Origin of the sequence: Chryseobacterium tongliaonense (assembly GCF_041224435.1) — a bacterium.
GTDB lineage: Bacteria > Bacteroidota > Bacteroidia > Flavobacteriales > Weeksellaceae > Chryseobacterium > Chryseobacterium tongliaoense.
In genome coordinates this window covers 57,672-115,342 of record NZ_JBGFFD010000005.1, presented here as the reverse complement: position 1 = coordinate 115,342, position 57,671 = coordinate 57,672, and the positions used below count along the sequence as shown (strand labels likewise).

The 57,671-nt window shown below is 34.4% G+C and carries 48 protein-coding genes and 1 tRNA gene (2 of these 49 cut by a window edge); 30 read left to right on the top strand and 19 right to left on the bottom strand.

Annotation, left to right across the window (positions count from 1 at the left end; translation table 11 throughout):
- Positions 1-3,122: the 5' portion of a glycosyl hydrolase gene (locus AB8P06_RS12275; protein WP_369842136.1), read on the bottom strand. 157 nt of this gene lie to the left of the window's left edge; only the first 3,122 of its 3,279 coding nucleotides appear in the window; it begins with the start codon at positions 3,120-3,122; the stop codon falls past the left edge of the window.
- Positions 3,123-4,101: 979 nt separating this feature from the next.
- On the opposite strand from AB8P06_RS12275, the gene AB8P06_RS12270 reads away from it, so the two are divergent.
- Entirely contained in the window at positions 4,102-5,814 is a 1,713-nt protein-coding gene (locus tag AB8P06_RS12270) for an RICIN domain-containing protein (protein WP_369842135.1), read from the top strand.
- 586 nt (positions 5,815-6,400) lie between these two features.
- On the opposite strand, the gene AB8P06_RS12265 is transcribed toward AB8P06_RS12270, so the two are convergent.
- The 3 genes from AB8P06_RS12265 to AB8P06_RS12255 form a co-directional block, all read right to left on the bottom strand.
- Positions 6,401-7,228, bottom strand: a complete 828-nt coding sequence (locus tag AB8P06_RS12265) for a hypothetical protein (RefSeq protein ID WP_369842133.1) — start codon at positions 7,226-7,228, stop codon at positions 6,401-6,403.
- Between the two features lie 393 nt (positions 7,229-7,621).
- Positions 7,622-8,071 carry a transposase gene (locus tag AB8P06_RS12260; protein ID WP_369842131.1) on the bottom strand — a complete coding sequence of 150 codons (450 nt, stop codon included), beginning with the start codon at positions 8,069-8,071 and terminating at the stop codon, positions 7,622-7,624.
- Positions 8,061-8,513 (bottom strand): helix-turn-helix domain-containing protein, encoded by a 453-nt coding sequence (locus tag AB8P06_RS12255; protein ID WP_369842129.1) that lies wholly within the window; start codon positions 8,511-8,513, stop codon positions 8,061-8,063. The genes AB8P06_RS12260 and AB8P06_RS12255 overlap by 11 nt, the downstream gene beginning before the upstream one ends.
- Positions 8,514-8,837: 324 nt before the next feature.
- Between AB8P06_RS12255 and AB8P06_RS12250 the strand changes: the two genes are divergently transcribed.
- Positions 8,838-10,589 carry a tetratricopeptide repeat protein gene (locus tag AB8P06_RS12250; RefSeq protein WP_369842127.1) on the top strand — a complete coding sequence of 584 codons (1,752 nt, stop codon included), beginning with the start codon at positions 8,838-8,840 and terminating at the stop codon, positions 10,587-10,589.
- Between the two features lie 397 nt (positions 10,590-10,986).
- On the opposite strand, the gene AB8P06_RS12245 is transcribed toward AB8P06_RS12250, so the two are convergent.
- The 8 genes from AB8P06_RS12245 to AB8P06_RS12210 all read right to left on the bottom strand — a co-directional run bounded on the left by AB8P06_RS12245 (position 10,987) and on the right by AB8P06_RS12210 (position 24,375).
- A complete protein-coding gene (locus AB8P06_RS12245; RefSeq protein ID WP_369842125.1) occupies positions 10,987-12,156 on the bottom strand; it encodes a hypothetical protein in 1,170 nt (389 codons plus the stop codon).
- A 72-nt stretch (positions 12,157-12,228) separates the two neighbouring features.
- Positions 12,229-13,413, bottom strand: a complete 1,185-nt coding sequence (locus AB8P06_RS12240) for a phospholipase D family protein (protein ID WP_369842123.1) — start codon at positions 13,411-13,413, stop codon at positions 12,229-12,231.
- Between the two features lie 71 nt (positions 13,414-13,484).
- Entirely contained in the window at positions 13,485-15,131 is a 1,647-nt protein-coding gene (locus AB8P06_RS12235) for a DUF6035 family protein (RefSeq protein WP_369842121.1), read from the bottom strand.
- A 72-nt stretch (positions 15,132-15,203) separates the two neighbouring features.
- Positions 15,204-16,493 carry a hypothetical protein gene (locus tag AB8P06_RS12230; RefSeq protein ID WP_369842120.1) on the bottom strand — a complete coding sequence of 430 codons (1,290 nt, stop codon included), beginning with the start codon at positions 16,491-16,493 and terminating at the stop codon, positions 15,204-15,206.
- Between the two features lie 413 nt (positions 16,494-16,906).
- The gene (locus AB8P06_RS12225) at positions 16,907-18,712 is read right to left on the bottom strand and encodes a UvrD-helicase domain-containing protein (protein WP_369842118.1); all 1,806 of its coding nucleotides are present in this window, start codon (positions 18,710-18,712) and stop codon (positions 16,907-16,909) included.
- The gene (locus AB8P06_RS12220; protein WP_369842116.1) at positions 18,705-20,708 is read right to left on the bottom strand and encodes an ATP-dependent nuclease; all 2,004 of its coding nucleotides are present in this window, start codon (positions 20,706-20,708) and stop codon (positions 18,705-18,707) included. Before AB8P06_RS12220 ends, AB8P06_RS12225 begins: the two co-directional genes overlap by 8 nt.
- 432 nt (positions 20,709-21,140) lie before the next feature.
- Positions 21,141-23,603, bottom strand: a complete 2,463-nt coding sequence (locus AB8P06_RS12215) for a hypothetical protein (protein WP_369842115.1) — start codon at positions 23,601-23,603, stop codon at positions 21,141-21,143.
- A 25-nt stretch (positions 23,604-23,628) separates the two neighbouring features.
- Positions 23,629-24,375 (bottom strand): hypothetical protein, encoded by a 747-nt coding sequence (locus AB8P06_RS12210; RefSeq protein WP_369842113.1) that lies wholly within the window; start codon positions 24,373-24,375, stop codon positions 23,629-23,631.
- A gap of 512 nt (positions 24,376-24,887) precedes the next feature.
- Here AB8P06_RS12210 and AB8P06_RS12205 point away from each other — a divergent pair.
- Both AB8P06_RS12205 and AB8P06_RS12200 read left to right on the top strand, forming a co-directional pair.
- Complete coding sequence (locus tag AB8P06_RS12205) at positions 24,888-26,378, top strand: recombinase family protein (RefSeq protein ID WP_369842111.1); 1,491 nt, start codon at positions 24,888-24,890, stop codon at positions 26,376-26,378.
- Positions 26,365-26,529, top strand: coding sequence for a PTS sugar transporter subunit IIBC (locus tag AB8P06_RS12200; RefSeq protein WP_076350970.1), 165 nt, complete (start codon positions 26,365-26,367; stop codon positions 26,527-26,529). Before AB8P06_RS12205 ends, AB8P06_RS12200 begins: the two co-directional genes overlap by 14 nt.
- Positions 26,530-26,718: 189 nt before the next feature.
- Here the strand turns inward: AB8P06_RS12200 and AB8P06_RS12195 are convergent.
- Positions 26,719-26,792, bottom strand: a tRNA-Arg gene (locus AB8P06_RS12195).
- A 47-nt stretch (positions 26,793-26,839) separates the two neighbouring features.
- Here AB8P06_RS12195 and AB8P06_RS12190 point away from each other — a divergent pair.
- From AB8P06_RS12190 to AB8P06_RS12180, 3 genes are read left to right on the top strand one after another with little or no spacing between them, the layout of a single operon-like run.
- Entirely contained in the window at positions 26,840-27,886 is a 1,047-nt protein-coding gene (locus AB8P06_RS12190) for an ABC transporter substrate-binding protein (protein WP_369842109.1), read from the top strand.
- A gap of 43 nt (positions 27,887-27,929) precedes the next feature.
- The gene (gene mtgA, locus AB8P06_RS12185; RefSeq protein WP_369842108.1) at positions 27,930-28,574 is read left to right on the top strand and encodes a monofunctional biosynthetic peptidoglycan transglycosylase; all 645 of its coding nucleotides are present in this window, start codon (positions 27,930-27,932) and stop codon (positions 28,572-28,574) included.
- Positions 28,575-28,587: 13 nt separating this feature from the next.
- Positions 28,588-30,618, top strand: a complete 2,031-nt coding sequence (locus AB8P06_RS12180; protein WP_369842106.1) for a transporter-like protein — start codon at positions 28,588-28,590, stop codon at positions 30,616-30,618.
- Here the strand turns inward: AB8P06_RS12180 and AB8P06_RS12175 are convergent.
- The 4 genes from AB8P06_RS12175 to AB8P06_RS12160 are packed head-to-tail and all read right to left on the bottom strand — an operon-like array spanning position 30,596 to position 33,013.
- Positions 30,596-30,889, bottom strand: coding sequence for a hypothetical protein (locus tag AB8P06_RS12175; protein WP_369842104.1), 294 nt, complete (start codon positions 30,887-30,889; stop codon positions 30,596-30,598). The genes AB8P06_RS12180 and AB8P06_RS12175 overlap by 23 nt on opposite strands.
- Positions 30,890-30,944: 55 nt before the next feature.
- Positions 30,945-31,109: a hypothetical protein gene (locus tag AB8P06_RS12170; RefSeq protein WP_369842102.1), complete on the bottom strand. Its 165-nt coding sequence runs from the start codon at positions 31,107-31,109 to the stop codon at positions 30,945-30,947.
- A 41-nt stretch (positions 31,110-31,150) separates the two neighbouring features.
- A complete protein-coding gene (gene recF, locus AB8P06_RS12165; protein ID WP_369842101.1) occupies positions 31,151-32,254 on the bottom strand; it encodes a DNA replication/repair protein RecF in 1,104 nt (367 codons plus the stop codon).
- Positions 32,255-32,257: 3 nt separating this feature from the next.
- A complete protein-coding gene (locus AB8P06_RS12160; RefSeq protein WP_369842100.1) occupies positions 32,258-33,013 on the bottom strand; it encodes a UbiA prenyltransferase family protein in 756 nt (251 codons plus the stop codon).
- An 18-nt stretch (positions 33,014-33,031) separates the two neighbouring features.
- Between AB8P06_RS12160 and AB8P06_RS12155 the strand changes: the two genes are divergently transcribed.
- The 22 genes from AB8P06_RS12155 to AB8P06_RS12050 all read left to right on the top strand — a co-directional run bounded on the left by AB8P06_RS12155 (position 33,032) and on the right by AB8P06_RS12050 (position 56,137).
- A complete protein-coding gene (locus tag AB8P06_RS12155) occupies positions 33,032-38,926 on the top strand; it encodes an alpha-2-macroglobulin family protein (RefSeq protein ID WP_369842098.1) in 5,895 nt (1,964 codons plus the stop codon).
- A gap of 43 nt (positions 38,927-38,969) precedes the next feature.
- Entirely contained in the window at positions 38,970-39,458 is a 489-nt protein-coding gene (gene eco, locus AB8P06_RS12150) for a serine protease inhibitor ecotin (RefSeq protein ID WP_369842096.1), read from the top strand.
- A 368-nt stretch (positions 39,459-39,826) separates the two neighbouring features.
- Positions 39,827-41,236, top strand: coding sequence for a TolC family protein (locus AB8P06_RS12145; RefSeq protein WP_369842094.1), 1,410 nt, complete (start codon positions 39,827-39,829; stop codon positions 41,234-41,236).
- Between the two features lie 17 nt (positions 41,237-41,253).
- Positions 41,254-42,210 (top strand): HlyD family secretion protein, encoded by a 957-nt coding sequence (locus tag AB8P06_RS12140; RefSeq protein WP_369842416.1) that lies wholly within the window; start codon positions 41,254-41,256, stop codon positions 42,208-42,210.
- 2 nt (positions 42,211-42,212) lie between these two features.
- Entirely contained in the window at positions 42,213-43,421 is a 1,209-nt protein-coding gene (locus tag AB8P06_RS12135) for an ABC transporter permease (protein ID WP_369842093.1), read from the top strand.
- 165 nt (positions 43,422-43,586) lie between these two features.
- On the top strand, positions 43,587-44,042 hold the full coding sequence (locus AB8P06_RS12130) for a DUF1569 domain-containing protein (RefSeq protein WP_369842092.1): 456 nt from the start codon (positions 43,587-43,589) through the stop codon (positions 44,040-44,042).
- Between the two features lie 5 nt (positions 44,043-44,047).
- Complete coding sequence (locus AB8P06_RS12125; RefSeq protein ID WP_369842090.1) at positions 44,048-44,575, top strand: hypothetical protein; 528 nt, start codon at positions 44,048-44,050, stop codon at positions 44,573-44,575.
- A 12-nt stretch (positions 44,576-44,587) separates the two neighbouring features.
- Positions 44,588-45,058 (top strand): hypothetical protein, encoded by a 471-nt coding sequence (locus tag AB8P06_RS12120; protein WP_369842089.1) that lies wholly within the window; start codon positions 44,588-44,590, stop codon positions 45,056-45,058.
- Between the two features lie 2 nt (positions 45,059-45,060).
- On the top strand, positions 45,061-45,465 hold the full coding sequence (locus tag AB8P06_RS12115; protein ID WP_369842087.1) for a hypothetical protein: 405 nt from the start codon (positions 45,061-45,063) through the stop codon (positions 45,463-45,465).
- Positions 45,462-45,833 (top strand): VOC family protein, encoded by a 372-nt coding sequence (locus AB8P06_RS12110; RefSeq protein WP_369842085.1) that lies wholly within the window; start codon positions 45,462-45,464, stop codon positions 45,831-45,833. Before AB8P06_RS12115 ends, AB8P06_RS12110 begins: the two co-directional genes overlap by 4 nt.
- Before the next feature lie 22 nt (positions 45,834-45,855).
- Positions 45,856-46,398: an SRPBCC family protein gene (locus AB8P06_RS12105; RefSeq protein WP_369842084.1), complete on the top strand. Its 543-nt coding sequence runs from the start codon at positions 45,856-45,858 to the stop codon at positions 46,396-46,398.
- Between the two features lie 39 nt (positions 46,399-46,437).
- Entirely contained in the window at positions 46,438-46,887 is a 450-nt protein-coding gene (locus tag AB8P06_RS12100) for a VOC family protein (RefSeq protein WP_369842081.1), read from the top strand.
- A 427-nt stretch (positions 46,888-47,314) separates the two neighbouring features.
- Positions 47,315-47,989 (top strand): DUF2490 domain-containing protein, encoded by a 675-nt coding sequence (locus AB8P06_RS12095; RefSeq protein ID WP_369842079.1) that lies wholly within the window; start codon positions 47,315-47,317, stop codon positions 47,987-47,989.
- A 20-nt stretch (positions 47,990-48,009) separates the two neighbouring features.
- The gene (locus tag AB8P06_RS12090) at positions 48,010-49,014 is read left to right on the top strand and encodes a bestrophin family protein (RefSeq protein ID WP_369842077.1); all 1,005 of its coding nucleotides are present in this window, start codon (positions 48,010-48,012) and stop codon (positions 49,012-49,014) included.
- Positions 49,015-49,124: 110 nt separating this feature from the next.
- Positions 49,125-50,735, top strand: coding sequence for a Na+/H+ antiporter (locus AB8P06_RS12085; protein ID WP_369842075.1), 1,611 nt, complete (start codon positions 49,125-49,127; stop codon positions 50,733-50,735).
- A 17-nt stretch (positions 50,736-50,752) separates the two neighbouring features.
- Positions 50,753-51,178, top strand: a complete 426-nt coding sequence (locus AB8P06_RS12080; protein ID WP_369842073.1) for an SRPBCC family protein — start codon at positions 50,753-50,755, stop codon at positions 51,176-51,178.
- A 184-nt stretch (positions 51,179-51,362) separates the two neighbouring features.
- Complete coding sequence (locus AB8P06_RS12075) at positions 51,363-51,746, top strand: bleomycin resistance protein (RefSeq protein WP_369842071.1); 384 nt, start codon at positions 51,363-51,365, stop codon at positions 51,744-51,746.
- A gap of 35 nt (positions 51,747-51,781) precedes the next feature.
- Positions 51,782-52,807: a glutaminyl-peptide cyclotransferase gene (locus tag AB8P06_RS12070; protein ID WP_369842069.1), complete on the top strand. Its 1,026-nt coding sequence runs from the start codon at positions 51,782-51,784 to the stop codon at positions 52,805-52,807.
- A gap of 169 nt (positions 52,808-52,976) precedes the next feature.
- The gene (locus AB8P06_RS12065; protein WP_369842068.1) at positions 52,977-54,002 is read left to right on the top strand and encodes a glutaminyl-peptide cyclotransferase; all 1,026 of its coding nucleotides are present in this window, start codon (positions 52,977-52,979) and stop codon (positions 54,000-54,002) included.
- Between the two features lie 46 nt (positions 54,003-54,048).
- On the top strand, positions 54,049-55,041 hold the full coding sequence (locus AB8P06_RS12060; RefSeq protein WP_369842066.1) for a hypothetical protein: 993 nt from the start codon (positions 54,049-54,051) through the stop codon (positions 55,039-55,041).
- A 42-nt stretch (positions 55,042-55,083) separates the two neighbouring features.
- Complete coding sequence (locus AB8P06_RS12055) at positions 55,084-55,698, top strand: deoxynucleoside kinase (RefSeq protein WP_369842064.1); 615 nt, start codon at positions 55,084-55,086, stop codon at positions 55,696-55,698.
- An 88-nt stretch (positions 55,699-55,786) separates the two neighbouring features.
- Positions 55,787-56,137 (top strand): ArsC/Spx/MgsR family protein, encoded by a 351-nt coding sequence (locus AB8P06_RS12050; RefSeq protein WP_369842063.1) that lies wholly within the window; start codon positions 55,787-55,789, stop codon positions 56,135-56,137.
- 49 nt (positions 56,138-56,186) lie between these two features.
- On the opposite strand, the gene AB8P06_RS12045 is transcribed toward AB8P06_RS12050, so the two are convergent.
- Together AB8P06_RS12045 and AB8P06_RS12040 are read right to left on the bottom strand one after the other, a co-directional pair.
- A complete protein-coding gene (locus tag AB8P06_RS12045) occupies positions 56,187-56,492 on the bottom strand; it encodes a DUF493 family protein (RefSeq protein ID WP_007845726.1) in 306 nt (101 codons plus the stop codon).
- A gap of 41 nt (positions 56,493-56,533) precedes the next feature.
- Complete coding sequence (locus AB8P06_RS12040) at positions 56,534-57,211, bottom strand: DUF4197 family protein (RefSeq protein ID WP_369842061.1); 678 nt, start codon at positions 57,209-57,211, stop codon at positions 56,534-56,536.
- A gap of 201 nt (positions 57,212-57,412) precedes the next feature.
- Here AB8P06_RS12040 and AB8P06_RS12035 point away from each other — a divergent pair, with 201 nt between their 5' ends.
- On the top strand, positions 57,413-57,671 hold the start of the coding sequence (locus AB8P06_RS12035) for a T9SS type A sorting domain-containing protein (RefSeq protein ID WP_369842059.1). 1,328 nt of this gene lie beyond the right edge of the window; 259 of the gene's 1,587 nt are visible here — the first part of the coding sequence; the start codon lies at positions 57,413-57,415; its stop codon lies off the right edge, out of view.

The following is a 57,671-nucleotide window of genomic DNA, read 5'->3' as shown; positions in this document are numbered from 1 at the left end:
ATCTCTAATTCATTATTACCATCTTTTAGAAATGATGTAATATCAAGCTGCCATGGTGAGCACCATATTATTCCTGCATCTTTTCCATTTATAAATATGTGAGCAGCAAAATTTGGGTTTCCGATATCAAGAATAACATTTTTTCTTTTAGAATTGATTTTTATACTTTTTTTGTAAATAGCAGTTCCTGAATAGTACTTTATTTGCGGATTAGTAAACTCGGTCCAATCCTGCAGTTTATGAAAAATTGTATTCCCAACTCCTCCAGTTTTTTCATTAAAATATACTTGCCAATCTTCATTCACATTCATCTTTTGATATGAATTCCTTTCTTGTGATAAGGGTAGTTTCTCCTCGAAATCGCTAATTATTACAAAACAGGATTCATGAGCAACGAGCGATATTTTCAGAGCAGACTTTCCATCTGTACTTTTTATAAATGGTACTGAGAATCTCTCTCCGGATACAGGATTCCAAATTTGTGCAAATCTACCGCTGGCTGAGAATGAAAAAAGATTATTTTCAGAAGTGTCTTTATGGTTATCAATAAAATAAATGTCTGAATCTTTAAGTTTTCTGTGGGCAAAATATATTTTTGATTTTTTAGGGTCAGATCGGTCTATCATTATGTCAGGATTGATTTGAGCAGCCTCAAAAGCGTTTTCCAATGTTCCTCCCCAATAAACTTTTCCCCTGCCTGTTTCCTTTGTACCAATTTTAGCAGGATTTTTTCCCCATAGTCTATCCGCAATGTTTTGATATTCTTTTTCTTTTCCTATGTCTGTTGCTGATTCTGATTTAATTGGTTTTGAACCGTAAATGATAGCTCCTTTTTCTACAATTTGTTCAATTTTTCTTAATGCAATAAGTGTGATATCTCCGTTTTTCGGAAGAATCATAATTTTATACGAGATGCCATCAGGAAGAACAATTTTTCCATCTTTTCCATCCATTCTTGTGAGTAACGCATCTGTCGAAAAGGCGTCAAAATCATATCCGCCAGGAATATCAGGCAAACGATTTGTCAAAATTTTTACAGGTGCATTTTCTCCAAGATATACGGAGATGTCTGCAACAGACTTCCCCATACGCATAAGATAAGCACTTCTTGCCTGATAGTCCCAGAATGGCCGGCTATAATTCCACCAGGTATTATTTCTGTTAATTGCATACTGTCTTCCTCCTCCTGTACTTCCCGGAATTTTGTCTAGCCAAGGCTGATAAGCTGAAGCACAGATTACAAATTCATTTATTCCAAAAGCATAAGCATAATCTGCAAGTGATTTTAAATCTGATAAAGATGTCGAATATTGTGTATCTGTGAAAGCTTCGGCAGATGCAATAGACTTATTGTAAAGATGAGCAGCAGAAGAACTCTCTTTTATATCATAATTTCCGTTAGGATGAATTACCCAGAATTCACCTTGAGGTTTATCCACTTTACTTTTTGCCTGTATCGGATCTCCCACAATACATAGTGCATTACCAATTGCCTGAGCTGTAAAATCTAATCCGCGTTGTTTCGCCATCCTGTTGAATGTTCCATAATAATTATCAGAGATCATATCAGCAATATTTCTTCTGACATCAAATAAAAATCCTTCAGATTCTTTTACACCATTAACAATATATCCCATCATTGCCGGTAGGTAAGGGGTAGGATCATAACCTCTTCTAACTTTAAACTGATCTATAAATTTGTCAGTCCAGTTTTGTGATCCTGCCTCGTGGCTATCCATTGCAATTCCTTTAAGATCACCACTATTGGAAGCTTTTAAAGAATCTGCTATAACGGCCACATAATTATTCCAGTGTAGTTCTGCAGCTTCGACAGATAGTTTATCGCATTCTCGTCCGATAAGGTTTGCCCTTCCATGTTTGGTATTGGCTCCGGTTGGCTCGTATGCAAAACGCATAACTACCCAATCTCCTTTAGGTGCATTCCAATGTAAAGTACCATTAGAATCCAACTTGTCGGTAATATTGAGGATTTTTTCTGATTGAATAACTTCTTTTCCTTTAAATAATGGAGTTCTGTCTTTTTCAATATATTCTGTAAATAGTCCCGCTTTTTCTTCAAACTGATCAAGCATTGCTGATGAATTCAAAACAATAGAATTAAGCAAAAGCTCCTGATTTTTTTCTGAATTTTCCCACCAATCGTGAAAATTCAGTCTGTAATATTTTGCTTTTACAGAGGCAAATGAAACTGTTTTTTGTCTCCAGCTTTCATGGACTTTATAGATTGGTTTTAAATCGCATACTTTTTGATAATGAATGCCATCATAAGATACTTCCAATTGTCCGAAATCAGGTAAAACCCTGTATCCTGTTCCTGTAAATGTTTCAGAAGGAGGAGCGGGAACGTTGGTTGCACTTGTCGTAGATTTTCCTCGTGGCTGCATTTTGTACGTTATACTGCGTGCTTCAAAATCTTTCGAGAATTCAAGATTAATATATACTCCAGAATCATTTCGTGGAATTCTAACCGCCGTTCCTGATTGGATGTCAAAAAGTTTTTGAATCTCTGATTGTTTAAAGTTTGAAGAAATTTTTACAGATTCAGAATATGACGTTTTCCCTGCTCCCTGTTGTGCCGGAAAAGCAAGAATGGCAACATCCTTATAGTAATTGTATTTGTTTTTAGGCTCTGGTAATTTTTTACTAAAATATTTTCCACCTCTTATCAATATTTCTGTAGCAGTAAGACGTTTCATTCCTGTCTTATTGGTGATCCAGGTTCCTCCGGCAACATATCCGTTTGAAATATGAAGTTCAAATGTCAAACCTAAGCGTTTTGCTTCCGATGCTGAAAATTTTAGCATATCCCACCATTCAGTTGAAAAACCTTTTAATGCCTTCTCTGCTTTACCGTGGCTTTGATCATAATATACGACTCCACCTACACCAACTGTTTTAAAAGCTGTTAGATCAGCAGTGATTCCTTCTTTGGTTGTTTCAGTTTCACCATGAAACCACCAAACTTTTGTTCTGGCGCTGTCTTGAGGATGTAAAAATCCAAATTTAGCATCTAAAAAACCTGACTTTTGCTGACATTTTACAATGTTTAAGTTTTGCAAAATAATAAGGAAAAAGAGATATAGTTTTATTTTACGATACATTTTAAAAGATTATGAGAACGTGTTCAAATATAATCAACTGCTTGTATTTGACTATCTTGTACAATCCTGAATTACCTCTGCTATTTTTTTCGAACTATAGATATAATTTCTCACAGGAATGATAATGGATTATAATTATGTATTAGCAGAGACCGTTTTGTAACTTACCAAATATTAACAAAGTTTCTAAGAAAGGTGGTATTGGATCAATTTTGCTAACATATTAAATAAAAAGCGCCACTTGTCTTAAAGTGGCGCCATTTGGCTGTTTGTAACCTCGACGAGCGTATCTTCAACACTTTTAAAAATGATTTGGTTCGTTTGAGCCAAAATTCATTTTTTATCAGCCAATTTCGCTAAGGAAAGATTAAGAAAAAGATGGATTTTCGGAAAAAGGAAAAAAACAAAAATGACACAGATTTTAGGAGTATGAATCTGCAACATCAAGTTTTTGACATTCTGCAGATTATTTATTAGGTCAATTTCGTTTTTTGCCAGATTTTTTGAGCCAATGAGTAAGATTTTAAGCAAAAGTAAATAGTTATTTCGTCTTTTGGTAATTGGCATCTCAATAAAATTTATGATAAGACCCTTCTATTTTTCCTATTATAAATAGTGTTGTAACTATTTGTTAATTATTAGATTTATGATATGTATATTTTATGTTAATTATTAATAAAATATTGTTTTATATTTAATAATTTATATATTTTTATTTAAAATTAATAACTATTGTTACTAGTGATTAAAATTTTCATAATATCACACTTGTATGTATTTTTAAGTAGGTCTGCTCAGAGAGTGGTCTGGCAGAAAGACGTCAAATTCTCTACTCAGGATTTTCCAAACCGGATAATTACAACAATCCAATTAAGATTAAAAAATTTCACTTATCTGTCTGATACTCTTACGAAGGACAGAAAACCAAGGCATTGATGGCTAAAAAATAAGATTATTAATAACCTTTAATATTTAAATTATGAGAACAAACAAAATGTGGTTACTTCTGGTTTTTATGTTAACCATTCTTTCCAACTGCTCCCGGATGGAGGAAAAAACTTTACCAGAAGAATCTGAAAGAAACCTAAGAGCCAGTGAATCTAAATTGGCAGTGACACCGACCCTGCATGTCGGCGGCAGGTACCTCAAAGATCCCTGCGGAAATAACGTTGTCCTACATGGGGTTGCCATAACACCCAGCCCCTGGTTCAATGGCTGTCAATATGGCGCCAGTTCTGGCTACTGTACCTGGGATAATTACAATGTACAGGGAGCTCTGAACTATAACAAAGCAGTCATGGACAAGCTCAGCAGCGCTGCCGATGGCTGGTATCTCAATTACATTCGCCTTCACATTGATCCGTATTGGACCAATGACCCAGGTTCCCCTATTCCCGAAGATAATATATCGAGGTTTAATTATAACCGCTTGGTTACCTATACCAATCAAGTCATTATTCCTTTGATCGACCATGCACGAAGCCTAGGTATGTATGTGATCCTACGCCCTCCCGGTGTATGTCCACATCGTATCGCAGTCAATGATGCGTACCATAGCTATCTCAAGACCGTATGGACTTTTCTCTCGCAACATCCCGGATTGAAGAATGCCGACAATGTGATGTTCGAATTAGCTAACGAACCCGTTGAGATCCTGGGGACAAACGGTGTGTGGGGAACAACGGGGAATGAGCACTTTGAAGCACTCAAAAACTTCTTTCAGCCATTGGTCAACATCATTCGCAACAATGGGGCCAATAATGTTTGCTGGATACCAGGTACGGGTTGGCAATCGCATTATCAGGGCTATGTTAATAACCCGATCACAGGGGGTAATATTGGGTATGCTGTTCACATCTACCCAGGCTACTGGGGTGGTGTCAACAACTATCAATCCTTTCAAAATGCATGGAATACCAATGTTAAACCTATTGCAGACATTGCACCGATCGCCATTACCGAGACCGACTGGGCACCGCAGGGATATGGTACCTTCGGAACCGGCACAACCGGTACGGCAGGCGGAACCGGATTTGGTGCGAATCTAAAATATATCGCGGATCAATCCGGCAATGTAAGCTGGAACCTCCTTGCCCCGGATGATCTGCTCCACAAAGGCGACCCTAATGGAGGAACAGCCTTCAACAACGATTGGGAGGCCTGCGCTGCTCCAAGCAAACAGTGGTTTCAGCAATATGCGGCCTCCAACTATCCCGTTGCAAACTGCAGCGTAACTAGTCTGGTCAATAATGGTATTTACGAGATCGAGTTTCAGACCGATGCCAATAAAGTACTTGATCTAAAATCCGGGGAGGACGCCAATGGCGCAGTGTTAAGACCATGGACGAGAAATGGTGCTACGGCGCAGCAGTGGATAGCCATTGATGCCGGTAATGGCTACTGGCGTTTTGTGTCTAAAGCCAGCGCAACAAATCGTTGCATTGATCTAGCGAGTAACAGCAATACACTGGGAACTTCAATCCGGCTATGGCAGAACTATGGTAATGATGCTCAGGCCTGGCAGGTAGTATCTGTAGCCAATGGCTACTACAAAATTCTATCAAAGGTAGATGCCACCCGCGGCTGGGATGTGCCCAACTGTATTATGGACGGCAATTCTAACTTGCAACTTTGGGATTACTACGGGACATCCTGTCAATTGTTCAAGTTCAAATTTATAGCGATGAATTAGGCATCTTAGAAAGACGAAAATAACGTGATTTTATTTTCCAAATTCCTTACATCTTTTCGCGGTAAGGACTACTTGCCGCGAAATACTTTTTTAACAAAAAACACTAAAAATTTCACTATGCGGCAAACGCATTTTAGGATCCTGCTATTTCTCCTTGTGATTATGTAGTTTGACTGTAAATTCTAAGCAAATTGGCCAAAGTAATTGATTCTGAAAACAAAAGCGATTATTAGGGATAAAACAATATGCGCAAATTTAAGGAAATTTGCGCATATTGTTGTTTGTGAACTTAACGAGCATATCTTCAAACACTTTTATAGATGATTTGGTTCGATTGAGCCAAATTAAACAAGAATTACAAGGTTCTTTTTTTATTAAATAATCTTATAGATTAAAACTTTATGTAATTTAACTTTAATAATTAAAAGGATAAAAATTTGTCTTCAATTTTCATTATTTGGCTATAAAAGAACCTGAAGATAGAGTGAAAAAATGCGGAGCCCTTTCGGGCTTCGCATTCTGCATTCTAATACCGCATAATACAATGTTATTAATCTTAAAATAATTTTAATTATTGATCTAACAATTAATCTGTATTTTTTACATAAGACTGAATAGTGATAGAACTTCTGTTGGTGAAATTACTGGTATTGGTTGCTGTGGGAGGTTTCTTTCCTACATATAGATCCAGATTTCCTCCTAAATAATTATAACGTCTGGCTACAGCAACCCGAATGGTATGCTGGCCGGCAGATAAGTTGTTTATTGTTGTAGAAACCGTTTCTGTCTGAAAACCATCAATCACATCATATCCGAAAAATCCCAACCTTACAGCATATAGTTTATCATCTATAAAAACTCCTATGGCAAAGCTCGTATAAGAATTGGCTGCAGGTAGGTTTCCGACGAATTGAATAATAGTTTGCAATGTTATTGATACTTTGTTATCATTGGAAGCACCGGGAATTATCATATTGGTTTTTAGCCCGTCCAATGGATACCATATCTGTTTTCCTGAATTGGTGGTGTTGATATCCATTCCTTCATTGTATGGTATAGTACCGCTGTCAAATGTTCCTGATAAAGTTACTCCTTGGTTACTACCATCTCCATTTGTTCCCAAATCTGAGATTGATTCTGCATTGGCCAGATAGTAAGATCCCGGAGGAACAACCGGTATGTTTACAGTTCCCCATTTTGGTGGGGTAGTATCTCCTGTTGAAATCAAAAACTGTCCGCTTATACCTCCATTACCCATTTCTGGATTTGAAGAATCAGGAAATCTTAAAGTGTTTCTTACTAATAGATCACCATTTATATCCAGTTCCTGTTTAGGCTCTGTAGTATTGATCCCTACTTGCCCATAACTGTTTATTACGGCTGAAAATGCTAGAATAGTTAATGCTTTTTTCATTATTGATTGTTTTAAGTTTTACTGGTAAGAAAGAGAAAGGTATTTTAATCGGGTTCCTTCTCTGAACTTAACGTTGAATGTTAAAGATTAAGATGTATGTTAATTTGTGTTTTTAGAATTTTGATAATTTCTTTTCCGGAAAAAGGTGTTAATACAAATCATTTTCGTTTTTAAAGTCTCACAGTTTTTTTTTATAACCTGTGAGATTGAGCTGCAAGAGAAAAAATTATAGTATTACAGCCATTTGAATGAGGGAACTTTAGGTTATATTATTAAACGTGCTTTCACTTGCTCAGTTTGCACTATATTGAAATTGTCTTATGAACGGTCTGTGAGTACTTTTTATACTATTCTATTGATTTCTAAAAAATATCAACAGCTTAAGTCCGGTTGTTACACCTTGTGTTGTTTTAGGGATATGATATTGTTTCCATATTTTTGAGACCATTTGTACAATGTTGTTTTTGGAATTCCGTAATGTGCAATAACTTTGGCAGGAGTCATCTCTCCCTCTTCTATTTTTTGAAGGATATAGTTGATAATTTCTATTGTATAAATGTTTTTTCGAAATTTTGGCAACAATGGGTTTCTTTTTTTATAATCATGTTCTTTATTAGGAGGACAATATAAAATTAGATGCTGGGTATAAATTCTGAAGAAATCATATTTTAATAATTTACTCCATTTAAGTAATATATCAGTCGACATATTTTCCTGCTGATACATTTTTTCAATCTCAGTAACTGAAGTTCCAAAAAATTTACTAATAACTAATGGACTTATTTCGCACTCCGTACAACGTTTTTTTACAAAAGAGCCTATGTGTATATTCTTAAAATCCATTATTTAATTCTTTTGTTATTAAAAAACGTTTCTTCCAGGATGCTACAGTATTTCGGCTTAGATTAAAATGGGCTGCAAGCTGCGTATTATTTAATTTATTTTCTTTCTGAAATTCCAGCATTTTAAAAATGCTTTTTTTGTCATATGATTTACCTCTATAATTAATTGTTTTATTTTGTTTCCAAAGAATATCGTTTAATTTAATGACATCCAATGTCGACAAATGACTTTTAGATAAAATATTTCTACAAAGATCCATCTTGTCCGGAAATTGTTCCAGAATAATATCACTGTAAATTTGCCTGTAATTTGGCCCTTTCATTTTGAGAGGATAAAAATTTAATTTTGATGTGAAAGTAATCGGTACGTATTGGTAATCATCTTTCGGATAGGTTTCAATAGAAATGCAATTATTTTTCATTTTTAGTGTTTTTTTTATCATAAATTCTTTAACTTTAATAGGATACTATACAATAAATTTCAAATAGGATAGTCATTGAATTATACTATGAAATAAGACTGTATTTTGTCTTTATTAAATCTTGGGACAAAGGTCTGCAGATTATTAGAACAATCAAAGAAAGCATGGTGTACATGCAGTAGATAGCTGTTTGCAATTTGGTATACATTGTGTATACATGTTTGTGTAATGTTTTGTTTTTCAGTTGTTTGGATCGAGGTTGTGTATTGGGGCAATTTATGAGGGAGATCTATTTTGTGTATTTTTGTAATATAAAAAGAAGTCAGTATATAAAGAAAAAAAGAGATGAAAGGTCTTTATTTTATATTGTTAATGTTTATAATGGGGATTACTACCATTTGCTATGCTCAAAGCGATCAGTATCGGGACCAGCAAGAAACGTATGCGTTTTTATTTGGAAGAGATTATGAAAAAGCAAAAAATAATATTGAAAATAAATTTTTAAGTTCTACTGACCATTCTAAAAAAATTATTGGCAAAATTTATTTAGCAGATTATTATATCAAGTTAAAAAAATATAATGAAGCAAAACAGACTTTGGAGCAAGCAGCAATACTATTGTCTGAAGATAAAGAAGAAATATTATCTGCATATGTAGATTATGGATATGCTTGTTATTATGCCGGTCTAAACGATAAGTATCTGTTCAGGAAATATGTAAACAGCAGTATTAACCTTTTTAAGAAGCATGAAAATAATAATTTTATCCTTGCTATACTAGCCTATCTTAAAGTAACCTTTTATGTTCAGCATAATATTAAGAATGACGTCAAAAGATATTATTTAGAACAGAATACTTATGCCATAGGCTCAAAAAACCCAATGATCATAAGTTTATCATATATAAATCTGGGCAGTTATTATATAAAGCAGCTTATACAAACAAAAAATGAAGACTACAGAAAATTGGCAAAAAATGCATTACAAGCTTCCTTTCAATATGCAGAAAATATACAGCATGAATCTGCGCGCGAAAGATGTCTCGTAAAATACTATCTGCAGTATGGAGAGCTTTACAAAGATCAGCAGGCTGAAAGCCAGATAGCATATGCTAATGCCCTGAAAATAGCAAATAATGATCCCCGGTTATCGTATTTCGTTCCCTTGATTTACAATAATATAGGTACTTACTATCAAAATACGGGACAATATAAAATTGCAGAGAAATACCTCTTGAACGCCTATACTTTATCTCATAATAATAATGATAGCAATCCATTAAACCTTGTATTGATTAATGATAATCTTTCTAATCTCTACGAAAATATGAAAGAATATGATAAGGCTATAAAGTATGCAAAAGAAGGACGGCAAGTTGCCAATAAATATTATGAATCTCTTTTCAATAATTACAACTCTACTTATGAGGTTATTTATCAATCTGAGAAAAGTGAAAGCATACAGCTGAACCAGCTGAAAAAAAGAGGTATTGGCTTTTTTGCTGTCATAGCATTATGTCTTATGGTCGCTATTTTTTTACTTTACTATTATCGTCACAGGCTAAAGCTGAAGCTTAGTAAAATGAATATTATAAGAAGGGAGAAGGGGGAAATTGAGCAATCTTTGTTTAATGAAAAAGAGGAGAAAAATAAAGTAAAAGAAGAATTAAGACAGACAAAAACAAGAAAAGAAAAATTATACAGACAGATATTGGCGACTTCTTTACAGCTGGAGCAAAAGAATAACTTTATTAATAATTTATCAGCAAAAGTAAATAACCATGAGGACATCAATATTGAAAAAGAATTGAGGGATGATAAACTCATTACCAATGAAGTAAAGAATATTAAAATGTTGTTTGAAGAAATTCATCCTGGATTTTATAAAAAACTGATAGAAATTTCTGATAAAAAGCTTACAGACCTGGATCTGAAATATGCAGGATATATCTATCTCCATATGAATAACAGAGAGATATCGCAAATATTAAAAACGGATTCGCATACTGTAAAAACAAAGAAATACAGATTAAAACAAAGAATAGGCTTATCTAAAGATCAGGATTTAAATGTATTCTTGCAGAATCTAAATTTTTAATCAATTTTAACGTAATCAATTTATAAGGAATAAAAAAATCTGGTTAATGCTAATTGACCAGATTTTTAATTAATTGGAAAGTAAATTTTATCGGAAACTTAGATAGAATACAGTTATTTCCATAAAATCAGAAGAACCTTTTTGAGGGTATTCAAAATAAATTATATTTTTATTATAGAATCAATATGTTTTTTTGAATTAATACTTTTGTAATGAAAGCCTTAATCTGTCGAAAATTAACTGATTGATTATAAGTTGTATAGAAATAAATATGCGCAAATTGTCCTAAATTTGCGCATATTGTCGTTTGTGAACTTGACAGGACTTTATTCAAACCATTTATTGATAGATATAGATAATATTTTGAAGGTGTTAAATGATTTTTAATAGTTACAATTTAATGATATCCATCATTTTTATAACGATTATCAACCTTTTTCATTTTTGTTTTTCTGAAGGGATAGTTATCTGTTAAGGCTTTTTCTATAGCATCATCATAAACCCACTCTTCATCAACAAATTGCCAATAAAATTCAAAGTATTCCAAATCTTTTTGATCTCTTACAACGATAACTCCAATGCATTTTGTAGCCTTGGTATCATATTTATGAGCTATTGTAAAATTGTAGAGAGCAGTTTTCCAATATTGTGTGTTTTTTGAATGTAAAGGAATGAATATAAAACCACAATCTGTAGCAGGGAAATATATTCTGTAAGGCAGAATAATTTCTTCGCTTTCAGAATTTTCTATTGATAATAAAATTCTTTTTTTAAACTCAGAAAGCTCAGAACGATTTAGTTTTGCAATTTCCTGTATGATTGGATAATATTCGGTCTGATGATTAATTAATTTTATATTTTTACTAAAATTATCAATGATATATGAAACATCAAATTTTCCAATATCGGGATTGTGAGTCTGTAGGTTGCTTATATAAGAAGGTTCGAAATGGTCTGCATTTAATGTTTCCAAGAAATGTGCTAAGAAATATTGCTCAGGCAACTCGTTGCTCTTTGTTTTATCAAAGAGAAATAAATGCTCACGAAAGTTTAAGTATTCTTCAATTTCTGCAGGTGTTATAAGATACTTACAGATCCAATAATAATCTTCAGAATGGAAAAGATGTATTAATCCAATCTCAGAACTTTCGTAAAATTTTAAATGCCTCTTAGATTCGGGAAAATTGTCGGGAGGTAGATAGACAATAATCTTTTTTGGATTTATACATTCCTTTGCTTTTATAACATCCAATTTGTGACCTTTTTCATTTTCAATAAAAATTTCCGGATATGTTGAAATGTATTTAAGTGTAGATTTTATTTGTTTAACAGCTTTTTTTAATATCTTGTTCTCAAACCATTTTACATCACTATTTTTAGAATTAGGTTCTCGTTCTTTAATTTGATATATAAAAAATAGTGTGTCTAACCAGACAACATTATCAGCAAACTCCAATTTTTGATTTGTGTTAAGTTCTTTAAAGTCATTCTTACTAAAGGTGAATTCTTTAAAGAATATATTTGAATTGATTTGCGAAATAATATTCTCCGAGTTTGTAATTGCCATAAGAAACCTTAATTTTAAAATTAGAAAAAATGAAATTTATATTTTAGATATTGATGATTTTTAAATTTATCTTCATCCTTCGTAATAGATTGCATCAAGAAATGCGGCTCTTGCATTACTTATTTTCTGTTCTTGATTTGTAGAAACTGTTGGATTCAACCACCATTCAGAATCATATATTCTTTGAATGACGTGCTCCCAATATCCTTCGTAATTAATATCTGATTTTCTCACATCAAATTCATTACAAAATCTTTTTTGATTTTTTGATGTCAGGCAATAGAAAACGTCTGGTCTTTTCATTGCTAAGAGTCTTGAAGCAACTCCTATATAATTGCCTGAAAATACTTTCATAAAATACTTTACGAAATTATCATAATGACATTTTGTGATTTGTCCACTTAAAGGAATTTGGTCGAGGGCTAACGAGATATTTGTATTGTTTGCTATTATTTCGTGAACGTAATCACCACGACCAATCATACTTCCGAAATATCCCCAGTCAGCAGCATAATTTGTTCTTGCGCCAGCTATGAATTTTCTCTCATTTTCTTTAAGCCCACTAAAATGTTCATTGGAACTAAACAGCTTGCGTGAAATTTCAATTACTTTTAATCTTCGTTCAAGTCCGTGAGAATCTTCTTCATGTATTCTTGTGACAAATTCTGACCAGGTCATATTGATTACTGGGATTTCGTGAATGGCCTTACTGTTTTTTTCTTCACTACCATATAAACCCGAAAGGCTCTTTATTTTTGACCTTTGATTTTTCCAAATTGTTCTATAATGAAAAAGGTCAATTTCTGAAAATACTTTGGAAGTTTTCCAGCTTTCCTCTACAAGTTTAAAAGCTGCTTGCAGAAACTCTTCTGAATTGTTATCTAAACAAGAAACTAATGTATTTGCTTCAGTATTTCTATCAAAAGCCTCCTTTGTAAAATTTGAACTGCCAATAATTATTTCCCAATCCTTCTCAGAATTATGAAATATATACAATTTAGGGTGGAATGTTCCTTCTGGCTGATTCATAAATTGAACGTTTTTATGATCTAAGAACGCTTTAATAAAGTCAGGATGTGTTTGATAAAAATGAATTCCGATTACGATTTTTCTTATTTTGTCTTTATTTATTACTAGTTCGTCAAAATGTTTTGAATTTATACCTGCCCAAGCTGCTGTCCAATAAAAATTTTTATATTGCTTTGTTAGTCGACTAAATTCTTTTACTAATTGTTTTGAGCTTATTATTAATTTCATTAATTGCTAAATTAAAAAAACTTAAATGATATATTCAAGCTAGGTTGTTAGGATATATTTTTTATAAAAATCTAATTAAAAATTTCTGGATAAAGGTCTTTTACAACTGTATCCACATCATATTCCTGCTTAGGGAAATTTTGATAAAGTTTTTCTAGTTTGGAGTGGAAAGTTTTTCTTCTGTCTTGTTCAATTATAAAATCCCAAATTCCATATTTTTTGAATGCTAGTTCAATATATTCCCAATATTGACTGTAAAATTGAATTGCATTATTACCAAATGTTATCCAATTTGCAAGCTTAGAGCCTATTATTTGATTGTGTTTGGCAGATTCAAGAATGAATAAAAATGTATCTTTTTCATATGCTTTCTGTATAAGTTTTCTGCTTTTGACTCTATCCCAGATTTTATAACTTTCGAAGTTATTATTTTTTGAATATAGATTAATGTACTCAATATCTTTCTTTTGTAGTTGATATCCTATTTCAAAGAAAAGTTTACATATATAATGTTGAGAAGGAATTTTCTCATTTTTATATAACTCTAAAAATGCTGTTTCCTCTATTGAATCTGATTGATTAATATTAACGTAAATATTTTTATTTTGTAAAATGAAAAACAAAAAACTATAGTTATATTCATTTGTTTCTCGAATCCACTTTATAATTGGGGATTTTTTCCTGTTTTTAAAATCTAAATTATTGTTAAGTTCCTTAACCTCTAAATAAGATAGCTCATTTATTTTGTTATCAACAAGCCGATAAGAAGAAAATTTCTTAGATTTTTCATTCTTAATCTGTTGGATGATTTTCTCGATTTTAATTTTGCGCTCTTCCTCCTCTTTTATTTGAAGGGCATTCCACTCATCATCTTCTTTTTTCCTTAATAATTGAATAAGTTCAGTTTCTTTTTTTGCAAGATTTACGGGAAAATTATAATAAAAAGCTTGAATTTGTTTTGAATCAAATGACAGTTCATTTAGTTCAACTGATTTTTGTTTCCACTTATTCTTTACTATGAAATCGTCAATATAAACTTCTTTATATTCACAAAGCAATCTCAAGGAAACGGCAGACTCATCAAGTTTGAAAAAATTATGATAAGTATTCAGATACTTAATGTCAAGTTCAAAACTGCCTTGGCTTTTTATATCAAAATTATCAAGGACCCAGATAAGGTAAATATTATTTTCCTTATAAAATTGATGTCTTTTTAGAATATACCATAAGGGTAATTTGGAAAGTTGTATTTCGAAAACAATTTGATAATCTAAGAACTTACAATAGACATCGGGTTTTCTTTTTTCGCCATTTCTGAAAATAAATTTATTGTCTATTGCAATACTGCTTTTGTCAACACCTTCTACTGTTGAAATTAAGTTTCCAATTCTATTTTTAAGATGTTTATGCCTGTCAGACTCATTTATTTTTGTAATTTCAATATATTCGTTCTGTTGCTGTGGTGTCAAAGAATTATCAGATAATAAGCAGTAAGAATGCTTGGGTAAATGCTTGAAAAAATGACGATCATATATACTTTTAGATAGAGCCAAACCTTGTTCACATTCAACACATATGGGAATTATCTTTTTTTCACCAATCAATCTTCTGATGTCAGAATCAACTGTTCTATTAATTTCGAAAATTACATTAGCATCCAATAGATTTAGAGTAATTTTATCGCGAGCAAGACTGATTAATCGTTCACTTTTTTTCATCTAAATGAATGTTTTTCAATTATTAAGATTATTGTTTATTTGTATTTCTAGTTTTTTTGATCTATAATTTTATCATTCTGGGAATTCCTTATTTGTAAACTTTCCTTCTGTTAAATCAGTAAACCAACCTAATGTTTTTATATCATTTTTTACTAACTCCTCATATTCTTTTGGGTAGGGCTTAATATTTTCGATTAAGCCAAATTTTAGAAAATGATTTTTATTTGTTGAAATTAAAATAATGGTGGGATATTGATACTTTGTATAAACATTAAATGACTCAACAGCTAAATTATTCAATGTATTGAACATCTCATCAGTCATTTCTTCTGTATAGCTCGTGAATAGAATTCCTATTTTTCCGAAGTCTACCAGCCTTCTTCCGAAACGTAATCCTGTATTATTAGCATTGTTACTGTGAAAATCAAAATAACTCTCTCCAATTGATCGCCTTGTTAGACGATCAAATGATAATAAGTGTTTTGCTAATTCTTCTCTGTATGGAGTAATATTTATTAATAATTCATTCTCAACAAATCCATCAACGAAATAACTTATTTTGTCGGCTTCTTTTTTGTTTTCAAATCTTTTTTTTGAAATAAATTCATTCCATTTATTGTCTATGACTAAATAGAATCCATTTACTGTTTCACCATTTAAAATATCAGGAAACTCTCTCTTATTCTCAAAAAAGTGAGCTAATAAATCTTTCTCAGTGCCTGATAGTAGGACTGTTTTTGTGTTATTGTCAAAGCTATTTTCTGTTATTGAAAAGAATTCTTTCTGCGTTTCAACTGAAAAGTCATCTTCTTTGGCAGGAAGAATAATGGTAAATTTATCTTTAAAAAGCTTTTCCCTTTTTTCAATATAATCAATAAAGTCCGGGACTGTATCTAATTCTCTGATAATTGTTTCAAAAGAGTCTCTATCAAATAATGTTATAAAATCACCATTATTGGTAATTGAGCTGAATGGATAAAATTTGACATTCTCACCTAAATTTACTATAATTCTAAAGGTTTTTTTAATAGAATCTTTAGGGAAAATTTCTTCAAATTGTTTATCAGGATGTTTTATTCGAACTTCATTGCTTGAAAATAAAGTTTTGTAAGCCCCATTGATTTGCTTCGTAGCTTTGGAAATAGTATTGTTGAAATAACGAATATGATTACCTTTAAATTCATAATTCTTTACTGAAAAGATTATGGCTATATCTTTGAAAATAATTAGTAAATCACAGATTTCTTTTTTATTACCATTTTCCAATTTTGGACTTGGGTAGCACCAATACTTAAAAAATGTTGAGAAGGCTAACTGATTAACAAATTCTTCTCCGTCGGTTCCTCTAATTTGACTATCCATTATAAATAATTTTATTCATTGTTTTGGTTAATAAAAAGTAAGACTTAAAAATTATATTTATCCAAATCCATTTTATGTTTAATCATCTCATAGGGACTTGACAGGACGCTATCCAAACTCTTTTTTTGCTGATATAGAAAATGTTTTAGAGTTATGTGGTTGAAAATAAGCAGTATATAAATATTGTCTTTACGTATAAACTTAAAAAGATGCTCTTCAAACACATTTCCGGAAGATTTTGTCTTATAAGTCAGTTTGATTTGCTGGAATAATTGTTTTACATCTTAACGATTGATAAAATATTGGTTGTTTACGGTAATAAAATGCAAGGGTGTGTTTTTTGATACTAAAAATTTCATAATAAGAATTTTATATATTTTTTGTACTCGTCATAGTTACTTCAATCATAGATTTTAAACATTGAATTTGGATGTCCAGAGGTCAACATCATCTGTGGGGACAGCTAATTGGAGTATCTTCCTTGGTCTTGTCATTCCAACATAGATAATTCTCAATTCTTCCTGTTCTTTTTCGCTCAGGGCACTTTTATCTTTTTTTAGCATGGTAGCGTAATTAAAACCTGATTTTTTAGATAGTAGAATAAGAACCGCATCAAATGACCTTCCTTTAACCGAGTGAATTGTACCATGATAAAATTCAAATGGTTGAACATTCGTATCTGTTTCACCGAAATATTCTGAAATTAAATCTTGTCCAGTTCCAGTCTTGATGACGAATGGTTTTCTCAAATTACGATTTGCTTCCTTTATCCATGCTGAAATAGTTTTGTCTTTTGTTGTTGGTAGCTTATCCATCACTTGATGAATTCCTTTCCGATATGTCATAAACCCTTTTTCACTAATAATCGTTTGGACGTATTCATTATTAACAATAAGACTATTTGTGTCATTTTGCCTTTTGTATTCTATCAAACCTCTCTCCATGAGTTTGTAGCCTTTTATAAAAAGCCCTGAATCGTATAAGAGCTTACCTCTAATAATTGTTTTTACAAAGAGATTTCTTGGTTCCCAGCAATCCATACTATTTTCGTAATGAACAGGAGTCAATCCGAGAAAATTTACTTTGGCTTTGCCACGATATAGCACTGCAACATTTTTTTGCGAAATTTCAATGCCGTTCTCCGTGCATTGTTTTAAGAAAGTTTCTAAAACACTGTTAAAAGAAGCTATGCTTTCTTCAATGGTAACTACAGAAGGATCTTTTTGGGATGCTTTCTTCTCTTTTAAGTAACCATTAACTAAAGGCTTAAATCTAAAATCAAGAATTCCGGGTGTAATTGCGACTGTAGAATTAAACGAAGATAGATATTTAGTAAAGTCACATATTAATTGAGAACTTCTTCTGTTCTCGATCAATTCAATTTTGTTCCATGCAACATACTTTTCATCAAAAAGGTGGGGTTTAGCATTGTTCCATTCAAAAATAGCTTGATCTCTGTCACCAATCAACATAATGTTTTCAGCTCCTTTTGAATTAAAAATATCGATTATTGCCATTAAAATTTCATCAGTATCCTGAGCCTCGTCAATTATAAAATATTCAAATTTCTTTGCTATTGACTCTGCTATTTTCGGATACTTCATTAATATTTTTAAGGAAAGGTAATTAGCATCGGCTTGAGTTGCATAGCCCTTTTTGAAAAACTCCAATTTTGAGTTAATAATGTTTTGAATATTACCATTGATAGCACCTGAGATGTTATAATATTTCCACGGAAAATGAAAGGACTGGGCAGGTGCACGTTGAATTAATTTATCATTTATATCGAAAGTTGTTTTATCAAAATATTGAGCATAATCTTGAGGATATTTTTTGATACTCCATGTAGAATGTGGCTCACCAACCAGTTCCGGCCGATTGGGACATTCCATAATTAAATGTCCAAAAGGCAGGAATATGAATTGATTGATGAAGCTATCTAAGGTTCCTATAAAATGAGGATGGCTAATTCCGTTAAGTGAGAAATTATCGGATAGTTTTTCTCTGATTTCGTCAACAGCAACGTTCGTAAATGATAATGCAGCGATTCCTTTTTTGCTAAAGTGATTTTTAGCAAATAATAATGCAATTCTCGACGCTACAGAATATGTTTTACCACTACCCGGGCATGCTCGAACAACACAAAGTCCTTTATCAAATTGAGCAATTTGCTTTTGCTCCTCAGATAAGTTAGATAAAATCTCAGCTACCTTATCCATCTATCAACCAAGTTATTCCATCAATAATATATTGAGGAGCTACAAACCCATTCCAATCGGGTTCAAACTCAATATTGTATGCAATTTGCTGAGCCAATTCAGATTTATCCTTAAAATTATTTAAGAGAATAAGAATCTCTCTTGCACGTTCTTCTTTCGAATGAGTTGAATTCAAGAATGTCGTACCAGTATGCATAAAGGCATAGAGGCTCGATATGAGATTAATATTGTTTCCAGAAATCATTAATTCGTATTCAAAAGTAATCTCAGCAGTTACTGTTTTGAGATTGTTTTTTTCAAACCCGGTTGCTTTGATTGCTCTTGCTGACGGATTGTTTATTTTAGCTTCTATTTGAGCTCTAATAAAAGTCATTTTTGTCTCCAGCCCTGGCACCTCCATTTCAGAAAGGTTAGTACCAAGTATAATTCTATTAGTTGAATCTAATAAATCGAGAGTTTGAAGATGCTTAATAATTGCTTTAGAAGTAATTTTATCTATTCCCTCTTCGATAGATTGGAAATCAATTGCTGATATAATTCCTCTGTCGTCGTCTGTAATAATAAGACATCTTGTAGCAAGCCGCTTATCCTCATCACCTGGATTATATAGTTTGGCAAAAGGTTCGAACGCAACCCCGTCAATATTGACTAATTCAATGCCATTTTTTTCGATACCATATTTTCCAGGCGGTGCCATTCTCTTTGAAAGAATAGGAAGTAAGAGTGCTTCAGAAATTCCTTCGACTAATATGGTTCCATTTGAAAAGAATAATTGTGATTTAGTGACATCGAGAAACTTTCCCAGATAACTAGTGTTCTTAGGTTCTAAATTTATATTTTTTACACTAACCACTTTTACTTCATGATTTAGATTTTGAAGAACATGAAGATTTTGGATAGATGTTTTGGCAGTTATTGTAGGTGAATGACATGTCATAAAGATTTGGACTCCAAAATCCTTTAATTCATTGAGATAAGTAAAGAATGTATTTTGTCTTTGAGGATGAAGATGTGCTTCAGGTTCCTCAATAAGCATTGCATAATAATGCTCTTTCTTTTCTATCCTTCTATTTTCAATATCGCCAAAAACAGTTGCAGAAAAAATTATGTTGTTTTCTCCCAATCCATTTTGAGATATATCAAAATATCTTTGTTTAGTCAAGTCCGCAGCAACAATGGAATCTGAGTAAATCTGTTTACTAGTTACAACTCCTTTGACGATATTATTATACTTGAAGTTAGTCAGTCCAATTTTAACTTTTGGATTTTTGTTTGCTATATCAGATTTCTCCAAATGCTTGTTTACTAAATTTTCTCCTGATTTAATTAAACCAGACCACTCATCATCATTCACTACATTTTCAAGTTTTGTAGCTAAAGCAAATTTATGGTCATCGTCTAGGATTTGGTCAATTGTTGATGGATTACCTTCTACGATTTGGGTCTTTGAATATTTCGACATTTCTCTGAATAAAGAAGATACTTTATTGTCTTTTGAATAAGGACGAAGCTCATATTCAGCATTTCTCAATGGGGCCAAATAAGTATAATACAACAACTGTAGCTCATTTGAATCTAGAGTACTTGATTCACCTCCCCAATGTGACCATTTTAAACGTTTTCCATTTGCATTAGGCTCTAGCCAGTAGGTTAAATTTAATCTTAAGTCGACTTCTTCTGGAATATCGGGATTTTGCCATAACAAACTAGTAAAGTACTGACGGTCTTCTGCACATTCAATTTCAAAGATTAACTGAAATTCAATTGGCTCCAATATGTAATCTGGGTTAGATGTATCTAAATAGAAATCCTCATCATTTTTTATCCCAATTTCTCTGATTTGACTTCCTAATCCTAAACAAATTCTCAAAGCATCAATAATTGCGGTTTTTCCAGCGTTGTTAGGTCCAATAATGACATTTACTTCTTTGTTGAAAGATATATTTAGTTCCTTTATAGAACGAAATCTTTTGATTGATAGGTGCTTGATATACATTTAATAGGGTAGTGTTTAATGAAATGGATATTTCTCTTTCTTAGTAAATAATCTGATTTCAATAGTTTGTAGTTTGATAATACATTTAACTATTGTATTTTATTGATAAAATGTTGAAAAAGGGACATTAGTAATAAATTTTGTTCCTAAGGGAAATTTTGTTATATACCTATATTCTATGAAACACTCAATCACCAAATCGTTTGGTATTCCCTGATTTATTGTAGATCTAATATTAACGCAATTTGTTTCTGCATCCAAAAAGCTTTCGCATTCTAAATTCCTAATAATTAACATGATTACTCTTCAATGGTTATTATCTAAAATTATAATTATTTTTTGAAATAGAATTATTCTTATGAATAAAAATTTTACGTTTAATATAAATATAACAGTAATTTCTAAAATGCGTTTTTTTGGGCAAACTGAGGCTTACTGAGACCAATTGATTTCGATTAAAGATAATTGAGTGAATTTTTTAAAACTTTTTACAGCATCATCAAATTCCTCATTGTTACGATACTTATCAATCATATACAAAACATGTCCAGAGGTATAATAGAGTAGATAGCTATATTCTCCCCTCCAAGTTTTTCCAATTATTACATTATATAATATTTCAGTAAAATTACTAGTTACTTCATCTTTATCAAATATCTCGAATAGTTCAGTAAAAACTAAAGATGATGAATTACTATCAGCTAGCATAGCCGCTTCCGAAGGCGTTACTTTTTTTTCTTTAATCAAATCAAAATCACCCTCATATATATATCCTTCGTTAAATCGTTGCTCACTTGTTTTGTCATACCTATCTTTTCCCCTTTCAACATATACATCAAGTAAAATTTTAGAACCTTGAAGCTTTGTAATAATGTCATCCGATTTTTCAACCCTTACTTTAGTTTTTGAAATACTAAATTGTAATTCAATATCTCTAAATTTGTTAGATAATAATCCGTTTCTTATATCATCAATATCAACTGATCCGCTTCTATTCTCTTGTAGTAAACCTCTTATAGCGAAATTATACATTTTGTCGGAAAAAATATTAATGTAATTTGTCGGAAGCACGAACCATTGTAATGAAAGTTGATTCAGGTTGAACTTTTCTAGACACTTCATTATTTCAGATGGCTCATACAATTCAATAAATTCCCCTAGCAAATGTCTATAACCTTTCTCTGAAATATCTTGGATTTTTGTAATGATATTAATGCATTCATCCAATGTCAAATAATTATTCTTATTAAGTGCTTTAAATGCTTTTGGCAAACCATAAAATGTATAATCTTTCCTGTTGTAATATTTAGTCCATAACAATGAGATACTTGATATATCGATTTTTTTCTTTCGATGCAAAGCCAATCTAATGTATTCATGAATTTTAGTACTTAAATTAAAACTTCCTATTTCTTTATTTTTTAAGATGAATTCTGCCAAAGTTAAATGATTGTATTCATTCTCTTCTATATTACTAACCTCATAACCTGCAGCGATTAAATTCTTTTTTACATCATTCAAATACCAGTCAGCATAGTAAAAGGTATCAGGATATCTATCTAAAAATTTAGCCAACTTTATGGCACCTCGTGACTCAAAACCTTCTAAAAAGAGATCTACTGAATCACTTAATTCTTCAAGCCCTTGAAATCTCTTTTGATGAATAAAAAGATTTTCCATGATCCATTTCAGATAATCACTAAAATAGCGCCTATCTTTAAGAGCTTTAATGATTTTTGTTTTTGTGAAAGCTTTCTCATTTCTGATAAAAAAACATTCTTCTTTATCAACATCTCCCTCCAGTCTTATATGAAAATGGTCGGTTGAATAATTATCATTCGACACCTTATTGTAAAGCAAAATTGGATTACTGGTTCTTACATAAAACAACATTCCAAATAAATATCCTGAACTGGTGATGTCCTCCTCCGAATATCCGTTAAATAATAGTGATTGGGTATAGGTATAAAGAAAGCCATCCGGTGTTGAAATATGATCTCTGTAAATTAGGTTTATAATAAGTGAGAGATCATAATAATGTGAAATTTCAAAATCATCAGACTTATAGTCAGACATGCAATCTCTTAAATCAAAATAAAAAGTCCTTATTGCTTCAATATCGATACTGCCTTTTATTATTTCTTCAAAAATGGCTATGTTACTAAATTTTCTGGCTATTTCTTTTCTCTGTTGACTAGTAAGTTTAAATAAAGAAAATCGTGAGAGAAATCTTTTGTCTAAGTTCATTATTGAATCATATACCAAGTCGGTTGCTTTGTCATTCAGTATTTTGTAATTGGTAGACGTGTTACGAAGATAAGTATTGAAACTATCGTGAAATAAAGCAATTCTATTCAGCTTGGTGTCGAATAGGTAAGGATGTTCATCTATGAACTCCTCAACATAATATTTAGATTCCCCTAAAAAGAGTTCTAATTCTGAATACATTAGATAAGAATTCGTACATAAGAAAATAGAAAGAGAATATTTTCCTTTTTCATTTTTGATTATGCCCTCATAAAAACTATCAATATCTTGAAGTTGCTCAGTTTCTGGAAGCTTTTTATTTAGTTTATAAAATTCTGTAACGTATTTTACGAGAATAGGATAGCCCTGGGTCACATAGAAAATTTGTTTCTGAATATTGTAATCAGTAATATGAAACAATTCCTCTAAAACAAACTCAGTTTGCTTTTTATTCCAGTTTTCTAAAATATGTTTTTTCCAATCTAACTTAGCAACCAGTGGTCTTGACAATACGATAACTTTGCAATACTCTTTTAATTCTTCTATAAATTGTATAAATCTAGGAAGCTCACTGCTATTATAATTTTCGATATGATCTAAACCATCGATGATAAAAGTTAATTTTCTCTTTTCAATCTCTTTAAACAAAATAGAAATCTCTTTCTTTTTTAGATCATGAAACAGCTTTACATTTAAATCTTGTAAAAAGTTTTGAAATTTTAATCTCTCTAAATAATTGGACTCCTGGTTTCCTTATCCAAAATCGGTATAATATATTTAGAGGGTATACTTCAACAAGTGAATTTACAAAATGACTTTTCCCAACTCCAGGTTTACCTTCAATTAATAATAATTTCTCAAATTCAACAAGCGTATGATTAATTTTTACAGATTCTTGTTGGAGATCCGTAGTATAAGTTTTTAAGCTAGGCAAGTCAGACCTGTCAATCAGCCATACTCTGTTATCGAGTGTTTTACTTAAATAATTTTCAATCTCATATTTCCTATTTAAGTTTCCACTATATAAATCATCAATAAAGAGATCTACATCAGTCCGGCTCATTGAGATGATATACAAATTGTCATTTTTAAAGCAATCAAAATTTAAAATTTTGTCATTCGGAACAATATCAATTTCCTTTAAAAAAAGAATGTTTTTATTGTTAGAAAGTTTATGAGCCTTTCCTTTGATTATTAAATTTTTATCTTCAATAATAAGTTGATCTAATTTTACATTGTCAAAATCCTTAATCTGAAAACTATATTTTTCATTATTAATAGAAAGTAATAGATCATCGAAGTTATCATTAACTTTTGCTTCGATTTCAATTTTTGAAATAATCCTTTCTACATCCATTATGGACAATAAAAGCTGAGTTATATGTTTTTGATAAGTATAACCGCTATATGCATTTCTCATTAAACTATTTTATTAGATCTATAATTTGAATTATACATTTTACTGCAAAAAGTAAATTTAGCAATTTCGTAGCTTAATTTTTACAGCATCAATTATGATTTATAAAAATTCACCAATCACTTTGAATAAATCAACATCCGTTCAAAAAGTGGATTCTTTACAATTCTAAGTCTTATTGTGGTAGAAGTCTTGTAAGTACATTGCTATAATGTTTAATTAATCGTAAGAAAATGAGACAAAAAATCCTTCACATGGATCGAAGGTATAACTACCGGTTTGATTTCTTTCATTATCATCATTCTGATGAGCCTGCTGATTTAGCAAAAATAGATCTATTTTATATGAACTTTTTATGGGAATCCGTAATTGAAATCAAATTGAGTTGACTCCTAAAATATATTTAGCAATTTATTAGAGTCTATAGTTACAATGTAAATTCAATACTATAATGGGTATAGAGTTTTTTATTTCATATTTTTTTAATTTGTAAATCAAATAAATACATTAATTATATGAAATCAGCCTATTTATATGTCCGTGTAAGTACAGACGAACAAAAAAGAAAAGGTTACTCTCTACCAGAGCAGGAGGATAGATTATTGAAATATTGTAAATATAACAATATCGAAGTCAAAGGAATCTATCGCGAAGACTACTCAGCCAAAAATTTCAACCGGCCAGAGTGGAAAGAATTATTTTCAGAAATTAAAAAGAAATCATCAGGAGAAGATAAGAACATATTATTTATCAAGTGGGACCGATTTAGCCGGAATGTTGAATATGCTTACGAAATGATTGGAAAGCTTCGAAAATATAAAACGATAGCGATGGCTATTGATCAACCAATTGATTTCTCTGTGCCGGAAAGCACGGTTATGTTGGCTGTATACTTAGCTGTTCCAGAGGCGGAAAATACCAGAAGGGCTCAAAATACAGCAAATGGAATTCGTCGAGCGAAGTTGATGGGTAGGTATCCTAATAAAGCACCTATCGGATTTATTAATTTGACATTAATGGATGGTAAAAAAACTATTGCTCCTAAAGAACCTGAAGCGGATATTATAAAGTGGACTTTTCATCAAGTTGCCCAGAACGATCATAAGATTTCTGAAATCATGAGAATGGCTAATGAGAAGGGATTGATATGCTCACGGTCACACTTTTTCAGAATTTTACGGAATCCAGTTTATTGTGGTCTTATATCAGTCAAACTTAAATCTAATGAAGAACAAATGATAAAAGGTTTGCATGAACCTTTAATATCTGAATCGTTATTTTATCAGGTTCAGTCTGTCATTAATACAAAAAGAAAAACTACAGCTAAAAGGGATGATTTAAAAGCAATGTTTTTTCTTAGAGGTTTTTTGATTTGTCCTGTTTGTGATCGAAAACTCACTGGAAGTATTGCACAAGGAAGTTCAAAAAAATACCCATATTATCATTGTCATGATCGCTGTAGGACAAGGATAAACGCAGTTTTTCTGAATGATTGTTATCAAAATAAGCTTCAGCAATTAATACTGTCAAATAATACAATTGACTTATTTAAATGTATTTTACAAGACCAGAATATAAAGACACTGAAAGCAAGTTATTTGTACAATCAAAATTTAATTGAGAGAAAAATAAAAGAAGAGGGGCAAGTTCTTTCTCAAGGCAGAAAGTTGTTTTTAGCAGGAGTATTAAAAATTGATGACTATAATGAATTAAAAAAAAAGAATCAAGTTAACATTAGGCATCTTAAGAAGGAAGCGCGTGATATTTTTCTTAAATTAAAAGCTATTGATAAAAAGAATCAAATAGAAGATAAAGAATTAGTCGAAGTTTTTCGAAAATTTTCCGAGTTTGACATCTCAGATAAAAAAAGTCTTGTGAGTCTTATTCCACCAGTTGATATTGATTATAAAACAGGAGATCTCTCTTTGGACTTGAATCAAGCATTTTCAAAAATATTATTAAAAAAAATTAACCGAAAACCTAATAAGAAAAATGAATTTCATTGATAAAAATGTTTCAGTTGAGCAAGCAATCATTCTTCTTGCCAAGAATGGAATTCAGGTAAATGAGAAGGAAGCTAAAATTATATTGGAATTACTATATTTAGTATCAAAAAATTATGATAAACCGAAAGAGAAAAAAATATTAGAACCTTAATGGGATTTCAAACTATGCTTCAATACCGATGAAATCTCTGATAGAGCACTTTTAGACTGTCTGTTTCAGATGGACTAGGAATTTCACATCAAAAATTCAAACCATAAAATATCATGTCGTAAAAGTGTGATATAGAGATATTTATGCGTAAAAAAAGAGAGACAACTATCAAATAGTTGTCTCCTTAAGTGACCTCGACAGGATTCAAACCTGTAACCTTCTGAGCCGTAATCAGATGCGCTATTCAGTTGCGCCACGAGGCCTTGATTAAAGGTTTGCAAATATAACACTTTTTTCTTTTCTTTGAAATATGAAACTGAAAATTTTATTATTAATCGCGTTTTGCACGCTAATTTCCTGTAAAAGAGAACAAAAAAATTCACCTTCGGAATGGACTTCCATCTCGCACAGGCTTCAATACAAAGAAAACAACAATATCCTGCAATTAAAATCAGGAAATTTCACCTATGATTTTAAATCGGAAACCATCCCTTTCAAAAAAGTTGTTTTACTGAATGCAAGTATGGCAGGCTATATTACAGAACTCGGAGCAGAAAATTTAATCATCGGAGTATCCAGCCCTGAATATATTTATTCCGAAAAAATTCTGAACCTGATCAAAGAAGGAAAAATTCAAAATGTAGGCAGCGAGCAGAAATATGATGTGGAAAAAATTATTTCCCTGAAACCAGATGCTATTTTCACCAATTATATCGCAAGTTTTGATAATACCTATCAGCTATTGAAAAATAACGGGATTCAGGTGATTTTCCTGGATGAATTCATGGAACAGAAACCTCTTGAAAAAACAGCCTATTTAAAGCTTTTTGGAAAACTTTTCGGGAAAGACAAAGAAGCCGGAATAAAATATAATGAAATTGAAAAAAATTATAACGAACTGAAACAGCTGGCAGTAAAAGCTAAGACAAAACCTATGGTTTTAGCCAATGAAATGTATGGTGATGTCTGGTATCTTCCTGGAGGAAAAACGGCTGTAGCCAACTATATTTCAGATGCCAATGCGGAATATATTCTGAAAAACAATACGGATGAAAAGGCTTTGCCGATGAGCTTTGAAGAAGTATATGCAAAATCCGGAAACGTACAATATTGGGTAAACGCAGGAAATCATACCTCTAAAAAAGAAATGCTGAGCATGAACGCATTCTACGGAAAACTGGAAGTATTCAATAAAGGTAAGATCTATGTGATTACGGGAAAGGAAAGATTAAAAGCGAATGATTTTTTTGAAAGCGGTGTTGTAAGGTCCGATCTTGTTCTTAAAGACTATATTAAGATTTTTCACCCTGAGCTTCTTCCGGATTATCAGTTTACCTATATGAAAGAATTGCAATAACTCAGACTATTTGTTTATTTTTGCAGTTCCTTTTTTTAAAGATATGTGGAAAAAAATAAAACAGTTTCTGTTCATTGTTATCATACTGAATGTAGTATTCATTATCTGGGGTAGATTTTTAAACCCACCCATTACAATAACCCAGATCGGTGGCCTTTTTGAATACGGAAGGTTGCAGAGAGATTATATTTCCTATGATGAAATGGGAGATAATGTGAAAAAAGCAGTGATTGCTTCTGAAGATCAGAAGTTTTTTATCCATAATGGTTTCGATTATGTTGCCATTGAAAAGGCTATGAAAAACAATGAAAAAGGCAAAAAAGTAAGAGGTGGAAGCACCATATCACAGCAAACGGCAAAAAATATTTTTCTCTGGCAGGGAAGAAGCTGGCTGAGAAAAGGATTGGAGGCAGTGTACACCTTCATTATTGAAAAAGTATGGACTAAAGATATTATCCTTGAAAGATACCTGAATTCAATAGAAATGGGGCAGGGTGTTTTCGGTGTGGAAGCTGCCGCTGAATATTATTTCGGAAAATCCTCAAAGAACCTTACAAGCTCAGAAGCTGCCTGGATCGCTGCTGTATTGCCCAATCCGAAGAAATATGACCCTAAAAATCCGTCGGCATATTTAAGAAAGAAACATAACTGGATCATGAGACAAATGAGAAATGTAAGTTTGAAATAGTATCTTTGTACTAATGAAATTCTTCAATTCCAGCACAAATTTTGAATCCGTTCTTAAAAAATATTTTTCTTTTAAGAATGAAACCCTCTCTCTGGAGCCGTTGGCAGAGTTTTTAGAGAGTGTAAAAAAAAATGATTTTACGGATGTTCTCAATTTTATCAGGAACAATCCGGAATATGCGGGAAATTTCAAATATTACATTCAGAATATTTTTGAAGGAAGACCTTTCAACCTTTCTTTAACAGAGGCCAATATCTTATCGGAAAATGCCTTTTTCCCCGAGCTTAAAAAAAGAATACTGAATAAAATTTTACCGCCTGTAGAAAATGAAAAAACAGTGTGGTATCTGATTGACAATATCAGTCTTCGGCCGAAAACAGATTTAAAATACCTTCACAATCTTCCCGAAAATGAAATCAATGAGTTTTTTACCATTCTCGGAATTTCAGATTTCATTATCAGCCCTAAAGTAAAAAAAGAACTTATTTTTTCCATGAATATCCTTTCATGGCGCGTTACCGGAATGGCCATGGAAGTGGAAGTCGTAAGGATGGCTCCGCAATACAGGAATTTTGATAATCCGTTCTTAGCCTTACAAAACGAATTGGAAAGACTGGCGGAAGAATTTGAAAATGATCCGGACCTTCAGCTTCATTCTAAAGATGACCGGTACAAGCAAATCAAAATTTATGTTCAGCAATGCCAGGAGTTCGTCAATATTGCCTTTAAAAACTCATCTAAATATGGGATTTCCGGGAAGATCAACCAGTCGCTTCTGAAAATCAATCAGCAGACCCAAAGGATCTATGAAATTGTAAAGCTGCTGGTAATCAATAATGAAGAAGATGTGATTATTAAATCCAAGCAATTGGTTTTTAATATACTAAGCTATAAATCCCATAAAAATAACATCTCGGAACTGATTAATGACAGTACGAGGCTCTTATCCCACCTGATAACCAATCATACAGCCGAAACCGGCACTCATTACATTACATCTACCCGTAAAGAGTATATGACGATGTTTTATAAAGCAAGTGGAGGAGGTATCATTGTTGGGGCATTGTGCGTCTTGAAAATGCTGTATGGTTACATTCCCGGGAGTGATTTTTCCCATGCCTTTCTATATTCGATCAATTACGCGATGGGATTTGTGATGATTTATCTGATGGGATTCACTTTAGCGACCAAGCAGCCGGCAATGACTGCCGCCACGATGACCAAGGTATTATCTGAAGAAGGAAACAACAAAAGAAATAATACGGAATTTGCCCATCTGGTTTCCAAATTGTTCAGAAGCCAGTTTATTGCATTTGTAGGAAATGTATTGCTATCGTTTCCGATTGCTTTGGCCATAATATATGGGTTGGACGTGTTTTTCTCCCAGAATATGGCGGTTGAAAGATCAGATAAGCTGCTTAAAGACCTTGATCCGTTTAAATCCAAAGCTATTTTACACGCAAGTATTGCAGGGTTCTATCTTTTTATTTCAGGGATTATTTCGGGAAATATCGGTAATAATTCCGTATTCTATCAGATTCCGGAGCGTATTGCGAAGAACCTTTCTATCAAAAGATTCTTTGGAGCAAAATTTGCGAAAAAACTCTCTAAATATTACGCTAAAAACTGGCCGGGAATCGTTTCCAATTTCTGGTTCGGGGTTTTTCTGGGGGCAACTGCACCTATCGGATTATTTTTTGGGCTCGATTTAGATATCCGGCATATTACCTTTGCGGCAGGAAATTTTGCCATTGGGTTATACGGAAAAGATTTTTCTGTAGATTCTTATACCTTCTGGCTTTCTTTCTTTACGGTTTTCCTGATCGGATTCTTTAACTTTCTGGTAAGCTTCAGTTTATCAATGTTCTTGGCATTCAGGTCAAGAAAATTAAATTTCGGACAGGTAAGTGAGATTTATAAAGAAATTTTCAGGTATTTTGTGAAGCATCCATTTAAATTCTTTATTCCGCTACAGTCAAGGTTGGATAAAAAAGCAGACGATCTGATGAGCAGCACGATCTCTACAAAATCTGAAGATCATTAAACTTTTCAGCACCGAATTTATCCTGAAATTTCTTCAGATAAAAGCTTCTGCGCATTGTAAAATCATTTTTCAGTAAAGGAGAATCAATCTTAATCGTGATGATTTTATCTTTCAGATCAACGCTTATGATTTCCCGGAACAGACTTTCATCAAGATATTCTTCAAGGAAATCCTTAATTTCAAATGCCACAAGCTTACCTTCAAAACCATAAATTCTGGCAAATGATTTCACCAGTTCGGAAGATTCGTATTCTCTCTTTTTTCTTTTCATAAAAAAAATGCTACCGGGTAGCATTCTGATTTTTAATTTATTTTTTAATATAAATTTAAATACAAACAGGCAGGAACGGGCATTTTGTAGGAAGCTCTGTCCAATAAGCACATTGTGTTTCATCTGCACAACTTACAGCACAGCATATCTGTACACCTGCACCCTGAATTGCTCTTAAATCCTGTCTGCTTAATTTCTTTGAAGAAAGTGTTTTTTTCATGTTAAATTGATTTAGTTAATTTAGTAAACCAAATATATTGATTAAATTTCAAAAATAATACTCTCTTCATTAATCTTTTTCACAACACTTTCCGTACGTTCCCTATGGGTATCTGTAATAAAAATCTGCCCGAAATTTTCCTGGTTGACAAGCTCAATTAATTGAGAAACCCGGTGGTCATCAAGCTTATCAAAAATATCATCCAAAAGGAGGATAGGCGTTTTCCCGGTTAATTCTTTTACCAGGCTCATTTGAGCGAGTTTCAGTGATATTAAGAAAGATTTCTGCTGGCCCTGGGAACCGATTTTCTTAATCAAAACTGCATCCATTTCAAAAAGAAGATCGTCTTTATGAATGCCTTTTGAGGTGTAAGTCAGCATCCGGTCTCTTTCAAGGCTTTGAGTCAAAAGATTTTTAAATATTTTTTCGGGTTGGATTGGGTCAAAACCTTCTTTAAGATCAGATTGATAATAAACGGAAACGGATTCTTTTCCTCCAGAAATAATGTGATAAAAGCTTTGAACGATCGGATTTAATCTGGCTACAAAATCTCTTCTTTTCTCAAAAATTTTGGTTCCTGATTTTGTGATCGGATCATCATAGATCTCAAGAGAATCTTTATCGAATACCCTGTTTTTAGCAAAATATTTCAATAAAGCATTTCGTTGCTGGACGGTTTTCTGGTATTGAATCAAATCAAAAAGATATTCAGAATCGGTTTGAGAAATCATCGAATCCAGAAATTTCCTCCTGCTTTCCCCGGAATCTGAAATCAGGTTGGAATCATAAGGAGAAATCATCACACTGGGCAAATAACCGATGTGATCTGCTAATCTGTCGTAGCTTTTATCGTTTTTCCTGATGATTTTTTTAGCTTCCTTTGGCTGCGATATTTTAATGATATCTTCACTGTCGTCATTCTGGATTTCAGCATCGATCGTGAAAAAATCTTCTTCCCTTTTGATATTATTGAGATCGGTATTCCCTAAAAAACTCTTTCCTACAGACAGATAATGCAGGGCATCCAGAATATTGGTTTTTCCTGCACCGTTGTTCCCTACGAAACAATTGATCTGCGGCGAAAATTCAAATTTTTTCTCAGAATGGTTTTTGAAATTATACAGGGAAAGTTTCTTAATAATCATTCGTCAAAAATACTTCATTATTCCTAAAAATAAAAAGGGAAGTGCAGAACATGTTTCCACTCCGAATGAAAAATAAGCATCATTTCTTCTGTTTTCAGAAAAATAAATCAGAATATAGGTCACAATGCCTGATAAAAAAAAGGCAAGTGAGGCACGGTGATCCAGATAATAAGTACTCAGAAGGCTACTTAGAAAGACGAGAAGATAAGCGATGTATTTGGTATTCTGAACTCCGATTAATTTAGGAAACGTTTCTACCGTATCACTCTTCATATCCCGGATGTCAAAAGGTAAGACCAGAGCGGTGATAAAAAAGAAGCTGATCAGAAAAATCGGAAAATTAAATTCAGGTAATGTAAGCCAGCAATTGACCAGTGCCCAGACCAAACCTACATAAAAAACTTTTAAAAGAGGTATTTTCCGGATGTAGACATCAAGAAAAAAGCTATTGTAAAGCAATCCCAAAATGACAATAATGGCCCATTTGATCAACCGTATTTCATTATGGTTATGAATGATTAAATAGGCACAGACAATCCCGGCAATAGCATTTAGAACCAGTATTTTAAAAAAATGTTTGGTATATTGATATTTGGTGTAAATATAGCCACTGAAATAAGTGATGAAAATAAGGATTACGGAAGGGAAACGGAACGTGTTTTGCTCTTCCATGAAAAACACTGCAAAAAGAGTTCCCATTAGTGAGACATATAATTGGCTGTCGATAATGGTTTTTTTCAGTATTTTTAAGAAATTCATTTATCAAAAATAGCACATATGAAAACATTTTCCAAGCTTTTTGTTCTTTTGCTTTTAATACTGAATTTTTCGACTGCTTTTGCTCAGAAATATTATGATGCACAGTGGAAAAAGATAGAAGAAAACAATACAAAAGGAGCTTATAAATCTAATCTTCCCATCATTTTAGAGATACAAAACCAGGCTATGAAAGAAAATAATGCACTTCAACTTATCCGCTCACTGAAGGCTGAATTTAGTGTGGTGAACCAAACTGTGGATGATGAAAAAAATGATTCCGCATCAAAATTCTTCAGTAAACTTCAGAATGCGGAGAAACAGCTGAAAGGCGATGAGAAAATGGTTTTTCAGGTACTTTTAAACAGGTTCTTTTTAGATTATTATAATCAGGACTCATGGCAGATTGATGGCAGAACGAATATCAACTCACAGGATGTTTCCCAGATCGAAACATGGAGTAAATTGGATTTCAAAAACTATCTGGCCAACAGTTATAAAGCACTGGATCAGCAGAAAGCCGAAATGAAAAAGATTTCTTTGGCAAAATATAAAGATATTTTCACCAATGATGAAAATATAGATTATTTCCCAACCTTACTGGATTGGTATTCAATAAGACAAATAGATTTTCTGTCTAACAGCAATCTGTTTACAAAAAACGAACTTGCAGAAAATCAAAAGAAATACAATGTTATTTTTGATGAATTAATTGCCCAAAATACCGGAAATGCCAGGCTGTATTTCATGCATAAGAAATTATCTGAAAACTGTGATTTTACGCAATGTAAGGATAAGCTGGAGCAGCTTCAAAGGCTGGTGAAGACTGATACGGAAGGAGATTATAAAGTTCTGATCATGGAAGGAATAATGGATGAACTTTTAGCCAAAAAGAAGGAAAAAGAAGCACTTGCTATCGCAGATCAGGCAAAAAGCCAATATCCGAAATCACCTTTTATTAACAATATTAAAAACAAAGAAGGACAAATTAAAAATCCCTTTTTAAGTATTAAATATGAATCCCAGACTCAGGGAAATCTTCCTGTTCATTTTGTAGCGGAACATAAAAATGTTTCTGAATTTTCTTTGCAGATTTATGAAGTTAAAGATGACCTTACGTCAATGATGCAGTATATCAAAAATTCGTACTCGAATATGTATGGTAAACTGAAAAAAAATCTTGTAAGAAAAGAAGTATATCAGCTCCCTGATCTTAAGGATTATCAGATTCATAAAACTTCCCTGGAAATCAAACCGCTTCCTTCAGGAATCTATGTCGCGGAATATGTAGTGGCAGGATCAGATCCTAAAGATGAAAATTCAAAACAGAATTTCTATTTCCTGGTTTCCAACAATAAGGTGGTATATCAGAATAAATCAGACAGAGGCCAGCTTTCAGACGAATTAAAATTAGTCAGCAGTGAAAACGGAAAACCTGTCATTAACGAAAATCTTACATTTTACGAATTTGTTGCGAATAAAACATTGACTAAAATTGATGGAAAAACAGACGCCAGGGGAGTGTTTAAACTTCCTTCAACGGAAAGCAAGGAGTATTACAGAAGTTTCCTGATCCTACAGCCTAAAACAAATGACTTTCAGATCATGCAGGTGTATGGGAATAATGACAATACCGGAAGGCAGGACCTGAATCAACAGATGCGAACCAAAGCCCAGATCTTTACAGATAGAGCCATTTACCGTCCGGGGCAAACCGTTTATTTCAAAGTCATCAATACCAGAATAGATAAGGAAATTGAATCTGTAACTTCAGGTTTAAAGCAGAAAATAACATTACTGGATGCCAATGGTGAAGAATCTTCTTCTCAGAATTTCACCACAAATGAATTCGGATCTTATCATGGAAGCTTTATTTTACCAAAAGGAAAATTAAACGGAACATTTTATTTAAAAACGGATGGTGAGAGCCAGGGCTATAAAGACATCAGGGTTGAAGAATATAAAAGACCGAAATTTGAGGTGACTTTTGATCCGGTAAAAGGAGATTATAAATACGGACAGACCATTGAATTAAAAGGAAAGGCAGCCATGTTTTCCGGTGTGGCCTTAAGCAATACCACGGTGAATTATGAAATTAAAAAACATAATATCCGTTGGAGATATTTCTGGTGGTATCCGCAGGGGGATGATAATGAAAATTCAATCCTCGGAGAAGCAAAGACCAATGATAAAGGAGAATTTACCATCCGTCTGGACCTTAAAAAAGATGAAAAGCTGGAAGGTATTCAGATCGATAATTATGAAATCAAGGCTTCGGTTACCGATATCAACGGAGAAACACAATCTGCAGATACGCAGCTGAAAGTTGCTTCGGTTTCCCATTATATTAAAGCCGATGAGATTAAAAATGTTTTTGCAGATGAAAATCTGAAACTGAAAGTTGAAACGAAGAATTATAACGAGCAGAACCTTAAAAAATCATATCAGGTAAAACTGTCAAAACTTGAAGCTCCGGACAGGATTTTCAGAGATAATTTCAATACTGAAGTTCAGGACCTTTCAAAATATTCTAAAGATGAATTTATAGGAAAATTCCCGCACGATTTGTTTGATAAAAATGATGATATAAAAAACTGGAAAATTGAAAAAATACTTTTCGATAAATTACAGCAACCTTCTACAGATAATACCCAGCTGGCAACCAATCTTGATTTAGGAAAGCTTGAAGCCGGAGATTACCGGTTGGAGCTCTACAATATCGAAGGAAAAGATACAATAAAATCTTCTCAGGATTTCAGTGTCTGGGATAAAAAATCTTTAAAGCCTGCTCAGAAATCTTTCCTGACAGTAATAGGACCTAAAAATGAAGTGGTAAGAGGAGAAAAGGCTACGGTTTATGTATATTCTGCCATTCCGAATGCTTTAGCCAATGTTTTTGTACAGGATGGAAAAGGAAAAACAGTATCAGAAGTCCGTGAATTCAAAAACGGAGTAGTGGAATATGTAGTGGACATCCCGAAAGATAAAAGCATAACGACTTTAAACCTTCAGTTTATGGTGGTGGCATTCAATGATGTGCAGGTGGAATCCGTTAATTTAACAATAAAGGATTCGGAACAGCCTTTAAAAATTGAAACAGTTACCTTCAGAGATAAATTGGAACCTAATGTTAAGGAAAAATGGTCTGTAAAAATCTCAGGAAACGATAAAGAAAAAATCAATGCTGAGGTATTGGCCAATATGTATGATATGTCTCTCGATCAGTTTGCGGTGAACAGCTTCAACTGGCAGGATCTTTATATCCCTTATTCATTCATCACATCATATTACACAAGAGAATACCTTGAACAAAAATATTACCAGAAAAGATTGCAATATTTCAACGGGAAATATGTAGAAGTTCCCGGTTTTGACTGGTTTGATGGTGGGATTTATGCCGGAAGATTATTAAGTGGCAGAGTTGCGGGTCTACAGGTTGAAGCGGCAGCAATGCCGGCTCCTACAGTAGCTTCTGAGGTTGCTCAGGAAAAAGTGGTTAAGATAGGAGCTTACAGACAGAAAAAAGTGATGGATAAAGCCGGGGCCAATGAAGCCCAGGCAGATGCAGCCGGAGTTTCGGATGAAGAGTCTCTGAACAAAGTTCCGGTACGTCAGAACCTGAATGAAACCGCATTTTTCTATCCTGATTTAAAAACCGATGCCGAAGGAAATGTAAGCTTTGAATTTACATCTCCGGAAGCCTTAACGAAATGGAAACTGATGTTCCTTGCTCATACAAAAGATGCAAGAGCAGCCACTCTGCAAAAAGAAGTGGTAACGCAGAAAGAGTTTTCGGTAACACCAAATTATCCCATATTTTTAAGAGAAGGAGATGAACTGAATCTCCAATCCAAACTATCCAACCTGACAGATAAAAAATTAAACGGTTCTGCCGTTTTACAGATACTGGATGCCTTTACCAACGAAGACATTTCCTCAAAATTCGGTTTAAATTCAGCCACTCAGAATTTTGATTTAAACGAAAATGGAAATTCGGCAGTAACCTGGAAAATTAAAGTACCGAACAATGTATCATCCATTATTTTAAAAGTAGTGGCGAAGGCAGGAGCATATTCCGATGGCGAACAACAGGCAGTTGCTGTTTTACCGAACAGGATGCTGGTTACGGACGCCGTTCCGGTATTTGTAAAAGAAGGTGAGACCAAAACCTTTGTCTTGGATAATCTTAAAAATGTAACTTCAACAAGCATTTCAAATGTTTCAAATACACTGGAACTGACGACCAATCCGATCTGGGAAATTATGTTTGCGCTGCCAAGCCTTAAAAATGACCAGAACAATTCAGCAGATGTGATCTTCAATAAATGGTTTGCAGATGTTCTGGCATCAGAGATTTTCAAGTCTAATCCGAAAATGAAAACGGTATTTGAAGAATATCAGAACAAAGGCTTACTGAACTCTAATCTTGAAAAAAATCAGGAATTAAAGCAGTTATTACTGGAAGAAACACCTTGGGTTCTGGAAAGTAAAAACGAGCAGGAACAGATGCAGAAGCTTGCATTATTGTTTGATGCCAATACAATGAGAAATTCGATCAATCAGGATTGGGATGATTTCAGAAAATTACAGAATCCTGATGGAGGTTTCTCCTGGTATTCCGGATATCCTAGTTCTTACGGAGTATCAATGTATATCCTTAAAAACTTAGGAAAAATCAATCTTTGGCTGAAGGATAATGTAAAAAATTACCAGAGCTCGGCACAGAACGAAATGGTTGCGAAGCTGGTACAATATGTAGACAATGAGATTGATAAATACTGGGATGTGAAGAAAGAAAATGTCTGGAACAACTGGACCTTGGATTATCTGGACACCCGAGACTATTGGGAAAAACAATATCCTTTAAAAGGAAAAGGAGCAACCCTGAAATCATTGGTGAAGCAAAAAGCCAGAACTGCAAAAATTACTGACTTTACATTCTTCGGATTGCACCGTGCTGCTTTACTGATGAATAATTACGGACTAAAAGATACTTCCGACAAACTGATGAATTATCTTAAAGAAACATCAACCGACACAAAAACTCAGGGCGTTTACTGGAAACAAAACCTTAACGACTGGGGTTGGTTCAGCTCAAAAGTGGTGAATCATGCAGGAGCGTTGGAAGCATTTAATATTTTGAAGCCTAATGATACTCAATTCATAGAGGATATGAAAATCTGGTTGGTGACTCAGAAAGAAGTCAACTCATGGGGAAGTTCAAGAGGAACCGCAGAAGTGATCTTTACCATTTTAAATTCTGGGAAATCATGGACCGGTGCTGAAAGTGACAAGGCAACCATCGTTTGGGGTGGAAAAGAATTGAATCCTCAGACCCAGGCGACAGGTTACGTAAAATCAACGGTAAAAACGGATGTTGTTGATAAGAATTTAGGTACGGTTACAGTAACAAAACCAGGCCCGGGAATTGTTCAGGGCGGATTGTTCTGGCAGTATTATGAAGACCTGGATAAAATAAAATCATCCGAAAATTATATCTCGATTACGAAAGAACTGTATAAAAAGATAAAAACGGTAAACGGTGAAGAATTGCAGAAAATTTCTTCGGAAACCCCATTGAAAGTAGGAGATAAGGTAACCGTAAGAATGATCCTGAATACAGATCGCCCGATGGAATTTATTCATATTAAAGATATGCGTGCTGCAGGATTTGAGCCGGTAGATGTATTGTCAGGCTACCAGTGGAAAAATAGTTTAGGCTACTATCAGTCTACAAAAGATGCTTCTACAAATTTCTACATTCAGTACATGCCGAAAGGGAAATATGTATTTGAATATGATTTTGTGGCCAACGCATCCGGAAAATTCTCCAATGGAATTACCACAATGCAAAACTATTATGCACCGCAGATGAATACTCACACAAAAGGGACGAATATTCAGATTTTGGAATGATATTTGGCTATAGGGAAGTAGCGAATTTTAAAAATAAAGACAAATGAAGTTTTCAAAGACCTTAATGATGGGATTAGTAATGTTGATGGGTGTAAATGCTTTCGCCCAAAAGAAAGCAGATAAATTTGAAAAATTGGAGATTAAAATGTTCCCAAAAGCCAAAGAAGGCTACAAGCAGGTATATATTCAGCTTCCGGTTGCTAAAAATGAAAACGACTTGAAAGTGGAGTTTTTTGTAGGTGCTGAAAAAATGCTGGATTGTAACAAACATTTTCTGATGGGAAATGTAAAAACCCAGGATTTGCAGGGTTGGGGCTACAACTACTATGAGGTGGAATCTACAGGAGAAACAGGAGGAACCCTGATGGCGTGCCCGGATCAGAAACTGACAAAGAAATTTGTAACCCTTCAGCCGGAGATCGTGAGATACAACAGTAAATTGCCATTGGTATTTTATGTTCCGAAAGATCTGGAAGTACGTTACAGAATCTTACGTCCCGATGCTAAAATGAAATCGGCGGTTCAACAATAATTTAAATTGATTATTACATAGAAAGCACTTCATCCACTTGGATGGGGTGCTTTTGTTTTAAATGGAGTTTTTTATTACGACTGTAGCCATAACCTTTGTCATTCTGAAAGAATCTATGCAATCTTATATTAGAATTTCATTTCAATTTGGAATACTTATTTGGTGAAATTTTAATCAAAAACAATCATATAAAAGAATTTTTTTAATTAAAATAGATTTCAAATTTAAATCAAACAATTTTCCTGTAACTACCGTTAATAAAGGCTTTGAATTAAACATGATTTAAACTTTATTAAAATTCACTGTTTCGTGTATTTTCGTTTAGGCTTTAACTATTTTTTGTGGTATATTTGTGATAAACATGAACTATGAAAAACAATTTATTGATTTTTACGTTTGGTTTTTTTATACTCCCAACTCTCAGTTGGGCTCAGTCTGCACCTGATTTTAAAGAGCTTTTAGACAGTGCAATGGTTCGGGATTCCGACCTTAAAATGCAGATCACCCAAAATAAACTTACCGATCTCGATGAGCATAAATTAAAAGATATCTTTCTTCCGACCCTTGAACTGAGCGGGCAGGTTGGATATCTTAACGGCACTGCACGGCTCACTTCTCCGGAAATTAATCTTCAGCCCTTCATCCATATACCGGAAGGAAGGTATAATAACAACCTGAATGTTTCCGGTTTTTCAGGAATTGCAAAAACAGATGCCAAAATGCTTCTGTATTCAGGCGGAAAAGTAAAATACCTGAAAAAAGCCATTGAAGAAAAAAAAATGTCTGAAGATATCCTGCTTGAAAAAACCAGGGATGAAGTGGTAGCAAACATTTCAAAAGCTTATGACCAGCTGGCTCTTATTCATCAGTCTAAAAAAGTACTCGATGAAAGTAAAAAAAGGCTTGACATTAACAGAAAAACAGCCGATAAAGCCTTAGGATACGGTTTGATTACCCCTTACGATCATAAAAAAATAGAACTGGCTCAGGCAACACTGGATGCCAAAATCGTAGAATATGAAGGTAAAAAAGAACTGCTTCTCACTCAGCTGTATATATTAACGGGGATCGATAAGGAACGTCTCCGGATGATAGAACCCGTTCTGACACCGGTAGAATTATTAACTCCGGAAAAAGGAATTGAGCAACGGGCGGAAATCCGTGCATTGGATCATGGTATTGTTGCAGCCGATTATAAGATCAAAGCAGAAAGAACATGGATGATTCCCAAGGTACAGCTGATGGCTTCAGCTTATTATATCGGCCTGTACGGAAGCCGGATCAAAACTTCCGAAAATGTAATTCCGGCAATACCCGCCCTGGGATATGAAGGTGCAAAACTGGATTGGCGGCCTACTAACATTAATATATTTCCTTTGATTACGGCGGGAGTCGGTTTTAAATGGGAAATTTTTGACGGAAAAGAAGGAAAGCATGCCGAAGAAACAGCAAGGATCGGGAAAGAGGTTTTACAGAACCAGAAAGAAGATGCTTTGAAAAAGTTAACACTGAATTTAGCCAACAACCAAACGAATTATGATATTGCCAATGCACAGATCGCTTTGAAAAGTAAAGAAAAAGAGCTCGCAAAAAACGCTCTGGTACAGGCTGAAAAAGAATTCAGATACGGAATAAGCAAATCATCACAGCTTATCGATGCTGAAAATGATCTTGAATTAGTGGAACTGGAATATCAGAATGCTCTTTTCAATCAGCGAAGGGCAGGAATAGAGCTGATGCGATCTACCCAGGAACTGGATGTTACCAAACTGTATTAACCCCTAAAATTAAAATGATGCAAAAAAATATCCCCTTACTGTTTATTGTTTTACTATGGTCCGGAAGCTGTGGCAAAAAGAAAGAAAACCTCAATGATTCTGAAGGGAAGACCAAAAAAGAAGTCATTTCTTTTGCTCCGAAAGTAACCGGCAGGATTTTAAAAATATACGTTTCCGAAGGCCAGACAGTAAAGAAAGGAGACACGCTTGCTTTATTGGATGTTCCTGAAGTTTCAGCAAAAATTGCCCAGGCCCAGGGAGCCGTAAATGCAGCTACGGCACAGGAACAAATGGCAAAAAACGGAGCAACAGCCGATCAGCTGAAACAATTGCAGGCTAAATATAAAGGACTGAAAGAACAGTATGATTTTGCCCGGAAATCTTTCAGAAGAGCATCCAATATGTACAGAGACAGTCTGATGTCTCCGCAGGCTTATGATGAGGTATACGCTAAGCTTCAGGGAGCGAAAGCGCAGTATGATGCAGTAGTGGCCGAATTGGATGATGTAAAAAGAGGAACCCGTTTCGAGAAAGTGGAGATGGCAGCAGGGCAGGCTTCCCAGGCTAAAGGAGCATTGCAGGAAGCCAATGTAGCCTATTCCGAGAGATATATCATCGCGACCAACGATATGGAAATTGAAACCATAAGTTTAAATACCGGAGAGCTTGCAACAGCCGGATTTGCCCTGTTCAACGGCTATATTCCGGAAAGCACCTATTTCAGGTTTACCGTTCCGGAAAGTGAAATTTCCAGGTATAAAAAAGGACAGACCGTTGGAATGCAGGTCGTTTACAATAAAGAAAATGTAGAAGGAACCATAGTTTACATCAAACAGCTGACGAGATATGCGGATATTACCACTGCCTATCCGGATTATCAGCTGCAGGACGCGATCTATGAAATAAAAGTAAAACCGAAGGATATGAGTAAAGCTAAAAATATCCTCGTCAATGCTAATGTTATCCTGAAATAATTATGAAAGAATTTTTCCGGCTTTTAAAACGGGAGTTTAAACTGTTTATAGGAAATTCGACATTAAGAACCGTATTCTTTCTGGCGCCGTTGTTTTATGCAACATTATTGGGGTTCGTTTATCAAAGCGGGAAAGTGGAAAATACACCGGTCATTGTGATCGACAGAGATAATACCCCATTATCCAATCAACTGACCGAAATGCTTGAGGATAATAAAAGCATCAGGGTTTTGCAGTATCTTCAGGAGCCTACAAGTATTAAAGATGAGGTGATTAAATATGAAGCTGCCGCTGTGGTAATTATTCCGTCAAGATTTGAAGGAGATATGTTGCAGAAAAAATATCCGGAAGTGAATGTGTACATCAACACAGGAAATGTTTTAACCGCCAATTTTGCGACAAAAGGACTTCAGCTTACGATAGGAACATTTTCGGCCGGAGCTGCCATGAAAGCCCTTCAGAAAATGGGAATGCCGGCAACACGGGCGGCAACCCAATATGAGCCTTTTAAAACCAATTATATTACTCTTTTCAATACTACGAGTAACTACCTGATCTTTATGTGGCCGGCAATGTTGGCAGTAGTCCTGCAGCAGGTGATTTTATTGGCAATGGCCGTAAGTTTCGCCGCAGAATTTCAGGGCGGTTCATTTATCAGAGAATACTCAAGGATGAGAAGATGGGCATTTCCAACGATGCTGATTAAAGTAATTCCGATCTGGGTATTCTCCATTCTCATTGTCGGAATGTACTATTTTATGCACATGATCTTTAAAGTTCCGATGCCAGAAGGTATCTTTAATTTTATAATACTCACGGCTGTTTTTGTAGGTTCGGCATCATTTTTAGGTGTCTTCATCAGCATCCTGATTCCTGATGCCCTGAAAGCCACTCAGATCCTCATGGTGATCGCTTCCCCGGCATTTATCATCAGCGGATTTACCTGGCCACTGAATGCGATGCCTGCTTTCGTGCAGTTTATTGCGAATATTATTCCGTTAACCCCGTTTTTACAGGCCTTCAAAATTTTGCTTATACAAAAAGGATCAGTAGAACTTACCTTCCCTTATTTAAAACATTTGGGAATTCTGTTATTGGTGTATGCCGTTTTAGGTTGGATTGCCCTTAAAATTAAACTCTGGATCACATTCCGGTACATGAAACCCGAAGAGTCCGGATCGGAAGAACCCATTAACGAAACCGATCAGTAATTTCAAATTGAGAATTGCCCCAATGCAAAACTCAAAACTCATCACTTATAACTCATAATTCAAAAACTCATCCTGTTCATTTTCAACCTTCTTTCTCTTTTTTCAAAAGAATATAAAATCAAAAGAAAAAACTGATATATTTGTTTTTTGACAATTAAACAAACTATGGAAAACGTTTTTGAAGCGAAAGTCGCTCAGGATTATATTGATAGAATAAATAAGCTTGTTGAAGACACTCACGGCTTATGGGGTAGAATGACGGTAGATCAGATGTTGGCTCACTGCTGCATCACCTATGAAATGGTTTACGAACCTGAAAAGCATAAAAAACCCGGGACAATTGCTAAATTTATTCTAAAGACATTTGTGAAACCTAAAGTAGTAGGTGAAAAAGCTTATCCGAGGGATTCCCCTACGGCTCCGCAATTCTTAATTCAGGGAAGAAGAAACTTTCAGGAAGAAAAGAAAAGACTGATTGGTTATATTCAGAAAACACAACAGTTGGGTGCTTCGGCTTTTGACGGAAAAGAATCTTTCTCGTTCGGAAAGCTGAATTCTCAGGAATGGAATAATATGTTTGCCAAGCATCTGAATCACCACCTGGCTCAGTTTGGAGTATAATGAGAATGAAAAAATATCTTTTATTTTTATTATTTGCTTTTTCAATTCATTTTGGGCAGACAAAAGAATTTCCTTTAAAAAATGAGGATTTCAGTAAGCTGTTAATGAATGATGAAACTGCTTTTGCCGGAACTATTTCCACAGATGAAACGGTTATCAGGTTGAGAATTGAAAAAGCATACAAAAACCTTAAAAAGCAGGAACAGTATTTTGTTTCGGGATATTCTGATGTGGAAGGCAATAAATCGCCGTTTTCAGGAGAAATAATTTTCACCCAAAAATATAATGTGAAAGATGATCCTGAGTCTATGCTTGTTTTTGGTGACTTTACTTTAAAAGAACTAGGTTCCGGAGAACATTCCGGGGTTTTTACAGGCAAGGTGAGAATTCAGACCCAGAAGGACCAGACAAAAGAAAACGGAACAACACTGACGTTCAAAGGAAAATGGAAAAACTATTCCGGGAATCTGGATTTTGATGTCTGGTGGGCCAATTTCCAGCCGAAGGATCTCTCTACAGTGATATTCAAATAAAATCCGAACACTATGAAAAAAATTTTATTCCTCCTCATTCTGATTTCCAATTTTGCTCTTGCGCAGATGCCTGATATTTCAAGTGTATGGCTTAATAACAGTAAAGCCTATACCGGAACTATCGGGAACAGTAATCAGGAAATCAAGCTTAAAATCAATATTTCTGAACAGAATAAGAAAAATGATCAGGAGTATTTTGTTTCCGGATATTCTCTGGTAGAGAAAAATTATTCAAAATTTGAAGGAAAAATAACCATTACAAAGTATAAAGATGCCAGGAAAAAAGGAACCGTTTATGGTGAATATGAGCTGGCTGAAGAAAATAAAGGAAAACATTCCGGGATCTTCAAAGGGAGGTTTATCTATACTTTCAAATGGAATAAAACCTCGGAAAAAATTGAAGGACAATACATAGAATTCATCGGAGACTGGAAAAGCTACGACGGAACTTTGAACTTTAAAACCCGCATAAAAAATCAATAACCATGATAAGAAGAATTTTAGCAGTAGCAGGAGGGGTTCTCACAGGATCACTTGCCATCTGGCTGATGGAGACTTTAGGGCATTATTTATACCCGCTTCCTGCCGGTGTAGGGCCGAATAATATGGCTGAATTTAAAGAATATGTGGGTAATCTGCCGTTTTCTGCATTACTTCTTGTAATCGTAGGCTATGCATTAGGTGCTGTAGTTTCAGGTTTTATATCAACTAAAATCGCGAAAGACGGTAAAAACCGGTATGCCCTGATCTGTGGTGTTTTCTTTTTACTGGCCACCGTGTATAATATGTCGGTATTGCCCACACCGATATGGTTCTGGGTTCTGGGAATTGTAGTCTGGGCATTGGTTTTAGTAGGATACAGATTAGCGTTAAATAAAAAAACAATATGAAACTGGGAGCATTTTCAATAAGCTTAAGTGTAAAAGATCTTCAGAAATCGAAAGATTTTTATGAAAAATTAGGATTCAGTTCGATGGGTGGAAACATGGAGCAGAATTATCTCATTATGAAAAACGGAAGCACACTGATCGGGCTCTTCCAGGCGATGTTTGACGGAAATATGCTGACATTCAACCCGGGGTGGGATGAAAATGCACAGAACCTTGAATCTTTTGACGATGTGCGTGATATTCAGAGGCATTTAAAGGAAAACAATATTCAGCTTGATAAAGTAGCAGATGAAAATACTTCAGGCCCGGAACATATTTTCCTTAAAGATCCGGATGGAAATATGATTCTGATCGATCAGCACAGGTAATTAATAATAATAAAAACTGATTATGAAAATTTTAAAGTGGATTATCATCGTTTTAGCGTCCATACTTATTGTCTGGCTTGTAGCTGCAGCGTTGGTTTCCGGAGAGTGTAAATATGAGAAAAGCATCTCGATCAATGCTCCCGCAGAAAAAGTATGGCAAAATACAAACACCCTGAAAGCAATGGATCTCTGGAGCCCATGGAATGACCTGGATCCGGATATGAAAAAAGACTGGACCGGAGTAACGGGACAGCCGGGAGAAAAAATGTGCTGGAACAGTAAAAACGACAATGCCGGTAAAGGCTGTCAGAAAGTTAAAAAAGTAGATGCTTCGAACAAAAGAATTGAGACTCAGATTAAATTTTTAACGCCTTATGAAAGTGAAGCCAATGCTTATGTAACCGTTGTGCCTGAAGGAAACGGAAGCAAAGCAACCTGGGGTTTTACTTCAATAATACCGTATCCGTTTACCCTGATGAAACTGTTTATGAATATGGAAGATGCTATTGGAAAAGATTATCAGAAAGGGCTTTCAAAACTGAAAGAAATCTCCGAAAAACCTTAAGACAAATTAAAACTAACCTATATTTAAAAGAAACAAATTATGGCATCAGTAAACGTTTATTTAACATTCAACGGGAATTGCAGAGAAGCATTCGATTTTTACAAATCGGTTTTCGGCGGTGAATACCCTTACATCGGAACTTTTGGAGAAATGCCTCCAATGGAAGGAAAAGAAACTCCTGAAGAGGATAAAGACAAAATCATGCACGTTTCTCTACCTATTTCAAAAGAAACGATATTAATGGGAAGTGATACCGGTGGCGAGTGGGCTTCTAACTTTAAACCAGGAAACAACTTCGCAATTTCTGTCAATGCAGAATCTAAGGAAGAAGCGGATAAGCTGTTCAACGGACTTTCTGCCGGTGGACAGGTAACAATGCCAATGGCAGATACATTCTGGGGTGCTTATTTCGGAATGTTTAACGATAAATTCGGGATCGGCTGGATGGTAAATTATGATGATCCCGCTAAAATGCAGGCTCAACCGTAATATTAATATTTTGTATACGAAACATAGTTAAAACTAACCGGCAGATTGATCTGTCGGTTTTTTATTTATGATAGATTTGTGAAGGAAGGAATTAGGTATTAGGTATTAGGTATTAGGTAGCAGGTGTAAGGCCGCAAAAGATTGGTTTAAGGGTTTAAGGTTGAGGTTTTTGAGTTTTATATAAGCTTCATAAATACGTAGCTAAAGTTTTGTTTTTTACAGGTTAGAAAAATTAAAAGAAATCTTTGCATTTAAATTTTGATTAATTTTAAAGTTGTGGCAGATTCCGTTATTATAAGAAAGATTTTAACTGATTATAAACCGTCAAGAAAAATTTTCATAAACAATATTTTTTCCTTATTATTGATATTTCATATTGACTTTAGTTGAAGTGATAGATTTTAGTAATAAATGTAAAAGATAAACTATGGAGATTTTCAGGTCGTTGGCTTTAGTGGTTTTTATTTGTGCAGCAACATTTTCATGGGCTCAGAAAAATGATTTGGGAGCCTGGTATATGTACTTCGGAAATAATAAGATCAGTAAAAAATGGAACTGGCATAATGAAGTTCAGTATCGTAATTTTGATGCTGTCGGGGATTTGGAACAGCTGCTCATCCGTACCGGTATCGGATATGACCTTAGCGAAAATAATAACAACGTTTTATTGGGGTACGGTTTTATTTTAAGCCAACCTTATGTGAACGGAGAAAAAACGGAAAATATTGAACACAGGATTTTTCAGCAGTTTATTACCAAGCAGAAGTTCGGGCGTTTCAATCTTCAGCATCGTTACCGTTTGGAAGAACGTTTCCTGCAGGATGATTTCAGGATGAGGTTCAGATATCTGTTGGGGCTGAATATTCCGATCAATCAGAAAGAAATGCTTCCGAAAACACTGTATGCTTCCGTTTATAATGAGATCTTCCTGCATTTCGACAGTCCGGTTTTCGACAGAAACAGAGTGTATGGAGCTTTAGGATATGTGATCAATAAAAATTTGAGAATTGAAGCGGGATATATGAATCAGATTCAGGAAAACAGAAACCGGGGCCAGATTCAGATCGGTTTTTATAACAATATTCCGTTTAATAAAAAATAATAATAAAACTAAAAACACTTATGCATTCAGGGAAAAAATTCGGGGCAGTAGAGTTTATCATCTGGACAAGAAGAAGTATCTATTGTTTGATTGTTTTATCAGCCATTCCTACCATATTGTACTATTGTGGATGGACGTTCTTTTCGTTTCCATGGCAGCCTATTGCAATTATGGGAACGGCAGTGGCTTTTATTGTAGGATTTAAAAATAATGCAAGCTACAGCAGGCTTTGGGAGGCAAGACAGATTTACGGAGCCATCATCAATGACAGCCGGAGTTTCGGATATATTGTAAGAGACGCTCTTTCAGGTAAGAATCCTGAGAAAGTAAAAGAAATGTTCTCACGTCATTATGCATGGTTGACGGCACTCCGTTTTCAGCTTCGTGAACCGAGAAACTGGGAAAATATGAATACGGCACAATTTGACGAGTATTCAAAAAAATATGAGATTCCTGAAAAGCTCACCAACATAGAAGATGAACTCAAAAAATACCTTTCGGATCAGGAGCTTTCCTATATTTTAAGCAAGAAAAACAGAGCGACACAACTGATGGCAAGCCAGAGCAAAGAATTATCCGAGGCTTATGCAAAAGGTGAAATTAATGATTTCCAGTGGGCGCAGATCAACCAGCAGTTGGTGAAATTTACAGATAACCAGGGAAAAGCGGAGCGGATTAAAAACTTTCCTTACCCAAGGAATTTTTCTTCCATCACGACTTACCTTTTGCTGTTATTTATCGTTTTTGTGCCCTTCGGATTACTGAAAGAATTTGATAAGCTCGGTTACGGAACTTTACTCGAAGGCTTTACGCTGTGGTTCAATATTCCTTTTTCACTGTTGGTGACATGGTGTTTTTATACATTAGACAGTGTTGGAGAAGCTTCAGTAAACCCTTTTGAAGGCAGCCCGAACGATGTTCCCATTACACAGATCAGTCGCACCATTGAGATTGATATGAGGGATATGCTGGATGAGAGCAATCTTCCACCGGCCATCACTCCGAAAAATAATATTGTCCTTTAAAATAAGTTGATCACAGGGATGCAATTTGACAATGCTTCTTGAAAAGCCTGATAAATAAATTGGCTTTGTGATTAATAAATAATTAACCTTTAAAATAAATATCAAAAATAATGATTCACAATTATGTCATAATATCAATCGCGGTATTGTTGTCTGTGATGATACTGGTGATGATCGGCCAGAAATTAAGAGTAGCTTACCCCATCTTCCTGGTGATTGCAGGATTACTGATAAGCCTGATCCCGGGAATGCCTCATATTGAAATAGAGCCGGACCTGGTTTTCCTGATCTTCCTTCCGCCGATTTTATTTGAAGCCGCCTGGTTTACATCCTGGCAGGATTTTCATAAATGGAGAAAACAGATTTTTTCAATGGCTTTCGGGCTCGTTTTTCTTACCTCAATCGTCGTGGCATATCTTTCATCCTCCATCATTCCGGGGCTTACCGTGGCGATGGGGTTCTTACTTGGTGGTGTCAATTCCCCGCCGGATGCTGTAGCAGCTACATCTGTTCTGAAGCATATGAAAATTCCAAAAAAAATTACAAACATTCTTGAAGGTGAGAGTTTGATTAACGATGCATCAAGTTTAATTGTTTTTAAATTTGCTTTGGCAGCGGTTATTTCGGGACAGTTTGTTTTCAGGGATGCCGTGCAGGATTTTTTCACCATGGCTATTGGCGGTATTGCAGTGGGAGTAGGAGTAGGTTTACTCTTCGGAGCTTTATTGAGAATTATTCCGACAAACTCAAATATTGATACCGTTATTACTCTTATCGTGCCTTATATCATGTACGTCGGAGCGGAACATTTCCATTTTTCCGGAGTATTATCGGTTGTTGCAGGAGGTTTGTTGATGTCTTACAATTCCCATTGTTACCTGAGCCACACCTCAAGGATTCAGTCGGGGAATGTATGGAGTGTCTTGATTTTCCTGATGAATACAATTATCTTCATCTTAATCGGTCTTGAATTACCTGTGGTAGTAGCTGCCATGAAAGATTATACCATTTCTGAAGGTATTTTCTACAGTGTAGTGATTGGTGGGGCCATTATCCTGACCAGAATAGTATACAGTTATGCACTCATGTATTTTCCGAGATTATGCTCCAAAGAACTGAGACTAAAGGTCCCCAAACCCGATTGGAGGGAACCTTTCATCATCAGTTTTGCAGCGATGAGAGGTGTTGTTTCTTTGGCAGCGGCATTGTCTATTCCTGCATTTTTACCTAATGGCGAAGCGTTTCCTCACCGGAATATTATTTTATTCGTAACTTTCGTTATCATTTTGATCACTTTAGTAGGACAGGGATTACTATTGTCTCCGATTCTGAAGCTGTTAAAAATAAGTGATGCCGGAAGCGAGCTGCCTGAAGAAAAACAGGAAGTGATTTTAATGAGAAAACTAAAAGAAACAGCTTTGCAGAAACTGGATGATTTCTCTGAGCTGGCAGAAAAAAACAGCCTGGTACGTCATCAGAAGCATAAATTGGAAAACGAAATGATGATGATGGCTGATAAAGCTCAATGTATGGCTTCTACAGGAGATTACGTTACGGCAATGAACGAAAATAAAGATGTGCTCCGGCAGGTGATCCAGGCACAGCGGAATGAACTTCACCGTATGAAACGCGAGAAAATATTTGATGACCATGTAATGAGAACCATCGAAATGCAGCTCGATTTTGATGAAGCGAAAATTACCGGTTTCTCACACAGCTAAATTTAAATTCCATAAAAATGAGCACCCCGATTATTATTCAGTATACCATCCATGCACCTATTGAAAAAGTATGGAAAGCATTGACAGATAAGAATGAAATGAAATCCTGGTATTTTGATATCCCGGATTTTGAACCGGAAGTTGGAAAAGAATTCAATTTCTATGAGCCGGGAGAAGAGAGAAAATATCACCATCAGGGAAAAGTTTTGGAAATTATCCCCAATAAGAAACTGAAGCATAGCTGGTCTTACCCCGAATTTTCAAAAGAAAAAACATATGTGACCTGGGAACTTGAACAGAACGATAAGGACACAATTGTTAAGCTTACCCATGAAGATATTGATAAGTTTAACGACTTAGGAGAGAACTTTTCAAGAAACAGTTTTACGGAAGGCTGGAACGGGATTATCGGTCAAAGCCTGAAAACCTATCTGGAAAAATAATTAAGTTTAAACGCAAAGACGCTAATTTTCATCGATCAAATTCTTTAAGACGTAAGGATGTCTTTGATAAAAGCTCCAGCATGTTTATATTGAAAATCTTTGATTTTCTTGCGCCTTAAAGACCGGACATTATAATAAATTAGCGTCTTTGTGTTTAACCTATTTAATTTTAAACAAAATATACATGGCAAAATATACTTTCCTTCGTCCCATTCTCTGGACAGAAAATCTTGATGACACCATAGGATTTTATACCCAGATTCTGGGTTTTTCGTTATTGGGCAGAAATGATGACTGGCAATGGGCTTCCCTCCGTAAAGATGATGTGCAGATCATGCTTTCAGCTCCCAATGAACATGAAAAATTTGAGGGAATAGGCTTTACAGGGTCATTTTATTTTAATGTGGATAATGCGGATGATCTTTGGGAAGAGCTTAAAACCAAAACAAAGATCTGCTATGAGATTGAAACTTTTGATTGGGGAATGAGGGAGTTTGCGATCTATGACAATAATGGCTATATATTACAATTTGGTGAACCTGTAGATGAAATTAGCAAAGCGGAATAAAATTTGCTATTTTTGGGGAAATATTTAGAAATTCAATGAAGAAAAATATAATAGCAGGTTTTGCAGCGATTCTATTGTTGGCATCTTGTACCAATAAAGATGAAAAAATCCTGAGCACCCTGAATGATTACAACAACTCAATGGAGCAGAAAGGATATCATTTCGGAGATAAACTTGAGCTTCCGAAAGACGTTTCGGAAAATGCCGAAAGTATCAGCATCAGCTTCGGTGACAAAGAAACTTCAAACCTGACGATCGATCCTAAATTTTTCACATTAGGAGATAACGCAGTTACATTCAATATTAAGACAAAAGGCGGGGCAACCCTGAATCAGGATGCTACCATTAATGTTTTTGCCAAAAATCCCGAGAAAAATATTTCCTACCAGATTATAGCCGAATATCCTCACAACCCGGAAAATTTTGTCCAGGGTTTCCAGATAGAAGGGAATACGATCTATGAAAGTGACGGTCAGAACGGAGCATCACAGATTTTAAAATATACATTGGGAACCACGACACCTCTTGCTTCCACAAAACAGGCTCAGGAAGATTTTTCTGAAGGAAGCACCATTGTAGGGGATAAAGTATACCAATTGACATGGCAGAGCAAAAAAGGATATATTTACGATAAAAGCTCTTTAAAATTATTATCAGAATTTGCTTATCCAAACGTTCTTGGAGAAGGTTGGGGGTTAACGTATGACGGTAAAAACCTTATCGCATCAGACGGAAGCAAGCTTTTATATTTCCTTGATCCGGAAGATCCGTCAAAGCTGATTAAATATATAGCAGTTGCCGGAAGCAGCCAGGCTTATGATCAGCTGAACGAACTTGAATACCATAACGGATTTATCTACGCGAATGTATGGCAAAAGCCGGTTGTTTTAAAGATCAATCCTGCCAACGGAGAAGTAGTAGGAACGTTTGACTTTACAGAAATTGCCAAGCAGAATACCAAAGGAAGCGATGATGTGCTGAACGGAATTGCCTTTAAAGGTGAAAATATGCTGGTAACAGGTAAAAATTGGCCGAAAATCTACGAAGTTGTCATTAAATAATAAAAAAATCAGACAGCTTCATCCTCTGGTAAAATATAACGGATAGCGTTCCTTTGGAGCGCTATCCGTCTTTTAATAAACATAATTTCTGCGGATAATGATGCCTGTTTTATGAAATTAGTTACCCGGGATAAATTTTACTATTTTTGGGGATCAAATTAGAAATTGAGTGAGAAATAATATACTGGCAGGTTTTGCAGCCTTTTTATTGTTGACATCCTGTCATAAGGATGAAAAAATATTGAATACTTTAAGTGATTACAACAACTCGATGGAGCAGAAAGGATATCATTTCGGTGATCAGCTTGAGCTTCCGAAGGAGGTTTCAGAAAATGCAGAAAGTATCATGATCAGCTTTGGTGACAAAGAAACTTCAAATCTGACGATTGATCCGAAGTTTTTCACATTGGGTGATAATGACATCACTTTCAATATCAAAACAAAAAGTGGCAAGATGCTGAATCAGGATGCTACCATTAATGTTTTTGCCAAAAATCCCGAGAAAAATATTTCTTATCAGATTATAGCCGAATATCCCCATGATCCGGAAAATTTCACCGAAGGATTTCTTTTGGAAGGCAATACGATCTATGAAAGCGTTGGTAAAGAAGGCTCTTCTAAAATGATAAAGTATACATTGGGGCAGGACAAACCGGTTATGATTCAAAAGCAGCCTGATGATATATTCTCTGAAGGGTGTGCCATTGCAGGAAATAAATTATATCAGCTAACCTATCATAGTAAAAAAGGATTTGTGTATGATAAGAATTCTTTAAGCCTGCTCTCTGAATTTCCTTTACCCAATGTGATTGGTGAGGGTTGGGGACTTACCTATGACGGAAAAAACCTTATTGCAACAGACGGAAGCAAGTTTTTATATTACCTTGATCCTGGAAATCCTTCAAAAGTTGTGAAAACTATGGCTGTAGCAGGAAATACCCAAACCTATGATCAGTTGAATGAACTGGAATATCACAACGGATTTATTTACGCCAATATCTGGCATAAACCGATTATTTTGAAGATCAATCCTTCAAATGGAGAAGCAGTTGGTGTATTTGATTTTACAAAAATTATGGATGAGAATACCAAAGATGATGCTGAACACGTTTTAAACGGGATTGCCTTTAAAGGTGAAAATATGTTGGTAACGGGTAAAAACTGGTCTAAAATTTATGAAGTTGATATTAAGTAATGAAAATTTAAAACAGTTTTGATCAGAATAAAATAAAGTATGTAAATTGGTAAGAATATTGAGAGTACTGCATTTAATATTAATCTTCATTTTCTGTACATTTTCTGCACAGAAAGCTCTTCCATTAGACACTTTAAAGCTAAAGGAGGCAAGAGATATGTTTGCTGATGACTACGGTAATTTGTATATCTACAAAAACAAAGACTTCAGCTTTACAAAATATGATTCCCTGGGAAATCAGATCGGAAAAATGATGCTTACCGTACCTTATAAAGTGCAGACGGTTCAAAATCCGTTAACGGTTCCGTTATTCTCGGAAAATGCCCAGGAACTGAAATTTGTAGACCAGAACCTTAATGAGATCCAGCGTGTGGATTTCAAGCAGAAATTTGCGTTTATAAAAATGGCATATGCCGAAGACCTTCAGCAGATATGGTTGCTGGACGAAAGCTCAAAACGTCTGATTCAATATAATTTCCGGAATGATACGACGATAAATTCATACCCTTTTGATGCCAGTTTTGATGATCTGATGGATCTTCTGGTATTTGAGAATAAGGTGTATATTTTAACAAGGAAAGACTTCAGGGTTTACAGCCTGAAATTTGAAAAGCTTTTTGAAGTGCCTTTAGAAAACGGGAAACGCTTCAGAAGGGAAAATGAATTCATTCTGGTGATTACGAATAATTCGATTCTTAAATATATCCCGGAAAAAGAACTGGTCAAGATTTTTGAAGATCCTGACGCACAAATTGTGGATAAAAACACGCTTTCTTATTTTGAAATCAAAGCGAACAACCTTTATCTTTACAACCTTGAAAAAAGTAAAGAACCTAAACTACAAACCGACCCTGAACCTGAACAAAAACCAACAGAAAAACCTTCTGACCAGTCAAAGGAGCAACCGGATAATGCAGCCGGGCAAACTATAGAAAAAGTGGAGGAACAACCTAAAGAGCAATCTGCAGATAAACCTGCAGACAATACTTTACAGAAACTTATAGAAGAGACTTCTGAAATTCAGGCCGTAGGTATTTAGTTATTTACCGGATAAGTATTATTAAAACATTAAGGAAAAAATATGCATATTGCAGTTACAGGGAATATTGGAGCAGGAAAAACTACATTGACGACCATGCTTTCAAAGCATTACGGGTGGGACGCACAGTTCGAAGATGTAGATCACAACCCTTATCTTGAGGATTTTTATGCCGATATGAGCAAATGGAGTTTTGCCCTACAGATCTATTTTCTCGGAAGCAGATTCCGTCAGGTGAAAGAGATCAGAGAAAGTGGTAAAAATATTATTCAGGATCGTACGATCTATGAGGATGCACACATTTTTGCGGAAAACTTAAATGATATGAACCTGCTTTCTGACAGGGATTTTAATAATTATGCCGCTGTATTCAACCTGATGAAATCTTTTGTTTCAGCTCCGGATCTATTGATCTACCTGAAGTCTGATGTACCGAATCTTGTGAAAAAGATCTATAAAAGAGGCCGGGAATATGAAGCATCGATCAGTATTGAATATCTTTCAAAGCTGAATCAGAAATACGAAAAATGGATTTCAAACTATACAGAGGGAAAGTTGCTGATTATTGAAGTTGATGACCTGGATTTTGTAGAGAAGCCTGAAGATTTCGGGTTTATTCTGGAAAAAATCGAAGCAGAGCTTAACGGATTGTTTTAACAATTATTTACCAAATATTAAGATTCCCGTAACCTGATTTCTTACTAAATTTGTTAGAGTACAAGTTTAATTTTAAATACAATTAAATATGTTAGTGAAGGTCTTACATAATGGAAGCTGTTCAAAATCGAATGCGGTTCTGGAATATCTCGATGAAAATGGAGTGCCGTTTGAGATCATCAACATCGTTGAAGACCCCTTAAGCATTTTAGAGATAAAGACCGTATTGAAAAAATTGAATCAGAGTGTTTTTCATATCATCAGAAAAACAGAAAAGCTATATACGGATAAATTTGCAGATAAAAATTATTCGGAAGAAGAATGGCTTAAAATATTATCAGAAAATCCTTCTTTAATTCAAAGGCCGATTCTGATAAAAGGTTCGGTAGCCATGTTGGGAAGGCCTATTGAAAATGTAAAGTTTTTTATAGAGAAATAAGAAAATTGAAATAAATAAAAAAGTCAGCTTTACGCTGACTTTTTACTTTCTATAACAGAATAACGCCTTCTATTCTGGCTACTTCCTGATAAATTCTGACCACCTGATCGGCATCCAGTACAAATGCATTAATGTTACAGGCTGTATATTTTCCGTTTTTACTCTCACGGTTTCCTAATGTGAATTTAATGCCATCAAAAACTTTATAAATTTCGGTGAGTTTTGCCTGGTCTGTCGGAATGATGAACTTAAATAAATAGTCTTCCGGAAAATCGTGATGATCTTCCAGTTTTTCCTTCAGAGACTTATAAAAATCCTCCGGGCTGGCGTGTTGATTTCCTTGTAATATATCCATCTACAAATTTTAAATTATATATAAATATAACGAAATTTTATTTATTTTCCAAGTGGCCCCAACAGAGCTTTGGAGTTCTGAATTTCGTAATCTTCAATAATGTTGAACAGTCCGTTTACCAATTGTTCAGAAGCAAGCTGGCTTAAGCCTCCCACATTCACGGTATTGCTGTTCCCGCCTAACAGACTTCCCAATAAATTACTCCCTGACAAAGCTGTATTGATGGTCTTGACAATCCCATATTGATTTAGCTGCTCATCTACTTTTGGAGTAATAGCTGCTATTAATCGCTGAGCGGTCTTTTCTTTTAATATCTGGGTTGCGGTTCCTTTTTCACCCTGGATAATTCTTGTTACATCCTGTGCATTCAGACTGTTTACGGCATCCACCAGGATCGGTTTTGAAATATTTACGGTATAGGAAGCCGCCTGGGCAATATAATCTCTTTCTTTTGCGACAAGAGAAGGGGCTATTTTTTCCAGCGTTGAATTGATCTCTCGCAATTGTTTAGGTAACGCTTTATCTACCATATTATTTTGCAGAAAAGCATCTTTATTACTGTAGATCCCCATTCCCTTATCAATTCCGTTGATTAAAAACCGTTTAATAACAGATAAACCCAGGTCACTTGTGGCTAAAGTAGTGCATGACTGTACAGAGGTATAGATTACTGTACCAATGCCAAACATAAGAGCTGCGGCGATAATATATTTTTTCATTGATCTTTTTTCTTATTTTTTCAATTATTGAGCCAAAGTTAAATACTATTATTTGTTTAACAAATTTTTATAGGAATTAAATAATTCAACATTATTTGATTTATTTTTAATAATTTTAAGACTATGAAATTTATATAATAGAATCATTAACACACAATCAAAATTATTATGAAAAATTTTATCCTATTCATTTTTTTCTTTATGACTCTTATAGTTAAATCGCAGGTTACTGTGGCATTTAAAGATTTTAAGGTAAATAATAATGCACATAGTATAAGCAATCCCATAAATCTGGGAACGGGAGGATCTGTAAATGTCAAATTTACTGTATTGCTTACAAAGTCATCAACCTATGTAGTAGGGAATTGTAAATTATTTATCAGAACTTACAACAGCTACGGGCAATATACGGATTTAGTTGATCCTCTTAATATATACCTTCCGGATTCCGGAACAAGCT

Excerpts from the sequence above, each read along its gene's own strand:
- AB8P06_RS12270 (WP_369842135.1), top strand. The coding sequence starts at position 4,102 with ATGAGAACAAACAAAATGTGGTTACTTCTGGTTTTTATGTTAACCATT.
- AB8P06_RS12265 (WP_369842133.1), bottom strand. The coding sequence starts at position 7,228 with ATGAAAAAAGCATTAACTATTCTAGCATTTTCAGCCGTAATAAACAGT.
- AB8P06_RS12260 (WP_369842131.1), bottom strand. The coding sequence starts at position 8,071 with ATGGATTTTAAGAATATACACATAGGCTCTTTTGTAAAAAAACGTTGT.
- AB8P06_RS12255 (WP_369842129.1), bottom strand. The coding sequence starts at position 8,513 with ATGATAAAAAAAACACTAAAAATGAAAAATAATTGCATTTCTATTGAA.
- AB8P06_RS12250 (WP_369842127.1), top strand. The coding sequence starts at position 8,838 with ATGAAAGGTCTTTATTTTATATTGTTAATGTTTATAATGGGGATTACT.
- AB8P06_RS12245 (WP_369842125.1), bottom strand. The coding sequence starts at position 12,156 with ATGGCAATTACAAACTCGGAGAATATTATTTCGCAAATCAATTCAAAT.
- AB8P06_RS12240 (WP_369842123.1), bottom strand. The coding sequence starts at position 13,413 with ATGAAATTAATAATAAGCTCAAAACAATTAGTAAAAGAATTTAGTCGA.
- AB8P06_RS12235 (WP_369842121.1), bottom strand. The coding sequence starts at position 15,131 with ATGAAAAAAAGTGAACGATTAATCAGTCTTGCTCGCGATAAAATTACT.
- AB8P06_RS12230 (WP_369842120.1), bottom strand. The coding sequence starts at position 16,493 with ATGGATAGTCAAATTAGAGGAACCGACGGAGAAGAATTTGTTAATCAG.
- AB8P06_RS12225 (WP_369842118.1), bottom strand. The coding sequence starts at position 18,712 with ATGGATAAGGTAGCTGAGATTTTATCTAACTTATCTGAGGAGCAAAAG.
- AB8P06_RS12220 (WP_369842116.1), bottom strand. The coding sequence starts at position 20,708 with ATGTATATCAAGCACCTATCAATCAAAAGATTTCGTTCTATAAAGGAA.
- AB8P06_RS12210 (WP_369842113.1), bottom strand. The coding sequence starts at position 24,375 with ATGAGAAATGCATATAGCGGTTATACTTATCAAAAACATATAACTCAG.
- AB8P06_RS12205 (WP_369842111.1), top strand. The coding sequence starts at position 24,888 with ATGAAATCAGCCTATTTATATGTCCGTGTAAGTACAGACGAACAAAAA.
- AB8P06_RS12200 (WP_076350970.1), top strand. The coding sequence starts at position 26,365 with ATGAATTTCATTGATAAAAATGTTTCAGTTGAGCAAGCAATCATTCTT.
- AB8P06_RS12190 (WP_369842109.1), top strand. The coding sequence starts at position 26,840 with ATGAAACTGAAAATTTTATTATTAATCGCGTTTTGCACGCTAATTTCC.
- mtgA (WP_369842108.1), top strand. The coding sequence starts at position 27,930 with ATGTGGAAAAAAATAAAACAGTTTCTGTTCATTGTTATCATACTGAAT.
- AB8P06_RS12180 (WP_369842106.1), top strand. The coding sequence starts at position 28,588 with ATGAAATTCTTCAATTCCAGCACAAATTTTGAATCCGTTCTTAAAAAA.
- AB8P06_RS12175 (WP_369842104.1), bottom strand. The coding sequence starts at position 30,889 with ATGAAAAGAAAAAAGAGAGAATACGAATCTTCCGAACTGGTGAAATCA.
- AB8P06_RS12170 (WP_369842102.1), bottom strand. The coding sequence starts at position 31,109 with ATGAAAAAAACACTTTCTTCAAAGAAATTAAGCAGACAGGATTTAAGA.
- recF (WP_369842101.1), bottom strand. The coding sequence starts at position 32,254 with ATGATTATTAAGAAACTTTCCCTGTATAATTTCAAAAACCATTCTGAG.
- AB8P06_RS12160 (WP_369842100.1), bottom strand. The coding sequence starts at position 33,013 with ATGAATTTCTTAAAAATACTGAAAAAAACCATTATCGACAGCCAATTA.
- AB8P06_RS12155 (WP_369842098.1), top strand. The coding sequence starts at position 33,032 with ATGAAAACATTTTCCAAGCTTTTTGTTCTTTTGCTTTTAATACTGAAT.
- eco (WP_369842096.1), top strand. The coding sequence starts at position 38,970 with ATGAAGTTTTCAAAGACCTTAATGATGGGATTAGTAATGTTGATGGGT.
- AB8P06_RS12145 (WP_369842094.1), top strand. The coding sequence starts at position 39,827 with ATGAAAAACAATTTATTGATTTTTACGTTTGGTTTTTTTATACTCCCA.
- AB8P06_RS12140 (WP_369842416.1), top strand. The coding sequence starts at position 41,254 with ATGCAAAAAAATATCCCCTTACTGTTTATTGTTTTACTATGGTCCGGA.
- AB8P06_RS12135 (WP_369842093.1), top strand. The coding sequence starts at position 42,213 with ATGAAAGAATTTTTCCGGCTTTTAAAACGGGAGTTTAAACTGTTTATA.
- AB8P06_RS12130 (WP_369842092.1), top strand. The coding sequence starts at position 43,587 with ATGGAAAACGTTTTTGAAGCGAAAGTCGCTCAGGATTATATTGATAGA.
- AB8P06_RS12125 (WP_369842090.1), top strand. The coding sequence starts at position 44,048 with ATGAAAAAATATCTTTTATTTTTATTATTTGCTTTTTCAATTCATTTT.
- AB8P06_RS12120 (WP_369842089.1), top strand. The coding sequence starts at position 44,588 with ATGAAAAAAATTTTATTCCTCCTCATTCTGATTTCCAATTTTGCTCTT.
- AB8P06_RS12115 (WP_369842087.1), top strand. The coding sequence starts at position 45,061 with ATGATAAGAAGAATTTTAGCAGTAGCAGGAGGGGTTCTCACAGGATCA.
- AB8P06_RS12110 (WP_369842085.1), top strand. The coding sequence starts at position 45,462 with ATGAAACTGGGAGCATTTTCAATAAGCTTAAGTGTAAAAGATCTTCAG.
- AB8P06_RS12105 (WP_369842084.1), top strand. The coding sequence starts at position 45,856 with ATGAAAATTTTAAAGTGGATTATCATCGTTTTAGCGTCCATACTTATT.
- AB8P06_RS12100 (WP_369842081.1), top strand. The coding sequence starts at position 46,438 with ATGGCATCAGTAAACGTTTATTTAACATTCAACGGGAATTGCAGAGAA.
- AB8P06_RS12095 (WP_369842079.1), top strand. The coding sequence starts at position 47,315 with ATGGAGATTTTCAGGTCGTTGGCTTTAGTGGTTTTTATTTGTGCAGCA.
- AB8P06_RS12090 (WP_369842077.1), top strand. The coding sequence starts at position 48,010 with ATGCATTCAGGGAAAAAATTCGGGGCAGTAGAGTTTATCATCTGGACA.
- AB8P06_RS12085 (WP_369842075.1), top strand. The coding sequence starts at position 49,125 with ATGATTCACAATTATGTCATAATATCAATCGCGGTATTGTTGTCTGTG.
- AB8P06_RS12080 (WP_369842073.1), top strand. The coding sequence starts at position 50,753 with ATGAGCACCCCGATTATTATTCAGTATACCATCCATGCACCTATTGAA.
- AB8P06_RS12075 (WP_369842071.1), top strand. The coding sequence starts at position 51,363 with ATGGCAAAATATACTTTCCTTCGTCCCATTCTCTGGACAGAAAATCTT.
- AB8P06_RS12070 (WP_369842069.1), top strand. The coding sequence starts at position 51,782 with ATGAAGAAAAATATAATAGCAGGTTTTGCAGCGATTCTATTGTTGGCA.
- AB8P06_RS12055 (WP_369842064.1), top strand. The coding sequence starts at position 55,084 with ATGCATATTGCAGTTACAGGGAATATTGGAGCAGGAAAAACTACATTG.
- AB8P06_RS12050 (WP_369842063.1), top strand. The coding sequence starts at position 55,787 with ATGTTAGTGAAGGTCTTACATAATGGAAGCTGTTCAAAATCGAATGCG.
- AB8P06_RS12045 (WP_007845726.1), bottom strand. The coding sequence starts at position 56,492 with ATGGATATATTACAAGGAAATCAACACGCCAGCCCGGAGGATTTTTAT.
- AB8P06_RS12040 (WP_369842061.1), bottom strand. The coding sequence starts at position 57,211 with ATGAAAAAATATATTATCGCCGCAGCTCTTATGTTTGGCATTGGTACA.